General features: G+C 66.2%; 30 protein-coding genes and 1 pseudogene. 11 read left to right on the top strand and 20 right to left on the bottom strand.

Annotated features, from left to right (window positions below):
• Positions 1–150: 150 nt before the first annotated feature.
• A complete protein-coding gene (locus tag CF165_RS48195; protein ID WP_240522190.1) occupies positions 151–1,299 on the bottom strand; it encodes a hypothetical protein in 1,149 nt (382 codons plus the stop codon).
• A 118-nt stretch (positions 1,300–1,417) separates the two neighbouring features.
• On the opposite strand from CF165_RS48195, the gene CF165_RS48190 reads away from it, so the two are divergent.
• Both CF165_RS48190 and CF165_RS48185 read left to right on the top strand, forming a co-directional pair.
• Positions 1,418–4,693, top strand: coding sequence for a hypothetical protein (locus tag CF165_RS48190; RefSeq protein WP_158226966.1), 3,276 nt, complete (start codon positions 1,418–1,420; stop codon positions 4,691–4,693).
• A 201-nt stretch (positions 4,694–4,894) separates the two neighbouring features.
• A complete protein-coding gene (locus CF165_RS48185; RefSeq protein WP_093954315.1) occupies positions 4,895–5,542 on the top strand; it encodes a tyrosine-type recombinase/integrase in 648 nt (215 codons plus the stop codon).
• Positions 5,543–5,770: 228 nt separating this feature from the next.
• Here the strand turns inward: CF165_RS48185 and vioD are convergent, their stop codons facing one another.
• Genes vioD through CF165_RS48125 form a run of 12 tightly spaced genes read right to left on the bottom strand, consistent with a single transcriptional unit; the run spans position 5,771 to position 26,095 of the window.
• Positions 5,771–6,886, bottom strand: coding sequence for a capreomycidine synthase (vioD, locus tag CF165_RS48180; RefSeq protein ID WP_093954314.1), 1,116 nt, complete (start codon positions 6,884–6,886; stop codon positions 5,771–5,773).
• 4 nt (positions 6,887–6,890) lie between these two features.
• A complete protein-coding gene (locus CF165_RS48175) occupies positions 6,891–7,898 on the bottom strand; it encodes a TauD/TfdA family dioxygenase (RefSeq protein ID WP_093954313.1) in 1,008 nt (335 codons plus the stop codon).
• The gene (locus CF165_RS48170; protein ID WP_093954312.1) at positions 7,899–9,056 is read right to left on the bottom strand and encodes an aromatic ring-hydroxylating oxygenase subunit alpha; all 1,158 of its coding nucleotides are present in this window, start codon (positions 9,054–9,056) and stop codon (positions 7,899–7,901) included.
• Positions 9,053–10,270 carry a cytochrome P450 gene (locus CF165_RS48165; protein WP_093954311.1) on the bottom strand — a complete coding sequence of 406 codons (1,218 nt, stop codon included), beginning with the start codon at positions 10,268–10,270 and terminating at the stop codon, positions 9,053–9,055. The genes CF165_RS48170 and CF165_RS48165 overlap by 4 nt, the downstream gene beginning before the upstream one ends.
• Positions 10,264–11,049, bottom strand: a complete 786-nt coding sequence (locus tag CF165_RS48160; protein ID WP_093954310.1) for an FkbM family methyltransferase — start codon at positions 11,047–11,049, stop codon at positions 10,264–10,266. Before CF165_RS48160 ends, CF165_RS48165 begins: the two co-directional genes overlap by 7 nt.
• Complete coding sequence (locus CF165_RS48155; protein WP_093954309.1) at positions 11,046–11,801, bottom strand: thioesterase II family protein; 756 nt, start codon at positions 11,799–11,801, stop codon at positions 11,046–11,048. The genes CF165_RS48160 and CF165_RS48155 overlap by 4 nt, the downstream gene beginning before the upstream one ends.
• Complete coding sequence (locus CF165_RS48150; RefSeq protein WP_093954308.1) at positions 11,801–14,938, bottom strand: non-ribosomal peptide synthetase; 3,138 nt, start codon at positions 14,936–14,938, stop codon at positions 11,801–11,803. The genes CF165_RS48155 and CF165_RS48150 overlap by 1 nt, the downstream gene beginning before the upstream one ends.
• Positions 14,939–14,986: 48 nt before the next feature.
• Positions 14,987–16,759: a non-ribosomal peptide synthetase gene (locus CF165_RS48145; RefSeq protein WP_093954307.1), complete on the bottom strand. Its 1,773-nt coding sequence runs from the start codon at positions 16,757–16,759 to the stop codon at positions 14,987–14,989.
• Between the two features lie 50 nt (positions 16,760–16,809).
• Positions 16,810–19,914 (bottom strand): AMP-binding protein, encoded by a 3,105-nt coding sequence (locus CF165_RS48140; protein WP_093954306.1) that lies wholly within the window; start codon positions 19,912–19,914, stop codon positions 16,810–16,812.
• Positions 19,911–21,683, bottom strand: coding sequence for a carbamoyltransferase family protein (locus tag CF165_RS48135; protein ID WP_093954305.1), 1,773 nt, complete (start codon positions 21,681–21,683; stop codon positions 19,911–19,913). The genes CF165_RS48140 and CF165_RS48135 overlap by 4 nt, the downstream gene beginning before the upstream one ends.
• Positions 21,680–24,433: a condensation domain-containing protein gene (locus CF165_RS48130; protein WP_205661226.1), complete on the bottom strand. Its 2,754-nt coding sequence runs from the start codon at positions 24,431–24,433 to the stop codon at positions 21,680–21,682. Before CF165_RS48130 ends, CF165_RS48135 begins: the two co-directional genes overlap by 4 nt.
• Before the next feature lie 30 nt (positions 24,434–24,463).
• The gene (locus CF165_RS48125) at positions 24,464–26,095 is read right to left on the bottom strand and encodes a PhpK family radical SAM P-methyltransferase (protein ID WP_158226965.1); all 1,632 of its coding nucleotides are present in this window, start codon (positions 26,093–26,095) and stop codon (positions 24,464–24,466) included.
• A gap of 413 nt (positions 26,096–26,508) precedes the next feature.
• Here CF165_RS48125 and CF165_RS48120 point away from each other — a divergent pair, with 413 nt between their 5' ends.
• Both CF165_RS48120 and CF165_RS48115 read left to right on the top strand, forming a co-directional pair.
• The gene (locus CF165_RS48120; protein ID WP_143268896.1) at positions 26,509–27,768 is read left to right on the top strand and encodes a cytochrome P450; all 1,260 of its coding nucleotides are present in this window, start codon (positions 26,509–26,511) and stop codon (positions 27,766–27,768) included.
• Between the two features lie 12 nt (positions 27,769–27,780).
• Entirely contained in the window at positions 27,781–28,554 is a 774-nt protein-coding gene (locus CF165_RS48115) for an FkbM family methyltransferase (RefSeq protein ID WP_093954301.1), read from the top strand.
• A gap of 19 nt (positions 28,555–28,573) precedes the next feature.
• Here the strand turns inward: CF165_RS48115 and CF165_RS48110 are convergent, their stop codons facing one another.
• Positions 28,574–29,815 carry an MFS transporter gene (locus CF165_RS48110; protein WP_093954300.1) on the bottom strand — a complete coding sequence of 414 codons (1,242 nt, stop codon included), beginning with the start codon at positions 29,813–29,815 and terminating at the stop codon, positions 28,574–28,576.
• A gap of 203 nt (positions 29,816–30,018) precedes the next feature.
• Positions 30,019–30,954 carry a LysR family transcriptional regulator gene (locus CF165_RS48105; RefSeq protein WP_093954299.1) on the bottom strand — a complete coding sequence of 312 codons (936 nt, stop codon included), beginning with the start codon at positions 30,952–30,954 and terminating at the stop codon, positions 30,019–30,021.
• Positions 30,955–31,025: 71 nt separating this feature from the next.
• Between CF165_RS48105 and CF165_RS48100 the strand changes: the two genes are divergently transcribed.
• The 3 genes and pseudogenes from CF165_RS48100 to CF165_RS48090 all read left to right on the top strand — a co-directional run.
• Positions 31,026–32,240: an MFS transporter gene (locus tag CF165_RS48100; RefSeq protein ID WP_093954298.1), complete on the top strand. Its 1,215-nt coding sequence runs from the start codon at positions 31,026–31,028 to the stop codon at positions 32,238–32,240.
• 47 nt (positions 32,241–32,287) lie between these two features.
• Positions 32,288–33,199, top strand: coding sequence for a sulfotransferase domain-containing protein (locus tag CF165_RS48095; protein WP_158226964.1), 912 nt, complete (start codon positions 32,288–32,290; stop codon positions 33,197–33,199).
• A 123-nt stretch (positions 33,200–33,322) separates the two neighbouring features.
• Positions 33,323–33,508, top strand: a pseudogene (locus CF165_RS48090) (helix-turn-helix domain-containing protein); the annotation flags it as partial.
• Between the two features lie 26 nt (positions 33,509–33,534).
• On the opposite strand, the gene CF165_RS48085 reads toward CF165_RS48090, so the two are convergent.
• The 5 genes from CF165_RS48085 to CF165_RS48065 all read right to left on the bottom strand — a co-directional run bounded on the left by CF165_RS48085 (position 33,535) and on the right by CF165_RS48065 (position 40,334).
• On the bottom strand, positions 33,535–34,311 hold the full coding sequence (locus CF165_RS48085) for an alpha/beta fold hydrolase (protein ID WP_093954296.1): 777 nt from the start codon (positions 34,309–34,311) through the stop codon (positions 33,535–33,537).
• Positions 34,304–37,465, bottom strand: coding sequence for an amino acid adenylation domain-containing protein (locus tag CF165_RS48080; RefSeq protein ID WP_093954295.1), 3,162 nt, complete (start codon positions 37,463–37,465; stop codon positions 34,304–34,306). The genes CF165_RS48085 and CF165_RS48080 overlap by 8 nt, the downstream gene beginning before the upstream one ends.
• A gap of 19 nt (positions 37,466–37,484) precedes the next feature.
• Positions 37,485–38,468, bottom strand: coding sequence for an L-histidine N(alpha)-methyltransferase (locus CF165_RS48075; protein WP_093954294.1), 984 nt, complete (start codon positions 38,466–38,468; stop codon positions 37,485–37,487).
• Between the two features lie 103 nt (positions 38,469–38,571).
• Positions 38,572–39,504: a ParB/RepB/Spo0J family partition protein gene (locus tag CF165_RS48070; RefSeq protein ID WP_093954293.1), complete on the bottom strand. Its 933-nt coding sequence runs from the start codon at positions 39,502–39,504 to the stop codon at positions 38,572–38,574.
• Between the two features lie 368 nt (positions 39,505–39,872).
• Positions 39,873–40,334 carry an RrF2 family transcriptional regulator gene (locus tag CF165_RS48065; RefSeq protein WP_093954292.1) on the bottom strand — a complete coding sequence of 154 codons (462 nt, stop codon included), beginning with the start codon at positions 40,332–40,334 and terminating at the stop codon, positions 39,873–39,875.
• 109 nt (positions 40,335–40,443) lie between these two features.
• Here CF165_RS48065 and CF165_RS48060 point away from each other — a divergent pair, with 109 nt between their 5' ends.
• The 4 genes from CF165_RS48060 (at position 40,444) to CF165_RS48045 (ending at position 45,361) form a co-directional block, all read left to right on the top strand.
• The gene (locus CF165_RS48060) at positions 40,444–43,050 is read left to right on the top strand and encodes an FAD/NAD(P)-binding protein (protein WP_205661225.1); all 2,607 of its coding nucleotides are present in this window, start codon (positions 40,444–40,446) and stop codon (positions 43,048–43,050) included.
• A 75-nt stretch (positions 43,051–43,125) separates the two neighbouring features.
• On the top strand, positions 43,126–43,425 hold the full coding sequence (locus CF165_RS54185) for an elongation factor 1-alpha C-terminal domain-related protein (protein ID WP_439098560.1): 300 nt from the start codon (positions 43,126–43,128) through the stop codon (positions 43,423–43,425).
• Positions 43,380–44,030, top strand: coding sequence for an adenylyl-sulfate kinase (gene cysC / locus CF165_RS48055; protein ID WP_093954291.1), 651 nt, complete (start codon positions 43,380–43,382; stop codon positions 44,028–44,030). Before CF165_RS54185 ends, cysC begins: the two co-directional genes overlap by 46 nt.
• Positions 44,031–44,869: 839 nt before the next feature.
• Positions 44,870–45,361 carry an integrase core domain-containing protein gene (locus tag CF165_RS48045; protein WP_240522188.1) on the top strand — a complete coding sequence of 164 codons (492 nt, stop codon included), beginning with the start codon at positions 44,870–44,872 and terminating at the stop codon, positions 45,359–45,361.
• The last annotated feature ends 97 nt before the right edge of the window (positions 45,362–45,458 follow it).

Genomic DNA, 45,458 nt, shown 5'->3' with positions numbered 1-45,458 from the left:
ACGGATGGCCAGTTCTTCGGCGTACTCGAGCAGTTGCTCCTTCTGCATTGCCGCAGGATGCCACGACACTCCGACAAGTTCTGGTGGCGCGCCGTCACCGTCACGGCGGTGAGGCCATCCGGCTGGGTCGCTCACCGGCGGGCTCGTTACTTAGAGTAGTTGCCCTTGGTGTTCTGTCGCTTCTGTCCGGACGGCCTCGAAGAACGCGGTGTCGATGTGATCGTCAAGGTCTTCGTCGTTGTCTTCGGGTTCGTCGTCGGTGAAGTCTTCGAGGTCGTCATCGTCGTACTCGGCGCACTCGCGGTAGAGCAGCCAGCTGCCGCGGATCCCGTCGAGCAGGTCTTCTAGCAGGTCGTGTGCGGGACGCATCGGGTCCAGCGGTGTGACGCGCGGCATCAGGCCGGCGAGCAGCTCTTCGTCGCCTGGGCCGAACCGCTGCGCCTTCTGCTTCGCCTCCTCGATCTGGTGCACCAGCGCATCGGGGTCGGCGAGTCTGCCTTCGGCTGCGGTCATCGCCGTTTTGATCAGGTCGGTGACGACTCCCCGGGGGGTCTCGCCGGCGTCAAGCCGTTCCAGGACCAGGGTGGGTGTTTCGACGGCAAGTGCTTCGATGTTGTCCGCTTCGAGCACTACCTGGGTGGGGTGACAGTCCGCTGCTTCGGAGGCGACCTCTGCGGCGGCCTGCAGCCAGTGGGCCGCTGCGACTGCGGCCGCGGTGGGATCGACGTCCTGGAGAAGGCCCGTCGACCCGAGGGGGTGCTGGCGCAGCAGGTCGTTCGCGGCGCTGACCTGCACGGGGGAGACATCTGCGCGTGTCAGGAGCACTGCCTGCTTTGCCCGGCCGGTCAGGTCGCCGCGCTCGGCTTGCTCGACCGCGGCGAGTTCGTCTTCGACTTCGGCGACCACGCGGTCGGTCAGAGCCTGATCAGCTAGTACGTGGAGCGCGCGGCCGACGCGATGTGCGGCTTCCTCGACGAGGATGTAGGACTGCACGATGTGGTCACCGTGGGGCAGGTTGGGGTTCCGCAGTGACGTGACTACCTCGGCGAAGGCTTCGCGCTCGCCTTGGCGGCGCCAGCCCTCGGTGTTTGGTTCCAAGCTGTCGGCGGCGCTCGCCGGATGGGTGTAGGTGCGCCACACCTGACGCGACAGGCCGGTCAAGCAGAACGCCAAACCGATCGCCGCGTCACGCTCTGCGGACTTCGGCAGGTCGGCGAGGGTGGAGGCGACGCAGCCGACGCCGGTGTCCCAGGTCGAAATGAGAACACCACGTGCCTCGTCGTAGGCGAATACCGTCATAGCGGAATCCTGCCAGATCACCTAAATGTGGGTATCGCTGCGTCGTCGCCGCGCGGGGCACTGCGACACCAGGTTGGTAGATACCACGCCCCGCACGATGGCCGTGTAAGGATTGATCGTGACGAACGCTCCGGAACCTAGGTCGGGCCTGTCTGAGCGGCAGGAACGTGTCGCTATGCGGCTGACGCAGCTGGGCCCTGGACCTGCACAGTTCTTCCGGGATGCGTGCGAGCTGATGGCTGAGCAGCCGCCCCGGGCAACCGTGACGCATCTGGTCAGCCACCTGTTGCGGGAGCTCGAAAGCGGTCTCCGTGCCGTGATTAGCGCGTTGTACGCGCCAGGTGTGACGGGGCACGAAGCGAGCATTCTCGCGGTATTGAACGTTCTGGAGATCGATCCCAGCGAACCGGTTGCCAGGACGTGGTTGGACATGGCCGGGTCCGACAGCCCATTCAACCTAGCGCGCTGGGCACATCGCGACGGGCTTGCGTCCCCGCGCGGACTCGATGACGCGTTCCGGTCCTTCTTCGACGACTTTGAGCGTCTACTGCACCGCGTGCTGGAAGAATTCGAGTCACGGTACGTCGAGGTCGTGCGCCAAGTAGATGCGCTCATCGCGTTGGACCAGCCGACGGTCGCGCACACCGATCAAGTCCGGCAGAAGCTGCCCCAGGACCCGGCTACCCAATTCCGGTTTTTCAACGGCATTGGGCCGCAGTGGCTGGAACCGCTGGTCTCCGCCGGGTTCTTCTCGTCCCCTCTGCCGCCGCAGCCACACGGCGACGAGGGCATGATGAGGCTGGATGCGTGGCCGGAGTCCGCCTACCTCGCACGGGTCGCCGCGGACAAACCGGACGTCGCGGTGACCGCGGCGGTGAACATTCCGACGGCGACGAATGCCCGCGTGAACGACGACATCGTGTCGGTCGGACTGGCGGTACCTCCCGAGTACGGCCGGCAGTTGGTCACCCGCGTGGTCTCCGACATCCGGACCGGCGTCGGCGTCCTGGATCCGCTAGCCGTCGGCAAACTCGCGACCCGACTGGCGGACGCCGGTCACGTACGAGAGGCGTTGACCCTGCTCCGCGCCCTGCTCGAAAAGGTGCCATCAGGAGGCGGCGGAGATGTGATGCTGACCTGGTACCACGCGGAACTGCTCCGCAAGTACGTGCCAGCGATGGTGGCAACGGTCGGTACAGACCTGCTAATCGTCCTGCGTGATCGTCTCGGCCAGCTCATTGCCGAAGACGACCCGACCACGGGGGCTTGGACCCGGTGGTCGACAGTGTGGCGGCCCAGCATTCCAGGCACGACAGAGCGAGAGAGCCACGATCCGACCGATGCGTTGGTGAGCGCCGTCCGAGACATCGCCATCGCCCTCGTGGACCACGACTCCGCCAGCGCCGGCGCGGTGCTTGACACGCTGGACGCCGGCGATAGCACGATCTTCCAACGCATCGCCCTGTACGTGCTGGCCGAGCGCGGACACCAGGCACGCGACCTTGTCGCCGCGCGCGTTCTTGATCCGGACCTCCTGCGCAGCCGCCCAGTCGAGACCGAGTACACCGATCTCGTCCAGCGGCAATCTAACTTGCTGACCGGGCCGGAGCTGCATCGCCTCCTGGCTCTGATCGACGAAGGCCCCGATCTCGACGAACAGATCGCCATGCACACACGGAACACGGGCGTTCCTCCGTCCCAAGCGGACCGTGACGGCTGGCAAGGACGCTGGCAGCGTGACCGCCTGGCACTGCTGCGCGACGTGTTGCCCGTCCGATGGGTACGGCGCTACGAGACATTGGTCGCCCAGTTCGGTGACCCCACCCTCCCGCATCCCCAGGACCGAGTGGGGAGGGGTTCTCTTGTGCCGCCGGCTCCTGTCACGGCTGGGAGCCTTGCTGCCCGGTCTACCAACGATCTTGTCGAGTATGTGCGGAGCTGGCAGCCGCCGACCGACGGTCCAGCCTGGTGGACTGACGAGTCCCTGGCCGCGCCGCTGCGGATCGCGATTGAGCAGGACGCCGGTCGGCGCTCCGCCGAGGCGGCGGCATTTGTTGGACTCCCGGCCCACTACGTGACCGCAGTCCTCGGAGGTCTGGAGAACGCGGCACGTCAGGGTACGGCTTTGGGTTGGTCGGGCGTCGTCCCTTTGCTGGTGGGGGCCGACGAGCAAGCCGTTGCGGAACTCGATGCGCCGATCGCCGGGCCCCGGCAGTGGCACGAAGCCCGCAAATCGGTGATGAGGTTGCTTCGCGCCGGCATGGCCGCGGCCGCCGATCCTCTCCGGGACGCACACGACACAGTGTGGACGCTCATCCAACACGCCGCTGCGGACCCAGATCCCGCACCCGCCGACGAGGAACGGCAAATCGCCGGAGGAACCCACCCCGAGATCATCTCGATGAACAGCGTGCGCCCCGAGGCGATCAACACGGCGATCGACTGGGGGATCTGGACCCGACGCGCTGACCCGGAAGCCGACCTGGCCGACGTCTTCACGCTGCTCGACGAGCGCCTGGAGGTCAGGGCTGAGCCGTCGCAATCGGTGAGGTGGGTCTTGGGTACCCGCTTCGCGACTCTGATCGGGCTTGATCGCGAATGGGCCGCCGCGCGTGCCGCTCGCCTGTTCCCGCTCGACGCCCGTAGCCGTGATTCCTGGGCGGCAGCGTGGACCGGCTACCTCGGCCACACCACCCTTCATCCTGACGTGTGCTCAGCACTACACGACCAGTATGACGCGGCGGTCGAGCGTCTCGACCCGGACGCGACCGACGACGAATCGCTCTACCTCGCGACTCATCTGGGCTGGCATTTGGTGCACCGGTATTGCGTCGACGATATCGACCTCGTCAGCCCCGACTCGCTTCTGCGCAGGTACTACGATCGCGCGCCCGCCAGCGTGCGAGCCAAACTTCTCGAACGCATCGGGCACGGCCTGGTCGATACGCCGCCTGACATTGCGGCGCGGTTGACCGAGTTGCTCGATCATCGCATTGCCGCGGTACAACAAGGCGGAGACCCTTCGGAACTACGCGGGTTCGGATGGTGGTTCTCCTCCGGAGTCTTCGATGCCGACTGGGCAGTGCGACGGCTGCGGGACATGTTGACCCATACTAAACTGCAGGGAGCCGCCGACCGCGTCCTCACGCACCTTGCGTCGATCGCTCCAGACCACCCCACGACCAGCCTGGCCGCCCTCGAAGCGTGGGCGCGCACCGAGCCGTCGTACTGGACCCTTACCCACAACGAAGACAGCATTCGGCACGTGGTCCTCGCCAGCCACCATCACGGCAGCGACATCCTGGTCTGCGACCGAACCCGGACGATCGTCAGCCTGCTGCTCCGCCAGGGGGTGGACTTGAGCGACCTCCACCATCACCACGACGAGTCGTGACTACCGGACGACCCGGCCGAGGCCGGTGGCGACCTTGCCCAGCTCGGTCCGCAGGAGGGGGCAGATACATTCCCGCCAGTCCAGTGATGTCCGCGGCGAGCCCCGCGAACAGGTGCTGCTGAACCTCCTGCCGCACGCCGAGCAACGCGTGCACAGCGTTCGCGGCCTGGGCCATCGCGGGCGCGAAGTTCTTGATGGCCTCTGATCGCGCACGTTGGGCTCCGTCGCGGGGAGGCGTGCGGGCAGCGGCGTTCGGACACTTATCTGGATTCGGCCACGCTGGAGGTGGCGAACCAGATCGTGCAGTACGGCTGGGAGACCGGCGAGTCGGCGCCGAAGACGACCTCGTCCGAAGGGCTCGTGGCCTTGGACGCTGACACTGTCGTCGTGCTGCGCCAGCATGAGGCCAATCAGGACGCGGCTCGTGCCCGGCTCGGCAGCGACTGGGTCGACACCGACCTGCTGTTCACCCAGCCTGACTGCAGCCCGCTGCACCCGGCCGATGTCACCGCCCGCTTCCAGGAGCTGACTCGTCAGGCCGGGTTGCCGCCGATCCGGCTGCATGATCTGCGCCATGGTGCGGCGACGCTGGCGCTCGCCGCGGGCGCGGACATGAAGGTCGTGCAGAACATGCTGCGGCACTCGTCGATCACCGTGACGATGGACACGTACACCACCGTGCTTCCTGAGGTCGCGCTGGCCGCGGCTGAGGCGACCGCCAAGATCATCCCGCGGACGGCATCGCGACCGCTCGGGCACATCTCGGGCTCTTCACCGACCATTGTGGACGGAAAAGAATCGGAAGAAATGAACGACGTAAACTCCGGGGCGCGGAACAAATCCCGATAGGTGCGCATTGCTCGATTATTGCAGATCCCACAAAGCCGCATCAGCGGCCTCGGGGCGTTCCCTGCAAACTCTGTGGTGACAAGGGGAATTCGCCGGAGAATCAGGACCTCTCGGACGTCCTTGGTGACGGTGCCGCCGCACCGCCACCCGCTGACGGCTGTCGGGAACACCGGTGGCCACGCGGCCGCGCTCGTGGGCGTTCTCCTGTCCTGCGTGCGCAGAGCTTGCCTACCGGCGCCGTTGCCGAAGGTGGTCGGAGATATGGCCGAGTCCCCGCTTCAACTCTTCCGTGGAGCCGCCGTATCCGATGCGGACTCGGTTGCCGGCGCCGAAGCAGTCGCCCGGGACCACCAAGACGCGATGCCGGTCGTAGAGTTCCTCGCACATCGCCCGCGTGTCGGGTACGTCGATCTCCGGAAAGATCGTGACACCTCCCGAGCCCAGTTCGAGTTGGACCGAATGTGCATTGCCGGCCGCCCATTCGAGAAGCGTGCTGCGGTTTCGCTGTGCGTTGGCCACGCGATCGCGCACCACGACATCTCCGTGCTCCAGTACTCTGGACGCCAGGTGCTCGGCGATCGGGGAACAGCTCAGTGTCACGTAGTCACGAAGTCGTACCATGTCGTCTATTATCGGCGCTTCGGCAATGCACCACCCTATCCTCAGACCAGGGAGTCCGTAGCTCTTCGAAAGAGTGCCGAACGACATCGAGCGTTCGACGTGGTTGGTCGGGTCGGGGAGCGGAGCGCTGTCGTGAACGAGTTCCGAAAAAGCGCCGTCCCAGAGGAGGTAGCAGCCCGACTTGTTGACGAAATTCATCAAGTGCAGGAACTGCTCCAATTGCAGGCTTTGGCCGGTCGGGTTGTGGGGAAAGTTGACTATGATGGCGCGAGTGTGGCCGGAGACGATCTTCTCCAGGCCGGCCAGGTCGGCGCCGTCACCGCTGTAATCGAGACGCCAAGGGTGCACGATCGCGCCGAGGGCGCGGGCAATGGAGATCAGTGAGGAATACGCTGGTTCCATCACGACGATCTCGTCGCCGGGAGTGATCAGCGCCGATATCGCCAGAAAGAGCGCTTCGCTCGATCCGTGGGTGACCATGATCTTGTGCGAATCGCCGATGGAGTACCGGCGGGATATCGCGGACCGCAGTCGGTCCGAGCCGGTTGACGGGCTGTCCTCGAACCCCAGCTGGTCCAGTTCGGCTGATTCGATCCCCAGCAGTGTGCGCAGCTCGTCCAGTCGGAAGGGAGGCGTTCCGGAGCTGGATATATCGATCGTTGCGCCGAAGTAGCGGTCCCGCAGCCAGAACTCGAGTGCGGCAGAGCTTACGTCTTTGAACATGGCGTTACACCAGAATCCGGTTGTTTTCTTCGGTGCTGTCGACCTGCGTGCGCCAAAGGTCGCGAACGATGTTGACCCTCTTCAGCCAGCGGTCGGCTCCGTCGTACCGGGGTGTGAACGGCCGACGTCCGTGTACGGCAATCCGGTTGTTGACGAACAGCAAGTCACCGGGTGCGAGCGCGATGTCGGTCAGGTTCGAGTCCAGCTGGGTGATCAGCATCCTGAGAGCATTTCGTGCGACGGCGTCGCCAGGTCGCTCGGCCATGAAGTCGCGATCCGCGCGGAGCTGGGGGCAGCGTGGGTTGCCCGTGAGCACGGGGACGTTGGGCGACCTCCTCGTCTCCCCTGGTGGTTCTTCATCCGTGTGCGACTCGTCGCGCGCGAAGACGAACCGAGCCTCCTGGAGGACGGTCAAGATCTTGGGGGGAAGGTCTCTTGTGTCGAGAAACGAGAGGGTGGTGCCCACGTGCGACGGGTTGCGAAGGCAGAAGAGGCCGACGTAGTCAGCCCGGCTCTCCGACCACGCATCTTCGGTGTGCCAAGACAGTTCACGATCGCTGCACGAGCTGACCAGGGACTGTTCCATCCCCGGGCTCGGCACGACATCGGTGACCAGCCGCCCGCTCTGCTGGCTTTGCCAACCGATGACATCGCCCAGCCAGGACGCAAGCAGGGTGAGCAGCCACGAGTACGGCCGCGAACCGGGCGTTCGGCCGTTCTGCCAGGTGGACGGAGTGGGTTCCAGTGTTTCGGTGGCTATGTGGTGTCCGTGGATGACTGCGGCATGCAGGTCCTCTGCCTGGCGAAACTCTTCCAAGAACGAAAGGATTCGCATCGGGAGTCGACAGGCCAGAGTGCGTGCGAAGCGCAGGAAATCTGATGTGTCGGTTTCCGGGTGGCGCCGGGCGCACGCCAAGGTGAGGCGGTGCGCTTCTTCGGATTCGTTGCCGGTCAATTGAAGTTCGGTGATTTTGGGAAGGCTGCCTTCTGAAACCGACGAAACGGAAGTCATTCATGCGCTCCTCTGTCGACCTGATCCACCGCAGCTCGGATCGTCCTTGCTGAGATGCTCGAGGAGGCCGACGAGCCATCGATGCATCTGGCTTATGGGCTTGTCCAACTCGGTGAGGTTGCCGGACGTGTTCAAGGCACTGGACAGGCCTCGTTGCACCAAGGTGCAGGATTTCATGTCCTCGTCGTGGATGGCGCCGAGTCCGTCCATCACTCGGGTGATTTCGGTCTCGAGCTTCGGGTCGTCCATCCTCTCGGGGGGTACGAGGAGGTGCCAGACGACTTTGTGCCGCACGACATCCTCCGGGATGATCTCCATCCAGAAGGCCGAGCCGGGTTGCCATCCTGCGCACAGCAGGGGAAAGACCGAAAACAGGGCCATGTCGGGGGTGCGGCGGTGGTCGGTGAGCGGCTGCATCGACAGGTACTGCTCGGTGCACGGGACAGTGGTGCAGCTCCACGCTTCGCCGTGGTTGTCCAGAGTTGACGCGGTGGCAGCGGGAAGCAGCGGTTCGAGGGTGTCGCGATGAGTACCGAGGTGGTGGTAGAACTCGTTGTAGTTCTCCCACATGACTTTCCAGTTCCACGTCGACACGAACTCGCGGGAGGCGGCGGTAAGCATCGTCGGCAGCCCGACGTCGTCCACCACCTCGTGAAGACCGCTGATTTCGTCGGTGAGGCTACGCGCGTCGCCGGCCAGGTTGACGAACAGCCAGCCTTGCCAGGTTTCGTGGCGCACCGGATGCAGCCGGCACCGGGCACGATCGACCTCGCGGCTGACCAAGGGGAGGCCGGCGGGTTCCCCATCGAGCCGGTAGCTCCACCGGTGATAGCCGCACACAAGCTTCTTGCCCTGCTGTGGACGGTCGGCGAGCAGCATCCCACGGTGTCTGCACACGTTGAGGAAAACGCGTATGCGCTGGCCCTCGTCGACGGTGACGACGACCTCGACGCCGCAGACCACCTTCGGCGTGTAGCCTGCTCCGGCCGCCAGCAAGTCGGGAACGCGGCACACGGGCACCCAGGACTTCTGGAAGACCCAGCGCGACTCCGTCGCGAAGAACTCGGCAGACGTGTACATCTCCGCGGGCAGGGTGCGGTCGTGCCGGACGTGGTCACCGGCGGCAGCGATCAGCGCTCCGATGTCTGAAGTGGTCAACGTCTGCCCTTCCCGTGTAACTCGACAACTGCCTCTTGGTAGCCACGTATGACGTTCGATCGAAGCCGGGTGGGAGCGCCCCCTCCGGACACCAGGCGCACTCTGGTGGCGATGCTCTGGAACAGGGCGTTGAGTTCCATGCGCGCCACTGCCGCGCCGACGCAGTAATGAGCTCCCAGCCCGAACGCCAGGTGGCGGTTGTTCGCGCGGTCGATGTCGAAGTCGGTGGCCCGCTCGAAGACAGCGGTGTCCCGATTCGCGGACCCGTTCCAGAGCGTGATGCGGTCGCCTTCTTCGAAGTCGACGCCGTGGAACCGGAGGGGGCGGCGCACTGTGCGGAGGACGTGGGCAGCGGGGGCGGCGAGCCTGAGTATCTCCTCCACCGCGTCGGCCACTCCGCCGTCTTGGAGCCGACGCAGCACGTCTGGCCGGTCGGCCAGCATGAGGACGCCGGCGGTGGCTGCGTGCCGGGTGGTTTCGTTCCCGCCGAGCATCAGGCCGTGACAGTTCAGCACGGCCTCGTCGTCGGTCAGACGCTCACCGGAGCGGTGTGTTCCGACCAGCCTGCTCGTCGCGTCCCCCCGTGGTCGCCGACGCCGTGCGGACACGAGTTCCCCGTAGTAGGCGAAAATCTCCGCGTTCGCCGCGGCCCGGGCGTGCCAGGCCGGGTGCGCTTCGGAGGCTGAGGTGCCGAACGCGGTGTCCGCAAGCCGCCCGAGTCGGCTGTGGTCGCTTTCGGGTGCGCCGAGCAGCGCACAGATGGTGGCCGAAGCCAGCCGGGACGCGATGACATCGGCGAAGTCGAAGGGGCCGGCATCGACCGTCTCGGCGACTAGCTCGTCGGCCAGTGCTGCGATTCGCGGTCGTAGCGCGGTTATCGCGTGCGCGCCGACCGATTCGTGAACGGAACGCCGGATCCGGGTGTGTCTCGGCGGATCGCTCACGACCAACATGGATCCCGCCGCCGCCGTCGCGGCACGAGCACCATCACCGGTGAGGCTGTCGAGAGTCATTCCGCCGGTGGAGGAGAACACGGCCGGCCGCCGGTAGGCGTCGCTGATCTGCTCGTAGGTCGTCAGTACCCAGAACCCCGTCGCTTCGCCCGTCGGGTTCCAGGCGATCCGACCGGTTTCGCGTAGTTCCGCCCAGGTGCGTTCGGGGGCGTCGGTGGCGTGGATCGTGTGATCTGCGAGGTTCGCCGACGAGATCAGCATGGCGTTCCGCCTGTCTGTCCGCGACGGATGCCGACGACGTGGAGCACGTCTGATATCGGGATCGTCTCGTTGGGAAGCACGTCGACGGTGAAGCCGGCCTCACTGAGGATCTCGTGGACCCGGGCCACCCGGCCCGGTTCGTCGTGCACCTCGGCGGTGACCTGGCGGATCGTTTCCCAACGGCGCCTCGGGACCGCCTCCAGTATCTCGAGCTCGCTGCGTTCGGCGTCGACCTTCAACAGGCCGACCTCCGGGACACCGAGGTCGTCGAGCAGCGAGTGCAAAGGGCATACCCGGCACCGGTAGGGCACCCGTAGGTAACGATCGGCGAGTAGCTCGTCGATGTCTCGTTGCGACATCCCCTGGGACTCCAGGTGCCTGGCGGTGAGTGCGCGATCGCGGTCCGGATCGGTGTACTGTCCCGACATGCCGGTCGCCGAGGGGTAGAAATTGAACTCTCTCACTTCTTCGCGGTCGGCGACGCCGAGGTTCAGCAGCGTTGCCCGGACACCGTTGCCCGCCAGGTTCCGGGTGAGGCTGCCGAAGGTCGGTGGCGATGGCTCGATGTCGATGAGCCGGAGATCGCGCGTGCATTGGTGGAAGAAAAGGGACGCCAGGCCGATGTGGGCACCCACGTCCACGACGGTGTCGCCGGGCTCGAGGTCGATGCCCCCACGCAGGTAGCACGCGTTGACGAAGATCTCGCGGTACAGCAGGGCGACCTCGGCTTCGTCCGCGGCATCGACGCAGATGCCGTTGGGAAGGGTGACTCGGGTCATTGCGGCGGCCCTTCCGGTCGTGGCCGGGTACGGGGCTCCATCGCTGCCCGGACCGCCGGTTCGATCCGAGCCCAGTAGCCCGCTTCGGTCACCGCGAAATGGCCCCCTGGTACGAGCACCATGCGAAGGGAACGCCCGGGTGTGACGTCGCACCAGGAGGTGGCGAGGCTGCGGAGCTCCCCCTCCTCCTCGCCGGCGATCAGGACCACCTCGGTCTGGCGCAGTCGCAATCCGTCGAGGTGCTGGACGCTCATGGCGAGGTCCGCCTCGAATCCCCGGCTCACCAGCCGGCGCAGCTCCGGCGGGAAGTCCGCGGTTTCCGGCGGGCTGGAGGGCACGGCAGCCGCGTTCCGCTCGACCCACCTGGCGTTTTCATGCGGTGGCAGGGCGCTGCACGCGATGACGCAGCGTGCGGCGCAACCCCGCTGTTCGAGCACCCGGGCGGTGGCAAGCGCCACGGCCGCTCCCGCGCTGTGGCCGAGCAGCCCGGCGGGAACGCCGGTCCCGTACTCCTGGATCGCGTCCGCGCAGTAGCTCGCGCAACTCGCCAGATCGCTGAACGGCTGCTCCAGCAGCCGGGTGTTCTTCCCGGGAAGTTCGATCGGGCGGATGCGGATCGCGTCAGAACCCGAGGACCACTGCGCGAACACCCGCGCTCCGGCACCGGCGAACGGGAGGCAGAACAACTCACCGCGAACGCCGTCGGTCGGTTCGCCGGCGTCGTGGGGGAAGCATTCGGGGCCGGGAACCATCAGGTGAGCCTCTCCAGCGCGGCCGCGATCCCGGCTACGGTGGGATGGGCGAAGAACTCGGTGACCGGAAGGTCCTTCCGGGTGAGCTCCCGGATCTCCCTGATCGCCTTCGCCACCAACATGGAGTGTCCACCCAGCTCGAAGAACGTCCGCTCCCTGCTGTCGACCTTCTTGCCGAGCAGGGCCTCCCAGCTCCTGGCGACGGCGGCTTCGACGGTGGTCCACTTCACCGCCGCCCCGCCTTGGCTGCCCAGCCGCGCCGCGGCGGCGAGGAGCTCACGCAGCCCGGCTCGATCGATCTTGCCGGAGCTGCCGATCGGCATCGATTCCACCGACACGAAGAACGAAGGAATCGCCCACTCGGGAAGCCGTTCGACGAGCCGACGGTGAAATTCCGCCGTCACGGTGTTGTCGATCATCCGTGCGCCTTCGGGGTCTTCCTGTGCCGACAGCACCACGGCGGCGAGGACGACCTGCCCGTCGACCTCGGTCAACTCGGCGACGGCCGGCCGGCCGGCGACCGCGGCGACAGCGAGGTCGACCTCCTCCAGCTCGAGGCGCTGCCCGCGGATCTTCACCTGCCGATCGCCGCGGCCCAGGTACTCGACGCCGGACGGCCCGTACCGGCCCATGTCGCCGGTTCGGAGCATCGTCGATCCTGGCGCGCCTTCCGGATCGGCGACGAAAGCGCGCTCGGTCTCGGCCGGCCTGTTCAGGTAGCCCAGCGCCAGCTTGGGACCGGAGATCACGATCTCTCCCGCGGTACCGGCCGGTACCGGCCGGCCTCGGGCGTCTCGGATCGTCACCGTGGTGCGCGAAAGGGGGTGGCCGATCGGCACCCGGCGCCCGCCGAGCCGGGCGTCACCGATCGTGGCGCACACTGCCGCCTCGGTGGGACCGTATGCGTTGAGCACGCGCAGCCCCGTCAACCGCTGGACGAGCCGGCGCGGCAGCACCTCGCCGGCGCAAACGAGCAGGCGCAAGCGCGTCAGATCACTCGGGGGCACCGCTCCGGCCACGGTCGGCGTCATGGTCGCCACGGTGACCCCGTGGGTCTTGATGAACCGGCCGAGATCTTCACCTTGAGCAACGGTGCTGGGCGGGGCGATGGCCAAGGCCGCTCCGCTGGTGAACGCGAGGAGAACCTCCCAGATGACCGCGTCGAAGCTCGGTGACGCGGCCATCAGGACCCGGTCGTCGGCGTGGACGTCGAGGGCGGCCATTTCCTGCCGGAGCGCATCCAAGGCCCGGTGTGGGACGAGCACGCCCTTGGGCTTGCCGGTCGAACCGCTGGTGTAGAGGACGTAGGCCGGGGAGAGGGCGGATGGGCTGGTCACCGGTAGCGCGGTCCTCCGTGCTTCGCCGGGTGACGTCACCGGGAAGCAGACGGTGCCGGGCAGGCCGAGCCGAGCGCGTTCGGCCTCGTCACGGACCAAGACGCCGCGGGCCCCCGAGTCGGCGAGCATGTGCTGGATCCGCCGCGTCGGCAGGTTCGGGTCGATCGGGACGAAGGACCAGCCGAGGATCTGCGTGGCCAGCAGTCCCACGAGGAAGCCGATCGACCGCGGCAGGACAAGGGCGATGTCGGCAGTGGCCGGTGCGTCGTGGTGGGGTGGGCCGACGCGTTCGGCGAGGTGGGACGCGGTCGACACCGCGGCGTCCATGAGCTCTCGGTAGGTGACCTGCCGTTCGCCTTCGATTGCGGCCTGCCGGTCACCCGCGGTCGATGCGAGCCCGCTGACCAGGTGCGCGAGAGTGCTGATCTGCCCGCCGAGGTCGAGATCCGGTTCTGCGCTGCTGCTTCGGTCCGCGGGACGTGCCCGGTCGGCGGGCGTCACCAACCGGCGAACCAGCGCGACGTAGCCCGCGACGAGACTGTCCGCCGTCGACCGATCGAAACGATTCGGGTCGTACTGCAGGGTGATCCGGATGCGGTCGGTGTCGGCAGCTTCGACGAGCAGCGTGAACTCGAACCGGGAGGCCCGGTAGTTCGGTTCACGCAGCACGCACCGCGCTGGTGCGAACCCTTCGATCGGCTCAGGGGTCCCGACCACGGCAAGGCTGATGGGAACCGCCGGGTAGCGTGATCCCGTAGGCGCCGTACAGGCTCGGTTGATGGCCTGGAACGGCAGGTCGGCGCGCTCCAGTGCGTCGGCTACCGCGAGGCGCGCGGCGAACAGCCGTGAGTCGACGTCCGGGATCGCCGGAACGGCCAGGAAGACCGGTACCGTCTCCGTCAACGGCCCCACGAGGTCCTGGCTGTCGAGGTGGGCACGCTGGACGACGGGGGTCGCGATCGCCACCTCGCCGTCGCCGGAGCCATCGCCGAGCAACTCGGCCAGCACGGCGAGGTGGACGACGAACTGGCTCGACCCGGTTCGCCGCTCGAGGTCGTGCAGCCGGCGGCAGATGTCGGGGGGCAGCACCTCGCCGAGTACCGCGGCCTCCTCGGCCGGCGCGGCCTCGGGGTGATCCGGTTCCAGGTTGAAGGACCGGTGGCTGTCCAGCAGCCGTTGCCCCACTGCCGCCACGGCTCGTTCGTGGTCCGCCTTCTCGGACGTGTTCCCGGCGTGATCCCGCCAGCTCGGCGCCGGTGCGGGATCCTGGCCGGCGTAGACCCGCGCCAGCTCGTCGACGAGGAGGTCGATCGACCAGCCGTCGAGCGAAACGTGGTGGCCGACGAGCAGCAGGATGTGGTGCTCCGGCGCGACGACGAACAGCCGCGCGCGAAGGACTTCGCCGGCGTACAGGTTCAGCGGTCGCTTGCTTTCTCGAGCCAGGGTGGCTTCGAGGGTGGAGGCGGCGGGCGGAGCAGACACGTCGATGACGTCGAGGAGACCCGCGCCGGCCGGTTCGGGCGGCTTGATCGTCTGGAAGGTGTCCCGGCCCCGGTCGACGAGCCGGAGGCGTAGGGCCTCATGACGAGCCACGAGCCGGTCGAGGGCGGTCCGCAGGCGCGGCACCGACATGGCTCCGCGCAGCTCGAGCTCGATCGGGATGTTGCCGACGCCGACCTCGGCCGAATCTTCCTGGCCGAGAATGGCGCGTTGGACGGCGGTGAGGGGCAGGAGCTCATCCGGCCCGAGGTGAGCTTGGGTGACCTCAGCGGGGTCGGCGGCGCTGCTGCTGTCGTGCACTCCGTGCCACCCTTCGTTGGTCGATGTGCCGGCTGGTCGAGACGGCCGTCAGGGGGCGCCTTCGATGAGCTTGGCCAAGGATTCCGCCGTGGGGTTCCGATACAGATCGGTGACCAGCACCGGCCGACCCGTTTCCCGGGCCAGGCGACCGCTGACCTTCATGGCGAGAATGGAATTTCCGCCTGCGCTGAAGAAATCGTCCTGGGAAAGGACGTCGGCCCGGCCCAGTACTTCCCTGAACAGCCGCAGCGTGTGAGCGACGAGCTCTCCGTCCGCCGAGGGCGGCTCGGCATCGTCCCGGGCTTGAACCCGGCTCATCGCGGTCGAGAACCTCGTGGCGATGGCCGTGCGGTCCACCTTGCCGTTGGTGGTCGTCGGGACCGAGCCGATGGAGAAGAAGTGCTGCGGAACCGCCCACTCGGGAAGGGACGAGCCGACTGCCCGGCGCATTTCTTCGGCAAGTGCCGGCTCGAGGATCCCGCGGCCGTCCCCCGCGGTGGTGGAGGTGATGGCGGCGACCAGTGAACTGGGCTCGGCCGGATGAGCGATCACCACCGCCCGGTCGACGTGTTCGAGCTGCTCCACAGCGAGCTCGATGGTCGCACGGGCGATCCGGTGGCCCCGGATCTTGATCTGGTCGTCGGTCCTGGCCCGGAAGACGATGCCACCGTCGGGAAGCCGCTCGACCAAGTCGCCGGTGCGGTAGGCGCGGGACCCCGGCGGTCCCTGCGGGTCCGGCACGAACTTCGCCGAGGTGAGCGCCGGATCGCCGAGGTAGCCGAGGCCGACGCTGGATCCGCTGATCCACAGCTCGCCTGCGGAGGCTTCCCGGCCGTTCTCGTCGTGGACGGTGTACCGCTGGCCGAGCAGAGGCCGGCCGAGGCTGACGTCGGGATCGCCGCTGCGAACACGGCCGAGGTAGAAACTCGAGCTGACCGCGGTCTCGGTGGTCCCGTACACGTGTGCGAGCGGGGTGAACCCGCGCTCCTGCCATTCCCGGTAACGCCAGGCGTCCATGCGTTCTCCGCCGACGACGAGCAGCCGCAGCGAGCCGGGCGGGGACAGCCGTGACTCGAGGAGCCAGTCCATGTACTGGTACCAGTGCTGGGTCGTCAGCTCCACGATCGTCGTCCCTCGCTCGTGCACCACCTGCTGCAAGCCGGGCGGCTCCAGCGGCTGCACTCCCGATGGGCAAACGACGGTGCCGCCCGCGGCCAGTACGGGCAGGCACTCTTCGAGCGCCACATCGAACGAAAAGTGGGCGTTCTGCAGCCAACGGTCATCCGGGCTCAAGCCGAGCATGTCGACGACGCCGGCGACGAAGGCGTTGAGAGCGCCTCGCGAGACGCACACCGGCTTCGGTCCACCTGACGAACCACTGGTGACGTAAACGTAGGCGGGAGCGGTGGACAGCGGTGCCCCGGACGGCGGCCGCCGGCTCTCTCGGCCGGCCGACGCTGCCGTCGTGATGTCGAACTCGGCTTCAGCCGCGGCGGTGATGGTGGCCGAGGCCGCTGACCACGACAGTTCCGGTCGCGCCGAGTCGAGGGTCCAGCTGGACGTGGGCATGAAGGCCACTCCGGCCCGCAGGCAGCCGATGACAGCGAGGACGAAGGAGACGCGATCGCGGCAGTCGAGCCGGACGAAACCTTCCTGGGCCACCGATCCGAGGAGGGAATCACGAAGCCGGGTCGTGATCCGGTCCGCTTCGGCGAACGTGAGGACACGGCTGCCGGACAGGATGGCCGGTGCGGTCGGCCGCCGGGTGACCTGTCCTCGCCAGTGCACCGGCCAATCGACCGCGTGCGGCTGCTTCTCCATGTCTACAAGCCTTTCTGTCACTGACGGGTACTACTCGTGCGTCCGGCGGATCACAGCAGTTCCTGTATCGGCTTCTTCGGGTCCGCGAGTAGTGCCGGCAGCAGCTCGAGGTACTCGTGGCTCATGGCAGTGACGTCGGCACGGTCGAACAGGTCGGTTTGATAGGTGACTTCGCCGCGCATGTGGCCTTCCGAAACATAGAAAGTGGTGATGAGGTCGTACTTCGAGAGGTGGTTGTCGACGACCCGGACACTCCGGAACACCGTTGCTCCACCGGTCGCGCCGACGTCGTGCGATGGGTGGCCGATCTCTCGCTGAACAGAGAAGGTGACCTGGAACAGGGGGGAGTGACTGCCCGACCGGGGGAGCTGCAGTGCGCGGGTGATTTCGGAGAGGGGGGCGGTGACGTGCCGGTGCCCGAAGGCCACGACCGTGACGGTTCGCCGGCAGATCTCCTCGAACGTGTCGGATCCCGACAGCGACAGGCGTAGCGGGACCATGTTGACGTAGCAGCCGACCGCCTGCATCTCCTCCGTCGACTTCCGGTTCGCGTAGGGCGCGCCGATGACCAGATCGTCGTTGCTCGTCCAAACGCTCATCGCGACGTAGAAACCCGCCAGCATGACTTGGAACGCGGTAAGCCCGCGCGTGAGCCGGTAGGCGTCCACGGCCTCGCTCACCCGGCCGGGAACCGCGAACGAGTACATGCCACCGGCGAAGTTCTGGCGTTTGCGTCGACGCATGACCGGTGCGGGGGTCGACAGCTGGGGCGCGCGGTACAACCGGTCTGAGTGCGCGGCGACGTCGGCGGCGACGCGGCCGGCCGGTCCCGTGCCGACGGCCGGCGCAGGGGCCGGTTCATTCCCTTCCCGGCGCCCGGTTCGCTCCGGAGGCGTCGTCAACGCGGTGCGCAGTGATTCGAGGAGGACGTCGACGGACAGTCCGTCGCACAGGGCGTGGTGGAAGACGAGGAGCAGGCGGGTGACCACACCCTCGGCGGTGAAGCCGTACGCCCGGCAGAGGGGACCGCGGGCCAGGTCGAACGGCGTCCGGGCGAGATCGCGGATCAGGGGTTCGGCGCCGGACGAGGCGGCAGGGAGCGTGCCGAACGGAAACGCCTCTTGGTGGCGGGGCACCAGATGCGGCCTGCCTCCGACGTCACCTACGCTCGAAGAGAGGGCTGGGTACCGTCGAGTCAGTGAGTCGAGCCCGATCCGCAGCGCTTCGACTCGGACCGGTACCGAGAATTCCGTGAGTACGGCGAGGTTGTAAAGGCCGTCCACGCCCGCAATAGCCTCGTGGTGCAGCATCTCCTGCTGCGTTGCGGAAAGCGGGAGACGCCGGCCCGCGGCGACTGCCGTGTCGGCCGTCGTCGGTAGCCCCGGTGACCTCGACTCGACGAGTCCCGCCAGTTCGTCGAGGGTCGGCGCCTGGACCAGGTCCGCGTAGTCCAGTGGCACCGCGAACTCGTCGGCGATCCTGGTGACCAGGTCGGTGCCGAGGAAGGAGTCCCCGCCGAGCTGGAAGAAGTCGAGTGCTGTGTCGTCGGGGGACAGATCGGGCAGCACCTGGCGCCACAGGCGGCCGAGCCGGTCCAGGGTCGCAGGCGATGGGCGTGAGCCGAAGGCCTGGCGGCCCGGTTCCGCAGCGGCCGGCTCGATCGCGGCCGCACGATCGATCTTGCCCTGGCGCGTTCTCGGCAGGTGCGCGGCCCGCGTGAGTTCGGCAGGCACCATGTAGTGGGGCACCTCGTCGAGCAGGAAGTCCCGCAACTCTTTCCGGTCGAGCGGGTGCGGAGCCGAAACGTACCCGACGAGCAGCTGTGCTCCCCTCCGGTCCTCCACCCGGACGAGTGCGTCGGTCACCAGGTGGTGGCGACGCAGAACAGCCTCGATCTCTTCCACTTCGATGCGGTGACCCAGGTACTTGATCTGGTTGTCGGTCCGTCCCAGTACTTCGATCCGGCTGCCCACCCGTCGCGCGCGGTCCCCGGTTCGAAACAGCCTTGCGCCCGCACGGTCCGAGTAGGGATCCGCGATGAACCGTTCCGCTGTCAGCCCGGGTTCCGACAGGTATCCGAGCGCAAGACCGTCACCGCCGATGCACAGTTCGCCGACGACGTCATCGGGCACCTGCTCGAGGCGCTCGCCCAGCACGCGGACATGGCAATGCGTCAGCGGCCTGCCGTTGCTCGGTGTCCGAGACTCGCTGACCGGTGCTTGCAGGTTGTTGCACGCGGCCTCGGTCACACCGTAGACGTTGACCACCTGGAGCGTGGGATCCGCCCGGAGCCGGTCCCAGAGATCCGGGTCGATCGATTCGCCGCCGAGCAGGATCCGCAGCTTCCTCGTGCCGTGGCCGACGCCGCTGAGGTCGGACAGCATCTCGCGAAGGTGGCTCGGCGTGAAATCGATGAGGTCGATCCGGTGGTTCCGGAGGTAGCTCCTGAGCCGCGGACCGTCGAGCCTGATCCGGTCCGGCAGGAGGTGGAGCGTCGCACCGCGGGCGAGGAGGACGAGGCCCTGGAGCGAGGCGTCGAACGCCAGCGAGGCGTTCAGCGCGACCGCCGGCGGGCCCAGTAGGTCGAGAGACCGCACGAGTTCGTGTTGAGCCGCGGCGAAACCGGTGAGTGCACGGTGGGGGACCGCGACGGCTTTCGGCTGTCCGGTCGAGCCCGAGGTGTGAATGATGTAGGCGATGTCACCGGAGTCCGGGTGGGCGCGGAGCCGGAGCGGAACGGCGGAGGAACCCGGTGTCAGGTCGTCGATGTTGAGCCTGAGGTCTTCGGGTACGCGTGCCGAGGTCTGCGTGGTCACCAGTGCGAGCTCGGCTTCGGCGTTCTTGACCACGCGTTCGATGCGGTGTGGGGGGTCCGTCGGATCGATGGGCATGAAGGGACGCCCCGCGATCATCGATCCGACGATCCCGGAAATCGCTGGGAGTTGCCGTCCGATCACGACGGCCACCGGCGCGCCGCTCCGTGGTGATCGATGCCCGATGGCCATGGCAACGGTCGTCGAGTCGTGGGCGAGCTGTGTGTAGGTCAAGGACCTGTCCCCCGCGACAACGGCCACGCGGTCCGGTGTCCGGCCGGCCTGGCAAATGATGGCTTCGGCCAGTGTGGCGGGGGAGACGTCGTCGCGGAGCCGGCTCATCGGCTGTCCTTGGGCACAGTGCGGCGACGCACGTTGTACGGACCGATCACCAACCGGTCCAGCTGCGACCGGCAGAACGTGTCGACGGCCTGCTGCGGGGACGTCACGATGGGCTGGCCGCGGAGGTTGAACGAAGTGTTCAGCAGGATCGGCGGGTGGCCGAGTTGCGCGTATTCGGTGAGCAGCTCCCACAGCAATGGATTACCGGACTGCGTCACGACTTGGACCCGTGCTGTGCCGTCGACGTGGATGACGGCGGCGAGTGAGTCGGCCAGATCGGGATGGACCTCGGCCACGAACAGCATGTGGTGGAAGGCTTCGGGACGCGCCCGGCCCAGCCGGAAGTAGTCGTGCACGTGCTCGGCCGTGACCATCGGGGCGAACGGCCGGAACTGCTCCCTTTCCTTGATCACCGAGTTGAGGCGGTCGCGGGTCGCCCGACGGGACGGTTCGGCGAGGATGCTGCGGTTCCCCAGGGCACGAGGCCCGAACTCGGCTCTTCCTTGGAACCATCCGACGAGTTCGCCTTCGGACAGTCGTTCGGCGGTTGCCTTCGCGACCTTCCCCGCTATCTCCTGCACGTCCAAGTCGTGGGTCAGGAGTGCGTCCCGGATCGAGGTGTGCGGATAGGCCGGCCCCCAGTACGGCATGTCGAGCCGAGGTGCCGGGTGCGGCAGTTCGCCCGAGGCCGCGCTGGTGAACAGGGCGGCACCCACGCTGGTGCCGTCATCACCCGCGCCGGGCGGGACGAAGACGTCGTCGAACAGGCCGCTCTGGAGTGCGCGGCTGTTCATGGTGCAGTTGAGCGCGCTTCCCCCCGCCAGGCACAGCTGCGTCATGCCGGTGCCGGCCCTGCCGTTCTCGAGGATGCGCATCAGGTTCTCCTCGAACACCGCCTGCAGGGAGGCGGCGAGGTCGGCGTGCGACTCGGTGAGCGGCTCGCCGGGCTGCCGGGGGCTGCCGATGCGCTCTCCGAGGTGCCGCATCAAGGAGGCGTGGGTGACACGGTCTCGTTCGGAAGTGTCCGCGGCCAGCAAGGGAATGGAGAAGCGATACGAACCGAGCGGGATGATCAGGTCGCGCAGCGCATCGATGTACCTGGCGGGATCGCCGTAAGGCGCCAGCCCCATCACCTTGTACTCGTCCATCGCCGGTACGAAACCGAGGTGGTGGGTGATGGCGCTGTAGAACACGCCCAGTGAATGGGCTGCGCCGACCCGCGATATCGGCACGATACCGTTGCGGTCGGCGGTCGCGACCGTGAGGCTTTCCTGTTCGCCCATGCCGTCGGCGACGACCACGAGCGCCCGGTCGAACCCGCTCTGGTAGAAGGCACTCGCCGCGTGGGCCAGGTGGTGTTCGACGGGCTGGAACCGCCCGTTCCACTCCTCGCCCAACAGCTCGCGGATGAGTGCCACCTGCGTCTGGGGCGAGTACACCTCGTCGTAGCGCTCACGTGCTGTCGAGTTCGCGTCATACGCCTTGTGCCGGCGGAAGTTGAACCCGTGACTGACGGTGTGGATGTCGCGCGGTGTCAGGCCGAGGCTGTCGAGGGCCAGTTCGATCGCACGCACCGGGAACTCGCCGGTCGCCTTCCGGCCGACCAATCTTTCTTCGGCGATCGCGAACTCGACCCCGCCGTCGACGATGATCGCCGCCGCCGAATCGTATCCCTGGGAGAACCGTTGGGATCGAGTTGACAGGTCGGGGAATTTTCTCGCGGTGAACTCCGCGCTCCCGTGCACGCCGCTGTACCCGAGGACGATCACGATCCGGCTCCTCGCCGTTCGAGGTGCTCGACCAACGAATCGACGCCGGCGAAGTACCGCCGGGCCATCTCGGCTACGTCGCTCGTGGTGAATATCCCGGTGTCGTACTCGAAGAAGACACGCAGTGCGTCATCGGCGCGTTCAACGCCGACGCCGAGGGGGAACTCGCACTTGTCCACGTAGGCCGGCACGAAGGTGCCGACGGCCTCGCCCAGCTGGATCCGGTCCACCGGCGCGTGGTTCAGCGAGAAAAGGTTGTCGACCGGATCGTCGGTGCTCCTGGTGGTCTGCCGGAACAAGGTCACCACCTCGTGGTAGGGAAGCCGGTTGAGAACAGCCGTCCGGGTGTGGCCGTCGACTGCTCGGAGGAGGTCGGAGCGGGACGCCGGCCCGGTATCGACGACGACCGGCACGAGGTTCGCGAACACCCCGACAGTGGAGCCGGCCCATTGTGGACCGCGGCTTGAGGTCGGCAACCCGATGACGACGGTTTCGGTGTCCTTGACCGCCGCCAGCATCAGTGAATATGCGCCAAGGAGAACGCTGTGGACGCTGAGCGAACTTCGCGCGCTCAGGTCCGAGACCTGCTCGTACTGCCCGGGTGCGCCCATCGCGACGTAGTGGCCGGCCGTCGACTGCCGACGCCACGGCGGCGGTCCCGTGTAGCGCCGGAAGACATCACTCCAGTAGCCGGTCTTCCTCGTGAGTTCTTCGGCCGGTGTATCATGCTGTCGGCCTGCGTACTCGTGGTAGCTTCTCGCTGCCGGCAGACTGGGCGTCATTTGGTTCTTCAACTGCCGGTACGCGTGACTGAGTTCAGCGACGATGATTCGCAGCGAGTCGGCGTCCGATATCAGGTGGCTTATCGTGATCACGAAGAGTGATACGGGAGTCTCCGGCGTCTCCTCGATCAACAGGGCGAACCTCGCCAAGGGCCCGCGGTGGGAGTCGAAGCCTCGATTGATCTCGTCCTGCACGGCGCCGGCCGGGTCGTGGCTCAAGCCCGTGACAACCCGCGTGCGGAGGGCGGGTAGGGATGCGTCCGGTACCTCGGTGCACAGGAGGCGACCGTCCGCCTCTTCAAAGCGAAGCCGGAGCGATTGGTGCCTTTCGACCACGTATCGAATGGACTCGGCCAGGACACCGCGGTCGATGGTGCCGTCGAAGCGCCACGCGCATGCGGTGTTGTTGATCCTGGCATCACCGTGCCGCGCCTCGAGCAGGTACAGCTGCAGCTGTTCGTAGGAGCTTTCGAAGGTATTGGCCCTGCGGGGGTCCATCGGCGTGTCGTCCTTGACCGCGCTCAGACGTGCTACCTCGGCAGCGAACTCGACGAGCACAGGCCAGCTGAGCAGCAGAGCGAAATCGATGTCGACGCCGAGCTTGCGGTGCAGGGCTGCCGCGATCGAGGCGGCTTGCAGGGAGTTGCCGCCTTCAGCGAAGAAGTTCGACTCGTCGGCTGGTGCGTCCGGCATCCGGAGCGCCCTTCGCCAAGCGTCCCTCACGACGTCCAGGACATGTTCCGCTTCGTGCGAAACCGACGTGTGTGCAGCGTCCTGAGCAACCAAGTCGCGTAGGTGGGCGGGGGACCAGCGCGCGAGGCGGCCGAGGTCGGTGACGAACACCAGACCCGGTGTGGCGTAGTCCGGGAGATCGCGGAGACGAGACGTGACGCCGGCGCGGGCTTCGTCCACTCGTCCCGGTGCGGCACAGCAGACGGCCACGATCTGTGGCGTGCGGTCCGGGACCTCGACGACGGACACCCGCAGGATCGCGTTGCAGGCCGCGATCGTGTTCTCGAGGTGGCGTATGTCGATGGTGTAGCCCTGGTGCTCCCGCCTGATCGGTGCCAGACCCGCGAACGTCAGTTCGGTGTTGTTCTCCCATCGTGCGAGCACGCCCGTCGCGGTCGGTGGTGTCTCCGCGAGCTCGCCGGTGATCACGAGTTCGGAAGCGTGGGTCGTCCGGCGCCACCTGCCCGAAGGGCGAGGTAAGGCCACGTCGGGCGCCAGGGTGAGCAGCTGGGAGTCGAACGTGGCCGGTTGGGCCCGTGGTGTGCCCAGTGCGACCAGGCCGGCCCCCGGCGCGGCATGGCAGAACTTCACCTCGGCACCTGTCTCGACGGCTGTCTCGACCAGGTATCGGAGATTGTCCGCGCCGACGTCCTCGGCGTGCTGAACGAAGACCTTCCGAACCGTGCGGGAGAAGGCCGGGCGCCAGGCGCTCATGACCGAGAGGTGCATCGCGTCGAGATAGACGTAGGCGGCCGTCAACTCCGTCGGCTGCGGCGGCCATGTCTCCGGGTATCGGACGCACAGCCCGGCAGCGTCCAGTGTCGCGTGTCGCGACATCGCGGCGAGAATCTGCTCAAGCACGATGGCGTCGACCAGCCGGCCGAAAAGAGCGACGGTTGTGCCGGCGGCGGCGCCGATTTCCCGTTCCCACCCGCCGATACGCCCGGCCGAATTGCCGCGACCGGCGGACACGGCCGCGAGGCTCTCGGAGATGCTCCGGTGCAGCGAGCGGTTGTCGCGTGAGCGCGAGCCGAGACTGCTGTGAAGGCCCTCTGGCGCTGCATTCCTGCTGCGTCGTATGTCGGCGAGGATCCTTGTGTACGCCGTCTCTTCGCCGATCCGGGCGCTCAGTGCGACCCTGGCGACGTGATCCGTCGATGTGGTGAGCGGCCGGCCGTCACGGTCGTCATCTGTGGCACCGCCACTCATCTGGCGCTCCGCTCTCGCTGCCGGCATGTAGCTCTCCTCCACCTGAACGCTGACTGCTCAGGTCCGGTACTTGGACGGCAGCATGCGGACGTCTTCCATCAAGTCAAGCAATTCCCGGCGGTACCGCGACGTTTGATCTCGTCGGGATTCACGGTTCTCGGATGCGAGCAGGCGCTGGGAGATCTTGCAGAAGTCGAGGATGGTGTCACTCGTCATGCCCTTACCCATCAGGTATGGCAGAGACCAGAAGTCGAAGTTCTGCATCGGCATCCACGTCGATCCCCGGACCTGACTGAACACCCGGTCGACTGCGTCGCCCGCTTGGTGGATGTCCATGCTCGCGTGCTTCCACGCGTAACCGCCACCTTCGAGCCGAAAATCAGCGGAACGTGCGCGGATCGGTGACTGGTGATTGTACCACCAGGGTTCGATCCGGTAGAACCTGGGCTGAGCCGTGTTGATGAAGTCGATGGTGTTCTCGATCGTGCCATCCGTCTCGCCGGGGAAACCCGCGATGAAGGAGGCGAACGTAATAATTCCGCGCTCGTTCAGGTTCTTGATCGACCAGATGTACTGATCGCGGCGCGCTGCCTTGTCCATGTTCTTGAGGACGGCGTCGTCTCCGGACTCTACGCCGAGGAAGACGCCTGCGCAGCCGCTTTCCTTAATCAGGTCGAAGATGGACTCGTCTCGCACGTTGGAACATCTGAAATAGGAGTACCAGCGAAACTCGAAGTGTTTCTCAATCATCATCGATATGAGCGTTTTGAAGCGCCCAGGCGGAACGTTGAAGGTGTCGTCGACGAAGACGACGTCGGTGACTCCGAGTTTCGCCATCTGGGTCAGTTCGCGCTCAACGGTGTCCATGCTGGCCAAGGTCAGCGCGCCGGCCCGGGTGGGGTAGTTGCAGAAGGCGCACTTGAAGGCGCAACTTCGTGCCGTTCTCGTCTGCAGGGTCGGCCCGAGAGGGCGGTCGGTGACCAGGGACCAGTCGATGGCCCATGCGTCGAGGGAGTTGTTCTCCGGTTTCCGGGTCGTCAGGCGAAAGGCTCCGGCTCTGTCGAGGTAGACGTTCGGGACCTGGTCCAGAGGCAGATTGTGGCGAAGGGCCGACAGAAGATCGGCCAAAGTTCGTTCGCCCTGGGACTCGGCGACGTACACGTCCGCGCCGATGTAGCGAAGCGAGTCGTCGAGATCGTCCCCCATGGCTTCGTCTTGCAGGTTCATGACCAGGGGGCCGCCGACCACGATGATGGTGCCGGGCGAAGCCAGTTTGATCTGACGAACGATGTCGATCACCGGGAACGGGGTGAGGTAGAAAGTCGTGGTGATCGCGACGCAGCGGACCGTCTTGGTTTCCAGGAGTTCCACAACGGCGTCGCGCTCGGCGTTCCACAAGCTCACGAACTCGCAACGGAACCCTCTGCTGCGCATGTTCGCGGCCAAGTACACCGCGGCGAGGTTGGGGACTTCGGAAACGTTGTAGTGGTGGCGCGCACCATCGGCTCGTGGCGATTTCTCGTCAAGTAATCTGTTGATAAGGTCGAGGTACGTGAGTTGCTGTCCATCGAGCTCTACGTAGTTCTTCTGCAGAACCCGGAACTCGGGGGAGTCGGCGCCCTTGCTGCGGGCGGTGTCAATGGAGGTTGTGAAATCGCCTTCATTGTATCCGATGACAAGGCAGTCCAAGACATCGAGCATGGTCTCCCCCGGTTTTGTCGCTGGCCATTGCCCGTCGATCGATGGTTGTGTCAGTCGATCCGGATGAAGGCCTGGCAAAGAACCTGAAAACGCTCAGTCAATTTCATTGACGGCAACATCCCCCTCAATGTATTGGCCAACAAGATAGTCGCATGTTGACCACTGTCTTCGAGGCTAGGAGCCGGTGATCCTGGCGGGATACCGCTGATCGGGTGGCGCCCTGGCAACCGTCCGTGACGTGCTGATTCACGCCATTGTGGTCCGCTGTCGCCTGCCAGTGAGCGCTTACTGGGCGGGTCGAGGACCACCACATCGCTTATCCGGGTTCATGGACTGCCCGGAGGTCATCTGGATAGTGTGGATAGCGCGAGTGTCGGAGGCGAAGTCAAGTCGGGGGTATCGTGGAACCGGGAAAAACGGATGATATTCGCAAGTTGGGTGACTCCTCGGCGAGCGCTGCGTTGGATGATTTCGACACACACGACCCGCGTTTCGCTCGCGACCCTTATCCGGCTTACCGTCTGATGCGCAAAGCGTGCCCGATGGCACGGAGCAACGCCTGGGGCGGGTTCTGGGTCGCCGCTCGCTACGCTGATGTCGTCGATGCCGCGCGGAACGAGGTGCTGACCACCGGCTACCCCTTGACGGCCGACACCGTGCAAGGGGTGACGATTCCACCACTGGGGCAAGCGGGCCGGATGGCGCCGTTGGAGATGGACGCCCCGGAGAGCCTCAAGTACAGGCAGCTGATCTGGTCCTTCTACACGGCCGATCGGGTTGCCGCGAGACTCTCGGAATTCCGCGGTCTCGCCTCTTCGTGGCTGGCTGAAACAGCCGGTTCGGGCACGTGCGATGTCGTCGACGTGCTGACTCTGCGGCTGCCCGCCGTAGTAACCCTGCGCGACCTGGGAATACCCGAGACTCGGTGGCGGGACGTCACGGCGATGATCCACCATGCGCTGCTGAGCGCCCCACACGATCTGGACGGAGCCCGCTACGGCGTCCAGATGGCGTGTCTCGAGATCTTGGAGGCGATGGACGTGGCACGGTCGGGCAAGGGGGCCGGCCCGCTGATGGCCCACCTTCTCGCCGCACGAATCGACGGCGCCCCGGTTGCCGACGAGGACATCGTGTCGATGTCGTACCTGCTGCTGCTGGGCATCGATCCGACGTCCACGCTCACCGCGACCGCATTGTGGCACCTGTCCCAGCAGCCGCGGCTGCGCGCTAAGCTGATCGATGACCCTGGATCGATCTCGGCGGTTGCGGATGAATACCTCCGTTGGGTTTCGCCGGTTCAGAGCACATGCCGGACCGCCGCCGGCGGTACGCATGTAGGTGCGCAAGACCTGCGCGGTGGCGAGCGCGTGCTGCTGAGCTGGGCCTCGGCCAATCGCGACGAGGCGAAATTCGGTTCTCCGGACGAGATAGACCCCGGTCGTGCCACCGGTGAGCACGTGGCATTCGGTCGCGGCGTGCACTACTGTCCTGGTGCCGCACTGGTTCGAGGTCTCTTCGTGGCCATGGTCGAGCAAGTGCTGACGGCGATGCCGTCGTACGAAGTCCTCGACGAGGACGCCGTCGAATGGTTTCCGGATATCACATCTGTCTACGGTGTGTGCCGCTTGCCGGTCAAATTCACCTCATCCGCGGCCGGCTGACGGGGTGGTCGCATGATTGATCACACGGAAGTGCTGGTGTTGCCCGACGGGCGCGAGGTGTTGTGTCCCAGCCGAGACGAAGCTGCGTCGCTCTGGGCAGAGGTGCGTGAGGACCGGTCCTTCTCCTGGGCAATGTCCGCGCTGGGGGAGGCCCCCGTGGTGATCGATGTCGGCGCCCACGTCGGAATATCGTCACTGTACCTCGCGGACCGTTTTCCGCGGGCACACGTGATCGCCTGTGAGCCCGCTTTGCGTACTTTTCGATGTTTGGTCGACAATCTGGCCAAACACCTTCCGGGTGCGGTCGCATTGAAGCGGGCACTCGGTGCACGTGAAGAAATGCGACGGCTTGCTGTTCACCCGCTCATGACGGCGCACTCGACTTTGTATTCGGATGACATCGACGAGCGCGGCAACCTGGACTGTCTTCTTCGGAATCTGGAAGTTGAGCCGTCGAGTCGCGATGACATTCGAGGTCTGTGGAGTATTCGTGAGTATGAAGAAGTCTCCGTGTCGACACTCGAGTCGGTGCTGGGCGGATTCGATCTCAAGGTGGTCGATTTGGTGAAGATCGACGTGGAGAGGGGGGAGATGTCCGTTCTTGATGGAATTTCCGATAAGGCTTGGAGTGCGATCAAGTGTCTACTCGTCGACGTGCATGACATTCACGGCCGAGTTGAAGAAGTTGCACGACGCCTGTCCGACCGAGGGTATGGGATCGATATCAGTCAGGCTCGCGCATTCGTTGGCAGTAGTGTCTACAGCGTATTTGCATCGCTTCCTTGAACGCCGTCCCGCTTGATTATCACTTCACGCTGCTCGCCGTTGACTGTTTCTCGAGTTTTTCTTCCGGCCAGGTGAGGGTCCGGACGCTGGGTAGCGTCAACACTCCGATTGTGGAGATCACCACCCAGCCGGCACCGATGATGAGCGTGGAGCGCGTGCCGAGTAGTTCGACTGCCGGGCCTGCAAGCGCATATCCGACAGGTGCGAAGATGGTGGTGACGAGCAGCTCGAACGAGTTCACCCGTGATAGGAGCTCGCCCGAAACGTTGCGCTGCACCGTGGTCAGCCAGGTCGCCTCGAACAGAGTGGCTTGCAGGCCTCCGAGGGATGCGGCAATGCAGATGACGAAAAGTGGCGCCGGTATTGCCAGGGCGAGTAGTTGTGGGGCGATGAGGAAAACGGCGCAGAAGGCGGCAATGAGCGGTCGAGCTGGGCGAATTCGCGTGGCAAGCAGGCCTCCGGCGATGGCGCCGAGTGCAAAGCAGATGGCCACCGCGGCCCATGCGGGGGCGCCGCCAAATTGCTTGTCCGCAACCAGTGGGCCGAGCACGAAGAAAGGGGCAAGCGCGACAAGGTTCAGGAGTCCGATATGCAATACTGCGGCGACAATCCACTTCTTTGACGAGAATTCGTGCCAGCCGTCCCGGAGGTCGGCGAAGATCGTCGTTGGTTGTCGACCGTGTTCGGATCGCGGCTTCTTGAGCAGTGAAATCGCGATCGAGCTTATGAGGAATGTTCCGGCGTCGATGGCGAAAGCGATCCCGGGGCCGGTGGTGGCGACCAGGGCGCCGGATGCTGCCAATGCACCGATCCCGGTTGCGTTCCTCAAGAGACCCAGGAGCGAGTTTGCCTGCTGTAGTGATTCGTTGGGGGTTATCTCTGGAATTATTCCCATGGAAGCTGGGTTGAAGAACGCGGTGGCGATTCCGCTGATCGCCTGAAGGATGGCGAGTGCAAGTATCGTGCACTCGCCAGTGAGGATCAAAATTGCCGTAATCGCCTGGATCGCCATGCGTGCCAGGTCGGCACTCAGCATCACGGTCTTGCGGTTGAATCGGTCTGCGAGGACTCCGCCGAAAAGGGAAAAGACGGCAAGGAGCCCGCGTGATGCGAACAGCACCATTCCGAGTGCGACCGGCGACTTGGTTATCTGCAGGACGGCGAATGCCAATGCTATCGATATCAATGCGTCTCCAAAGAAGGAGAACGCCTGTCCGATCAGTAGCTTGTTGAACTGAGTTCCACGTAAGCTGCCCTGCATGTCCCTCCCCGTCCCGAACTGTGCGTATGCCCCAGGTGTGAGCTCCCGCCTTTCTACCCTACCGGAAGGGTATCGGCCCCGCGGCGTGGACGTTCGGTAACGGGGGAGATTCTGTGTCACTCGTTTGAGGCATTCCGATGCTCGGCGGGGTTTCTCCCTTTGAGAAGCTGCGGCTTCAAGTCCGGCCGCCGTTGATCGGGTCGTCAGGTGTGCGCGGGCCGGTATCCGGCTTGCAGCTCTTCGGTGGCGTAGCGCCTGAGTTCTGTGACGAGTTTTGTGACTGGTGCCGGGGCGTCCTCGCGGTGCACGCCGACGAGTTCGCGGGCGCCGGGGTCCGTGATGGCTTTGCTGATTCGTACATTCGGGGATGGGTTCTGCTGGAGTGCCAGGGTGGGGATGATCGTTGCGCCGACCCCGTTCGCAACGAGGGCGAGCAGCGTCGGTGCCGATCCGGCGCCGATGTCGTGCGCGTCGAGCTCGATGCTGTGTTCGCGGCAGAGCCGTTCCAGGTGCCTCCGGGTCGCCAGGCGGAACGATGTCGTGATCCACGGGCGCGCGAGCAGCATCTTCAAGTCGAGGTCGGCGGGCCAGGTTCGGGGCACGATGATTTCGAGTGGATCGCGCATGACAGCGACTTCCACGAGGTTGAGCGGGCGTTCGGAGCTGTCTTCGGCGCCGTGTTCGGTGAGGAGCAGGTCCAAGTCGCCGTCGGCGAGCATGCGTTCGCCCTCGGCGGCTGAAACCTCGTAGACGCGCGGGTCGATCGTCGGGTCACCGGCCGCCATGCGCATCGCGACCGGAACTGCGAGTTCACTCAATGCGACGGAGAAGCCGCCGATCCGGAGCGGCGCGGCGGGGCTGTCGCGGAGCCGGGCGATGCCCCGTTCGGCCACCGTCAGCGCCTGGGCGATGCCGTCTGCGTAGTCGGCGAGGGCGTTGCCCGCCGGCGTGAGCCGGATCGTGCGTCCGCCGCCGCGATGGTCCCGGTCGACGAGTGCGAGGCCGGCTTCGTTCTCGAGTTTGGTGATGTGCTGCGAGACGCCGGAGGGAGTCAGATGAAGTGCGCGTGCTGCCGCGAGCACGCTGCCGGTGTGCTGGACGGCTCGTAGGAGCAGGAGCCTGCGTGGATCGAGTGGCATTCAGTAATTCTACCGCATAAGAGTACAACACCTAACTTTTCATGATGTCAGGTAGGCTGGATAGTGGCTCCGTGGCACTCATCGGGGATCGGTCTGACGTCGCAACGCGCCTTGTGCGCTACGTCGCGGCTGCGGCGGCCGCACGCGTTCCCGACGCGGGCGCATCTGTCGGTTTGGTCCTGCTGGTCGCCGCGTCGGGTCGTGGTGGAATCGACGCGGGCCTGTTCACCATCTGCCTCACTCTGCCGCACCTCGTCGGGCCGGTTCTTGCGCGCCGGCTGGACCGGGGTGGCGACGGACGGCCGTTCATCGCGGCTTGTTGCGTCGGCTACGGCGCTGCGCTTGCGGCCGCGGCGTTGTCCATCGGCCGGGTTCCGCTTGCTGTTTCCCTCGGGTTCGTCGTGGTGGCGGGTGTCTGCGGCCCCGTCTTGACGGCGGGGTTGAGCAGTCAACTGAGTCTGATGGTTCCCCGGGAAACGTCCATTCAGCGCCGCGCCCAAGGCCTGGACGCGCTCACCTACGGGGTTGCTGGAAGTGCGGGTCCGGCCATTGTCGCGAGCATCGCGACCACGAGCACGCCTCTGATCGCCGTACTGGCACTCTCCGGTAGCGCCGTGGTCGCCGGAGTATTGATGAAGATGCTGCCCACGGTCGCCGGAGAGGGCGGCCCATCGTCCGGGGCGGCACTGGGGATACGACAGGTTCTCGCACATGTCGTACGCACAGGTGGACTTCGTCGGGCAATGGTGGCCATGATGATGATTTCCTTCGTCGTGGGTTCGCTGGCGATCCTCGCCGTGGGCCGGGGAACCCAGCTGCGCGGCGACGCCGGGAGCGGGGCAGTGCTCGTGGCGGTTTACGGAGTGGGCAGCCTCGCCGGATCGGTCTTCACGAGCGTCGTGCCGTTCAGGGGAGAACCGGATCGAAACACAATCCTTTACGCGGGGTGCACCGGGGTTGCTTTCATCGTCTGTGGTGTGGTGCCGAACTTCGGTGTGGTGTCGATCATGTTTGCGTTGGCCGGATTCCTCAGTGGACCGTTCTTCGTGGCCACGCTGGCTGCCCGGACCACATACTCGCCGGTCAAGGGCAGGGCACAGGTTTTTGTTGCCATGGGTGCTTTGAAAATCACCTTGTCGGCCGCAGGCGCGGCGGTTGCCGGTGCCATCGGTTTCGACAATGCCGGTATCGCCTTGGCGATCGGCGGCGCCGCCATCGTCCTGGTGAGCGTGGCCCTCGTTCTCGACAGGTTCCATCGACCCGCTGTTCTGCTGGGAACTCCGTGAGATGAGGCCGGTCGATAAATGTGGCCGTTCATGAGACGATTCAGTTTGTGACCGAACTGAAACGCTACCGGAATCTCGTTTCCGACAGTGCGCGCTGGGCCGGATTTCGTTACCGTGACGACGACATCGTGATCTGTACGCCCCCCAAGAGCGGGACCACTTGGATGCAGACACTGTGTGCGATGTTGGTGCTGGACACCATCGAGTTCGACCGGCCCTTGACGCAGATCTCACCCTATCTCGACATGCAGACCGCCGCCGTCGAAGACACGCTCGCCGCGTTGGAGGCACAACGCCACCGCCGGATCATCAAGACTCACACCCCCCTCGACGGAATCCCGCTCGAACCCCGCGCCACCTATGTCTGTGTGGCACGAGACCCCCGCGACGTTGCCATCTCCATGGACAATCACGTCGCCAATTCGGACGATGAAGCCTTTCTGAAGGCCCGGTCCGCGGCAGTGGGGTCCGACGGCGTGACGGAATTCGACCAGCCCGCCCTGTCGTCGGCCGATCCCGCCGAACGCTTCTGGGCATGGGCCGAAGGTGACGCCGGCGGGGCGCAGTTCACCTTGGTCGACGTCATGACACAGCTGCAGACGGTGTGGGACCACCGCACGGACCCCAATTTCGCGCTGTTCCACTACAGCGATCTCCTGGCCGATCTCCCCGGTCAGCTCCGGCGGCTCGCCGGCATCCTCGGGATCGACGTCACCGACGAGCGGATCGCCGAGTACTCGGCCGCCGGAACGTTCTCCGCAATGAAACGTCGTGCGGACAAACTCACGCCGCACGTCGAAAACGGCATCTGGCACGACCACCGGAACTTCTTCCACGCCGGCACCAGCGGTCAGTGGCGGGACCTGCTCGACGACGCCGGGCTGCGCCGCTACCGCGATCGAGTGGCGCAACTCGTCGGCCCCGAGCTGGCCGCATGGGCGCACGACGGGGTCCTCTAGGTGTGATGTTCGGGGAGGTTGTCCCGGGTTGGGGACGGTGACGGCCTGTCGTGGTGACAGGTGAAGGCCTCCGGTTGTGAAGTGAAGCCGTCGAGGAACCACGTCACCTGTCCGGAGGCCTTCGTGTCCCACCCTAACGCCGCCCCGACTCCACGAACCCGGCTTCGGCTGACCCGGCTGATCGTCGAGCAGGGCTGGACCTACGCCGAAGCGGCAAAGATGTTCATGGTCGCGGCCAGGACCGCCCGCAAGTGGGCCAACCGTTACCGCACCGAAGGCGTGGCCGGGGATGACCGACCGCAGCGTCCCTGGACATCACATCTAGGCGTCCGGGTCTACCGAGTAGTTTCGATCAATCGGGCGAAAAGCTCGGGGTGTGTTACGTGCGCGCTGTGGCCCGCACCGGGCAGCTCCACGAACACACCACGATCCAGCAGCAAGGCCAGACGGCGCGCAACCTCGATGTGGTGCGGTTGCGATTCGCTCCCCGCGCCGACGACGACCCGCAGTCCGGCCAGTCGATCGAGGTCGAAATAGATCTCGGCGAGGGACGGATCTCCCATCTCGGCCAGCAGCGAGCGGCCGTTGGCCTCCAGCTCCCCGGGGCGCTGTTGATCCGGACCAGGAGGACGCCCGGTAACGGCAGTGAACATGGCAGTCGCCACAGCGGCCGGCCCCTGTGGCGTCGCCTCCCTGACCACCCGTTCCCAGGGCGCCTCGACGGGCCACCAAGGCAGCCACCGGACGGGCGGCTCGTAGGCGACCACCGCGCGCACCGAGGCCGGACGGCGTGCCGCCGCGCACAGCGCGATGATCCCGCCGAAGCTGTGTGCGGCCAGGACCGGTGGTTCGGCGGCGGACTCGAGCACCGAGAGCAGGTCCTGCACATGGTCGTTCAACTGGATGGTGCCGCCGCCGGATGAACGCGAGCGCCCCCACCCGCGACGATCGTAGGTCACCGCCCGTCGATCGGTCAGCTGCCGCAGCACCGGGCCGAAGCTGGCCGACCGGTCCATGGTGCCGTGCACAAGAACCACTTCCGGCTGATTCGACGCTGACTCGTGGTGGACTCGAACGGCGGGAGCGGCCTTGCCCGTTCCGGGATCAGTCATCGGCCCGTCCCCGGTCGACTAGCGACGCGACCCCCACTGGGGTCGGCTCGAGGAGGAAGTCGTTCGTCTCCACTGCGACATGGAACTTCTCCTCGATTTGGCCGAGCAACGTCGCGGTGGACAAGGAGTCTCCGCCGAGGGAAAAGAAGTCGGACTCGGTCCGCACCTCCGCCTGCGGGATGTCGAGTGCGAACGCGAACAGCTTCGCTGCGCGCCATACGGTGGTTGTCCGTTCCCGCTCCTCGCACGATCCGGTCTGCTCGGGCAGCGGCAGCAACCGCGTCTCGGGCATCGGTTCCAGGGGTGACGCCGCGGGCGGAACAGCAAGCGCATCTGTCCCGCGGCGATCCGTTTTACCTGCGCCATCTCGCGGCAGTTCAGGCACTATCGTGATGGACTGCGGCGTCATCCCGCTGTGAAGCAGCTGCGCGAGCCGGGCTCGTACGGTCGGCTCGTCGACGGTCGTGCTGGCGACGGTCGCGTGAAGCGCACCGCCGACCATGCGGACCATCGCCGAGCGCACGCCTTCGACCGTGCTGAGCAACGCCTCCACCTCATCCAGTTCCACGCGCTGTCCCCGGATCTTGACCTGACGATCTCGCCGGCCCACGAACTCCAGTTCTCCGGAGGGAAGCCAGCGGCAAATGTCGCCGGTGCGATAAAGCAGCCGCCCCGGTTCGGGGCCGAATCTGTCGGGCAGGAACCGCTCCTCCATCAGCTCGGGCCGCCCCAGGTAGCGGCCGAGTCCGAAACCTCCGATACAGAGCTCTCCGCTTGTGCCTACCGGTACCGGTTCGCCGGACTCGTCAAGGACGTGAACGCGTTTGTTCGCCACCGGCCGCCCGATCGGATAGCCGGCCTCGTCGGTGCACTCGTGCCAGGTTGTCCAGACCGCGGCCTCGGCCGGACCGTACAGATTGAGGAAGCGCCGCCCGGCTCGGCGCCAGCGACTGACCACCGATGGCGGCAGGACCTCGCCCGCGGCGGCCGCGACGCGAAGTGCAGGCAGATCATCCACCGGAAGCGCGTCCCAAACACTCGGGGTCAGTGTCATCACCGTGACGGCGGTTCGGGCGGCGAGCCGGACCAGGCCGGGTCCGGGGGCGAGCTCCGCGAGCGGGGCGACAACCAGCGTCGCGCCGCTCATCAGGGCAAGGGAAAGGTCCCAGATGCAGCCGTCGAAGTTCAGGGAGAAGAACTGCAGGACTCGGTCCGCCGAGTGCAGTCGCACGACCTGTCTCTGCGCGACATGCAGGTTCACCAAGCCGTCATGGGTTATGGCGATCGCTTTCGGCCGTCCGGTGGTCCCGCTGGTGCACACCACGTACGCGGCGTCGCCTGGCCCGACCCCGGATTGAGGCGCACGCTCGGCGGTGCCGTCGGGAATGCCCAGCACGGTACGTCGTCCATCGGTTTCCCACCGAGCCGTCTCGGCGTCGCGCGGGGCAGTGTCGGCCAGCACCCAGCGCGCGCCTGCGTCGTCGAGCGTCATGCGGACCCGCTCGGCCGGTGCGGTGGTCTCGAAGAGCAGGAAGGCCGCTCCGGCTTTCGCGACGGCCAGGACAGCGATGACCAGGTCGACCGAGCGTTCCATCCCGATGCCCACCACCGTGCCGGGCTCGATGCCGAGGCTCCGCAGGTGGTGGGCGACGGCATTGGCCCGCCGGTCGATGTCTCCATAGGTGTACTGCCGCCCGGCGGATGTCAGCACGGCGATCTGATCGGGAGAGTGCGCGGCATGCCGTTCGACGTGCTCGTGCCAGCACCGCAGTGGTCCGAGCGGTGTGGCGGTGTGGTTCCAGTCGCTCGGTGCCGGCAGCGCCGAATCCGGTTTGCTGCCCGGAAACGCCGGCTCCTGTGTCGGAGGATCCGCCGGGCGGAACGAAACGATGACGGGGCACCGGACCCGGCACCGCGTATTGGGGTGCCCACTCCACGCTTCGTCGACGTCCTCGTTCACCTCGTAGTCCGGGTATCGGTCGAGGAAGCCGAGAATCGCCTTCTGGGCCAGTCGCTCGGCATAGGGCGCACCGATGCAGTAGTGCCGGCCCGCGCTGAAGCCCAGGTGTTTGTTGCTCCGGCGTTCGATGTCCAGTTTGCGCGGTTCCGCAAAGCGCGTCGGATCGAGGTTCGCCGCGGCCACGTGGACCAGCACGGTCTGGCCCGCCGACAGCTGCTTTCCGCCGACGACGGTGTCTTCGGTGACTCGACGCGCGAGGTACTGGCTCGAGCCGTCCAATCGCATGAACTCGTCGACCGCGCTGTCGATCAACGAGCGGTCAGCGATCAGCTTGTCCCGTTGACCGGGATGCCGAGCCAGCAGGACCAGGCCGGTGGAAACGAGGTGGGAAAGAGTCTGGTACCCGCCGCCGACCAGCAACACGCCGTTCGCCGCGACGATGTCCAGCCGCCGGTCCACGTCGGCCGCGGAGGCGGCCGCCGCGCACATTCCCGTTGCCATGTGCCCGAGCAGGTCGCGCGGTTCTGATTCGTCCATGCGGGTGGACACCTCAGCGCGGAGGGCGGTGAGCGCCTGCTCGAGCACCGGGATCACTCCGGTGTCGCGGACGTCCGGCAGGCTCGACAAGCTTCCCAGCAGGGTGCCGTAGGCGTCGGCCCATGCCGTCAGCTCATCCTGGCGATCACCCAGCCCCAGGAGCTCGCCCCCGAGCGCCACCGACATTCGACCCGCGAACTCGGAGACGAGGTCGACTTGACCCGTCTCGGGCAGCCGGTTCAGCGCCGACTCGACGATGCGTCCCAGGAGCCCGTCGTGGGCACGCACCCGGGCCCGGGTGAAGTAGTCGTGCATGAGCCCGCGGAGTTCGGTGTGCTCCGGAGGGTCGGAGAACAGCGCTTGATCTGTGACCATCTGCAGCATCCGCTGGCCGCCTCGCGGGCCCCGGCGGGCCCGCTCTTCGCGGGGCGCTCCCCGTACCGAGGAGAACGTCCGGTGCCTGGTGAGTATCTGGACCGCTTCCTCGTAGCCGGTGCAGACCCACATGCGGCCGACTTCGTCGTAGAAAACGGAGTCCAGCTCGGCCAGGGCGTCAACGTACCTCGTGGGATCGGCCAGGACGTCCGGCCGGGCGAAGTTGTGGACACCGTGCCGGGCTCGGTCGTAGCGGTCGGTGCGTAAGCGCGCGGTCGTCACTGGGTGCTGCCTTCCTTCATCAGAGCGGCTTGCGCGCCAACAACAGTGAATGCAGGTGCTCGTCGTCGACCCACTCGCGCGTGATCTCGAATCCTGCTGTACTCAGCTCGGTGGCCATTGCTCCGGAGCCGAACTTCGCGGACACGTCGGTCTGGAACCACTCGCCCTTCGCGAACGAGGTCCGCAGCTCCAGACCGCGCACGTGTACGTCCATCGGCCGGCTGGCCTCGAGAAACACTTCGATACGCCCCTCGGCGTCGTTCCACCGTGCAACGTGTTCGAAGGCTTCCGGATCGAAGTCGGCATCCAGACGAGTGTTGAGCATGCGCAGGATGTTGCGGTTGAACTCGGTGCACAACCCCGAACTGTCGGCGTAGGCGGCCTCCATACGCGGGATGTCGGTGATCAGGTGGGAACCGAGCAAAAAGTAATCGCCAGGGCGGAGTCCGGCGCGCAATGAGCCGAAGAAATGTTCGCGCTCCGGCGGGGTGAGGTTGCCCACGGTGCCGCCGAGGAAAAGCAACATCCGTCGATCGCCACCGAGTTCGCATGCCGACTCGAGATCACTGTTGAAATCCGCGACCAAACCGTGGATCGCCATGTTCGGGTACCGGTTGGACAACGCTGTCAATGCCTGCCGAAGTGCGGATATCGAGACGTCCAGCGGGATGAAGTGTTCGACGTCGCCGTACTCTTTCGAGTATGCATCGAAGATGATCTGAGTTTTCTCCGAGAGGCCGGAGCCGAGTTCGATGAGAGTGTCAACAGTTGCGAGGCCGGCGAGTTCGGGCGCGATCGACTGCAGCAGTGCGCGCTCGGTCCGGTAGGAGAAGTACTCCGGCGTCTCGTTGATGAGTTCGTAGAGCTCGCTTCCCCGTGAGTCCCAGCGCCACCGTGGGTGAATTCGTTTGGGAGTGCTGGTCAGGGCAGTCGTGACGTCCGTGTGGAGTGCGCGCAGAATGTCGTCCTCGGTGAGGCGGACTTCCAATAGTGGAATAGGCATGATGAGGCCCTTTCGTCAGAAACCACGTGAAGTGAGTCTGCCGTCATCGGGAGTGCTATCGAGCACTCGGAGCCTTCAATTATCGTAGCCGGTTCGTTACTCGTCAATCCAAAGTCCGGCCGCGGTTTTCCAGTTGCTCGGCGAACCGCTGCCAATCCAGCGCGTATTGGGCGGCCGCTCGCGCCACTGCTTCGACGCAGTGCATCGGCACCCCGTCGATGAGCTTTTCCCGATCGGTGGCGATGACGATGTTGGTGTCGAGCAGCCGGAGCACCATTCGTCCGGTCTCGTTGTGCCGCAACGATGGATCATTTCGCAGCAGGCGCAGGCTGGCCGGCAGCTGACCGCTCACCTTTTGGTTCTCGTCCTGGCGAGCCGGGCTCTCGGCGACCGGATCCGTTCCGGCCGTACCCGCCGATCGGGACGGTACAGGGCTGAGGCCGCTCCGCAAGCGATCTCGGACGTCCCGCGCCGTCGTTTCCGAGATCCCGGCAGACTCGGCGATCTCGTGCACCGGCATGTCGGGGCAGTCCGCGATGGCCGCCGCCGCACGCAGCCGTCCGGCGGCGGCGTCGTCAGGCCGGATCCGCCCGTCCTGGCCGACCCGGCACGTCAAGTGCGGAAGTTCCGCACTTGCCCGTCGCCGGATGGCGCCGATCGTTTTGTCGGAGAGTCCGGAAACTGCCGCTATGGCGCGGTTGGACCAGTTCGGGTGGGTGCGTAGAATCCGTTCCGCGGCCGAGTTGCGATCCGCTCGTGTCAGCGGCAGGCCGTGCACGACATTGAGCCTGACGGCCAGCAGGAACGCGTCGTCCTCGGAGCCGTTGAAGTACCGGACTGTGATCTGCCGCTCGTTGCGCAACAATGCCGCGCGCAGGCGGTGGGCACCGTCGATCACTCTCATCGTGGCGCGGTGAACGAGGATCGGTGGGAGAGCGGCGGACGTTCCGGCCAACGTCCGGACGTGCTCAGGATCCTCGCCGCCGGTGCGTGGCGTGTCGGCGACGACCAGTTGCGCGATGCTGACGACCTCCATGGGGAGCTCGTCGACCTCCAAATCAGCCCCGGGTCCGCCTAGTCGTCGTGCATGCGTGGTGCACGTCGTGGCGCGGTCCCCAAAGTGTTCCCCCTGGATTGAATTCGCCCCCCTCGCCAGACGTCCCTCCGGCTGTTGTGAACAGTTCGGGACAGTCAAGGTGCACAGAAAACCAGGTCGCTACAAATACGATTGGACCATGTGGGTTTGTTGCTGAATAGTAGTTGGAGTTTAACATCCCGACGACGAGCTATGTCAACCCTGAACCGGTGGCGGACCTGCTGCGCTGTCGTCCATTTGATGCCATTTGACACCATTTGATGAACGGTTGCGCACAACCGGACGGCGATGCTCGGCGAGTGCGGTGGTCACGGGTGGCGACGGTCCTCGCGGTACCTGGAAGCCAGTTCGGTGACCGCGGCAGGCAGATCGTTGGCGACGACGTCGGCGAGTGTCGTCTTCTCGAAGACGTCACGCAGGCTCGTCCGGGTGGCCATCCACAGCTCCAGCAGGGGCCCTGCAGGGCCGGTATAGTGCAGGTCCGATAGGCCTTGATCGCGCACGGTCAGCATCGGGCCGTCGATGGCACGGAAGATGTCTGCGATGCTGATCGCGGTGGCGGGCCGGGCAAGTGTGTAGCCGCCATCCGGGCCGCGCACGCTGTGGACGAGCCGGGCGCGTTTGAGGTCTGTCAACACCGCGTGCAGGAATTTGTGCGGGATGCCCTGCTTGTCCGCGAGCTGTGCCGCCGTCGCCGAGCCGTCATCCTCGTCCGCGGCGAGTTGCACGCAAGCGCGGATGGCGTACTCGACTTTCGCTGTCACTCGCATGTCTCAATCATCCTCGCCGACAGAAACTTTCCTCATCAAGGCACTGGAGCTACCATCGCCGGAATAGTCGATAAAGTCTACCGATTTAGTAGATTATCGGGGGGTTCGAATGGAGCACAGCGCACCACGGATAGCGATTGTCGGCGCAGGGGCCTCGGGCACGCTCACCGCGATCCGGCTGTTGACAGAGGCGACGAAGCCGATCGAAGTCCTGCTCATCGACCCCGCCGAAGACGTGGGCCGCGGTGTCGCCTACTCGACCGGCTGTGCCGATCACCTGCTCAACGTCCCGGCGGGCAAGCTGGATGCGCTGGACGGCGATCCGGGCCACTTCGCCCGCTGGGCCGGCGCCGCGACCGGCGACTACCTGCCGCGCACACTGTTCGGCCGCTACCTCGGCGAAGCCCTCACCACTGCGGTGCGTAGTTCCAGGTCTGCCCGGCTGCGGCGCGTACGAGATCGCGTCGTCGGCGTCCGGGTGCCGAACGGTGTCGAGCTGACCCTGTCGTCGGGCAATGTGCTGCGGGCAGACGCCGCGGTGCTCGCGCTCGGGGTTTTCCCTCCCAGTTGCGACTGGGCGCCGGAAGGCTTGCGCTCCTCTCCACGGTTCGTCCGTGACCCGTGGGCGCCGGGCGCTCTCGACCGCGTTCCGGGTGACACTGACGTACTGCTCGTCGGTACTGGGCTGACCATGGCGGACATGGCGCTCGCACTCGACCGGCCCGACCGGGCGATCACCGCCGTGTCGCGGCACGGTCTGCTTCCGCGGCGCCACGTGGCAACACCCGCTCCCGCAGTCCGGCTGGCCGGGCTGAACGGCCGCGACGGGCTGAACAGCCTGCATCGCACGGTGACCGGACATATCCGAGCGTGCCTGCGAGACGGACGCGGCTGGCGCGCCGCAGTCGACAGCCTGCGCCCGCACACGGCAGCCACCTGGCGAAATCTTCCGCGCGCAGATCAGGAACGGTTCCTCAGCACCTACCTGCGGTACTGGGACGTGCGTCGGCACCGGATGCCGCCCGCGGTCGCCGACCGGCTGCGGGACGTCCGAGCCGCCGGGCGGCTGCGGATTCGCCGAGCGGAAGTCCTCGACGCCGTCGCCGAGGAGGACGGGATCGATGTGACGTTCACTGACGGCCGACGCCTGCGGGTCGGCGCGGTGGTGAACTGCACTGGTCCGCGGACGAGCTTGCGAGACGTGCGTGACCCCCTGCTCGAGTCCCTGCTGAACAGCGCATTGGCCGTGCCGGGCCCGCACGGATTCGGCCTCGGCACAGGCGAAGACGGCAGGCTGTCCAATCATCCACTATGGACTCTTGGATCGTTGCGCATCGGGGAACTGTGGGAGACAACGGCGATCCCGGAGATCCGGGAGCAGGCCGGGCTGCTCGCCGCGGAAATTCTATCCTTTGTGGACATGCGGAGGCGGCCTCGGCCGCGCGACCGGTACGGTCTGGCGCTGAGTACCGGAGCGGAAGCCGCTGAGGCGTTCAACGAGGGCCTCGACCGCGTGTTACTGGGGCGCGACGGCGCCATCGAACGGATGACCGCGGCGACCGAAGCCGACCCCGGCTTCGGACTCGCCCATGCGGCGATCGCGCTTCTGGAGTACGAGTCGGATGCAGGTGTCCGGCTGGGACAGAGGTTGCGGTTCGCGCTCGACGCCGTTCGCGGTGACGAACGGGAACGAGCATTCGTCGCGGCGGTGGCCGAGCGGATCGCTTGTCCTTCGACGCGAGGCGCGGCGCTGTTGAAGTACATCGGGGAGTTCCCGAGGGACGCTCTCGCGATCAGTGTCGCGGTGCCGACCATCGCCTTCGGCGGGCTGACGCACAGCGAACAGTCGTGGGCCCTGATCGAGCGGCTGGGCCGGACGTTCGGCGGTGATTGGTGGTACCGCGGCCAGCTGGCGTTCGTCCGGCAGGAACAGGGACGCTGGGACGAGGCCGAGTCGCTGGCCGCGGCCGCCTTGGCCGAGCAGCCGGCGTCCGGGCACGCGGTGCACGCCCGCACGCACGTTCTCTACGAGAACGGAATGCACCGGGAAGGACTGACATGGCTCGACGGCTGGATCCGGGACTGGTCCGGCGAAGCCACCGGCCGGGCACATTTCGCATGGCACGCCGCACTGCACGAGCTGATGCTGGGTGACGGCGCGGCGGTACTCAGCCGGTATGCACGTCAGCTGGCCCCCGGCCGGGTCACCGGTCCACGTGCCCTGGTCGATTCGGGATCGCTCATCTGGCGGTGCGCCATCACCCGGCGGTGGACGGTCGGGCACGCTCGGCGCGTGCTCGACGTTGCGCCGCCGGACTGGCTGACGCGGCCGCCAACGTCGTTCGCGGCTCTGCACGCGGCGGTGGCACTGGCCGCGGCCCACGACGTCGACGCGCTGCGGCGTCTACGGCGCTACGCGGCGGTGCACGAGTCCGTCACCTACCGGCGGGCGATCGCCCCGGCGTGCGCGGGTATGGTCGCGGTGCTCGAACAGCGGTGGGCGACGGCGATTTCCGAGCTGGAATCGGCGTGTTCGGCCCTCGGCGCGGTGGGCGGCAGCCTGGCGCAACGCGAAGTCGTCGAGGAAACCCTGCTCTACGCCCTGATTTCGGCCGAGCGCGCGGAGGAAGCCGCCCGGCTCCTCTCGGCGAGGCTCGATCGTCGCCCCAGTCCGCTCGACCGCGACCGCCTGATGGAGCTGCCGCGATGCCGGTGAACCGGCCCAACCCCGACTTCCGCGGCTACAGGGTCCTGATCGCAGGCGGAACGATCCGCCACGGCGAACGGGTACGTGCACTGCCAAGCGGTCGCGAGTCCCGGGTCACCCGGGTCACCCGGTTCTTCCGGCCGTCCGAGGACTGGAATCGGTACGTCCACCGTCCCCGGCACGGTGACGGCGATCCGGCACGCGGTGGAGCTCGATACCCACGAGCGCCTCCCGGCGGACACGCCGGGCTCCAACGATCTGGGGGAATGTGAAATAGCGACGCATCGAACGGTGGCGTTCGAGGCGTACGAAGCGAACCGTGACACCGGAGGTTCCTCGTGCTGGAACGATTCGACCACGACGGCCCGGCCGCCGGGCTGGTGAACAGGGGCGGGCCTGCGCCGGCGGACGTCCTGTGGCAGGTGCTGGAGGTCGACAAAAGGCTGAGGAGGACGCGCAATGGCCACTCTCCTGGCGTCGTATGGTTCACGGGGCTTTCGGGCGCGGGCAAGTCGACCGTCGCGAACCTGCTCGAACAGCGCCTCCACGCGTCGGGCAAGCACACGTACCTGCTCGACGGGGACAACGTCCGGCTTGGCCTGAACCGGGACCTGGGCTTCAGCGACGACGACAGGAGCGAGAACATCCGCAGGGTGGCCGAGGTCGCCAAGCTGATGGTGGACGCGGGCCTGGTGGTGCTGGTGTCGTTCATCTCGCCGTTTCGCTCCGATCGGGCGCTTTCCCGAGGCTTGCTGGAGCCCGGCGAGTTCTGTGAGGTCTTCGTTGACACGCCACTGGAGGTGGCGGAGGAAAGGGATCCGAAGGGTCTCTACCGGAAGGCTCGCGCCGGCCTGCTCCCGGACTTCACGGGTATTGGCTCCCCGTACGAGCCGCCGGAAGACTCGGAGGTCCACATCGACACCACTCGGCTCAGCCCGGCCGAAGCCGTGGAAGTGATCCTTGGCCGGCTGCGCCATATGGGCTGGTGATTCCCGGCCGGGTGCGAACCCTGGTCCAGCCTCTGGTGTGTTTGTCTCGTTTGGGCGTAATAAGAGTTACGGCGACTATGTGACTTCTTCGCCAGGCTGGTTACTGCGGGATGAATTCCCCCGCTTGGTCTATTCCTTTCGTAGCCTCATCGGTACGGGTGATCTTCGGGTCGTCGGGGGCCTGTGGGGTTCCAGAAGTCGGTTCACGGATCCGACCTGCGGCGATGGGGGGCGTTCGGTGGGTGGGACATGATCGGCTGCCATGGCGTTGCGCCTGCTCTATCTGATCTTCCTCCCGCTGGTGGGTCTGCTGGTGTTGCTTGGGCGCTCGTCCGAGTCGAAGGACGTCGAGTTGCTGGTGCTCCGCCACGAGGTCGCCGTGCTGCGCAGAAGCAACCCGAAACCTCGCCTTGACTGGCCCGACCGGGCTGTTTTCGCGGCGTTGGTCCGCCTGTTGCCCAAGACGTTGCGAACACACCGGCTGGTTACCCCTGGCACGCTCCTGCGCTGGCACCGTCGACTGGTATCCGCGAAGTGGACCTATCCACACCGGCACGGGCGTCCGCCCGTCGACGAGGCGATCACCGGGCTGATCGAACGGATGGCCAGGAAGAACCACCGTTGGGGCTACAAGAGGATTCAGGGTGAGCTGCTTAAGCTCGGACACCGGGTCGGTGCCTCGACGATCCGGCGGATCCTGAAGCGGGCACGCATACCTCCCGCGCCCGACCCGGCACACCGACACGACCTGGCGGCAGTTCCTGCGCACACAGGCCTCGACGATGCTGGCCTGCGACTTCTTCCACGTCGACTGTGCGCTCACCCTCAGAAGAATTTACGTGTTCTTCGTGCTGGAGGTCGGCAGCCGCTACGTCCATATCCTGGGCACGACAACAAACCCGGACGGCAGGTGGACCACCCAGCAGATCCGCAACCTCGTGATGGATCTCGGCGATCGAGTCGACAACTTCAGGGTTCTCATCCGCGAGCGGGCTGGCCAGTTCATGACCTCGTGTGACGCGGTCCTGGCTGACGTGGGCATCGAGACGGTAAAGATCCCTCCGCGTTGTCCGCGAGCGAACTGCTATGCCGAGCGGTTTGTACTCACAGCCAGAACCGAGCTCACCGACCGCATGTTAATCCTGGGCGAGCGGCATCTGCGCGCCGTGCCCGCCGAGTACGTCCGGCACTACAACGGACGGCGGCCGCATCGTTCCCGCGGGCTTCGCCCACCACGGCCGAACCACGCCGTGGCAGACCTAAGCTCGCAGCGGATCAAGCGACAGCAGGTGCTCGGAGGCTTGATCAACGAGTACGAACGGGCAGCGTAAAACTACTGGTCAGAACCGGTGACAGGGTTATGGAACCCCAAAGGTGCGTGCCGGTGACCATTCCTTCGTCGTCACGCACGAAGGACCTCGTGCGGCC

The sequence above is a fragment of the Amycolatopsis vastitatis genome, assembly GCF_002234595.1.
In the GTDB taxonomy this organism is placed as follows: Bacteria; Actinomycetota; Actinomycetes; order Mycobacteriales; family Pseudonocardiaceae; genus Amycolatopsis; species Amycolatopsis vastitatis.
Note: the sequence above shows the minus strand (reverse complement) of the source record. Positions and strands in the feature narration are given on the sequence as shown.

Bases quoted from the DNA above. Each gene is read 5' to 3' on its own strand.
- CF165_RS48195 (WP_240522190.1), bottom strand. From the start codon at position 1,299: ATGACGGTATTCGCCTACGACGAGGCACGTGGTGTTCTCATTTCGACC.
- vioD (WP_093954314.1), bottom strand. From the start codon at position 6,886: ATGTTCAAAGACGTAAGCTCTGCCGCACTCGAGTTCTGGCTGCGGGAC.
- CF165_RS48175 (WP_093954313.1), bottom strand. From the start codon at position 7,898: ATGACTTCCGTTTCGTCGGTTTCAGAAGGCAGCCTTCCCAAAATCACC.
- CF165_RS48165 (WP_093954311.1), bottom strand. From the start codon at position 10,270: ATGCTGATCTCGTCGGCGAACCTCGCAGATCACACGATCCACGCCACC.
- CF165_RS48160 (WP_093954310.1), bottom strand. From the start codon at position 11,049: ATGACCCGAGTCACCCTTCCCAACGGCATCTGCGTCGATGCCGCGGAC.
- CF165_RS48155 (WP_093954309.1), bottom strand. From the start codon at position 11,801: ATGGTTCCCGGCCCCGAATGCTTCCCCCACGACGCCGGCGAACCGACC.
- CF165_RS48145 (WP_093954307.1), bottom strand. From the start codon at position 16,759: ATGGAGAAGCAGCCGCACGCGGTCGATTGGCCGGTGCACTGGCGAGGA.
- CF165_RS48140 (WP_093954306.1), bottom strand. From the start codon at position 19,914: ATGAGCCGGCTCCGCGACGACGTCTCCCCCGCCACACTGGCCGAAGCC.
- CF165_RS48130 (WP_205661226.1), bottom strand. From the start codon at position 24,433: ATGCCGGCAGCGAGAGCGGAGCGCCAGATGAGTGGCGGTGCCACAGAT.
- CF165_RS48115 (WP_093954301.1), top strand. From the start codon at position 27,781: ATGATTGATCACACGGAAGTGCTGGTGTTGCCCGACGGGCGCGAGGTG.
- CF165_RS48110 (WP_093954300.1), bottom strand. From the start codon at position 29,815: ATGCAGGGCAGCTTACGTGGAACTCAGTTCAACAAGCTACTGATCGGA.
- CF165_RS48105 (WP_093954299.1), bottom strand. From the start codon at position 30,954: ATGCCACTCGATCCACGCAGGCTCCTGCTCCTACGAGCCGTCCAGCAC.
- CF165_RS48085 (WP_093954296.1), bottom strand. From the start codon at position 34,311: ATGACTGATCCCGGAACGGGCAAGGCCGCTCCCGCCGTTCGAGTCCAC.
- CF165_RS48075 (WP_093954294.1), bottom strand. From the start codon at position 38,468: ATGCCTATTCCACTATTGGAAGTCCGCCTCACCGAGGACGACATTCTG.
- CF165_RS48070 (WP_093954293.1), bottom strand. From the start codon at position 39,504: ATGGAGGTCGTCAGCATCGCGCAACTGGTCGTCGCCGACACGCCACGC.
- CF165_RS48065 (WP_093954292.1), bottom strand. From the start codon at position 40,334: ATGCGAGTGACAGCGAAAGTCGAGTACGCCATCCGCGCTTGCGTGCAA.
- CF165_RS48060 (WP_205661225.1), top strand. From the start codon at position 40,444: ATGGAGCACAGCGCACCACGGATAGCGATTGTCGGCGCAGGGGCCTCG.